Source organism: Enterococcus sp. LJL51, from assembly GCF_049894025.1.
In the GTDB taxonomy this organism is placed as follows: domain Bacteria; phylum Bacillota; class Bacilli; order Lactobacillales; family Enterococcaceae; genus Enterococcus_L.
Genome location: NZ_JBNEQE010000024.1, coordinates 1 through 48,056 on the forward strand (window position 1 = coordinate 1; position 48,056 = coordinate 48,056).

The 48,056-nt window shown below is 39.2% G+C and carries 46 protein-coding genes; 38 read left to right on the plus strand and 8 right to left on the minus strand.

Annotation, left to right across the window (positions count from 1 at the left end; all coding sequences use genetic code 11):
• Positions 1–138: 138 nt before the first annotated feature.
• A complete protein-coding gene (locus ACPWSO_RS16425; RefSeq protein WP_426084673.1) occupies positions 139–522 on the minus strand; it encodes a hypothetical protein in 384 nt (127 codons plus the stop codon).
• A gap of 290 nt (positions 523–812) precedes the next feature.
• Here ACPWSO_RS16425 and purC point away from each other — a divergent pair, with 290 nt between their 5' ends.
• The 9 genes from purC to purD are packed head-to-tail and all read left to right on the plus strand — an operon-like array spanning position 813 to position 10,606.
• Positions 813–1,526, plus strand: a complete 714-nt coding sequence (purC, locus tag ACPWSO_RS16430; RefSeq protein WP_426084674.1) for a phosphoribosylaminoimidazolesuccinocarboxamide synthase — start codon at positions 813–815, stop codon at positions 1,524–1,526.
• 22 nt (positions 1,527–1,548) lie between these two features.
• Positions 1,549–1,797, plus strand: a complete 249-nt coding sequence (gene purS, locus ACPWSO_RS16435) for a phosphoribosylformylglycinamidine synthase subunit PurS (protein ID WP_426084675.1) — start codon at positions 1,549–1,551, stop codon at positions 1,795–1,797.
• On the plus strand, positions 1,775–2,482 hold the full coding sequence (purQ, locus tag ACPWSO_RS16440) for a phosphoribosylformylglycinamidine synthase subunit PurQ (RefSeq protein ID WP_426084676.1): 708 nt from the start codon (positions 1,775–1,777) through the stop codon (positions 2,480–2,482). The genes purS and purQ overlap by 23 nt, the downstream gene beginning before the upstream one ends.
• Complete coding sequence (gene purL / locus ACPWSO_RS16445; RefSeq protein ID WP_426084677.1) at positions 2,479–4,701, plus strand: phosphoribosylformylglycinamidine synthase subunit PurL; 2,223 nt, start codon at positions 2,479–2,481, stop codon at positions 4,699–4,701. Before purQ ends, purL begins: the two co-directional genes overlap by 4 nt.
• Positions 4,686–6,131 carry an amidophosphoribosyltransferase gene (purF, locus tag ACPWSO_RS16450; RefSeq protein ID WP_426084678.1) on the plus strand — a complete coding sequence of 482 codons (1,446 nt, stop codon included), beginning with the start codon at positions 4,686–4,688 and terminating at the stop codon, positions 6,129–6,131. The genes purL and purF overlap by 16 nt, the downstream gene beginning before the upstream one ends.
• A 19-nt stretch (positions 6,132–6,150) precedes the next feature.
• Positions 6,151–7,197 (plus strand): phosphoribosylformylglycinamidine cyclo-ligase, encoded by a 1,047-nt coding sequence (purM, locus tag ACPWSO_RS16455; RefSeq protein WP_426084679.1) that lies wholly within the window; start codon positions 6,151–6,153, stop codon positions 7,195–7,197.
• Positions 7,194–7,772: a phosphoribosylglycinamide formyltransferase gene (gene purN, locus ACPWSO_RS16460; protein ID WP_426084680.1), complete on the plus strand. Its 579-nt coding sequence runs from the start codon at positions 7,194–7,196 to the stop codon at positions 7,770–7,772. The genes purM and purN overlap by 4 nt, the downstream gene beginning before the upstream one ends.
• Positions 7,772–9,313, plus strand: coding sequence for a bifunctional phosphoribosylaminoimidazolecarboxamide formyltransferase/IMP cyclohydrolase (gene purH / locus ACPWSO_RS16465; protein WP_426084681.1), 1,542 nt, complete (start codon positions 7,772–7,774; stop codon positions 9,311–9,313). The genes purN and purH overlap by 1 nt, the downstream gene beginning before the upstream one ends.
• 15 nt (positions 9,314–9,328) lie before the next feature.
• Positions 9,329–10,606 (plus strand): phosphoribosylamine--glycine ligase, encoded by a 1,278-nt coding sequence (gene purD / locus ACPWSO_RS16470; RefSeq protein WP_426084682.1) that lies wholly within the window; start codon positions 9,329–9,331, stop codon positions 10,604–10,606.
• A 354-nt stretch (positions 10,607–10,960) separates the two neighbouring features.
• On the opposite strand, the gene ACPWSO_RS16475 is transcribed toward purD, so the two are convergent.
• Positions 10,961–11,830 carry a TIGR03915 family putative DNA repair protein gene (locus ACPWSO_RS16475; RefSeq protein ID WP_426084683.1) on the minus strand — a complete coding sequence of 290 codons (870 nt, stop codon included), beginning with the start codon at positions 11,828–11,830 and terminating at the stop codon, positions 10,961–10,963.
• Positions 11,820–13,133 carry a putative DNA modification/repair radical SAM protein gene (locus ACPWSO_RS16480; protein ID WP_426084684.1) on the minus strand — a complete coding sequence of 438 codons (1,314 nt, stop codon included), beginning with the start codon at positions 13,131–13,133 and terminating at the stop codon, positions 11,820–11,822. Before ACPWSO_RS16480 ends, ACPWSO_RS16475 begins: the two co-directional genes overlap by 11 nt.
• Positions 13,134–13,285: 152 nt before the next feature.
• Between ACPWSO_RS16480 and ACPWSO_RS16485 the strand changes: the two genes are divergently transcribed.
• On the plus strand, positions 13,286–13,882 hold the full coding sequence (locus tag ACPWSO_RS16485) for an alpha/beta hydrolase (RefSeq protein ID WP_426084685.1): 597 nt from the start codon (positions 13,286–13,288) through the stop codon (positions 13,880–13,882).
• A gap of 79 nt (positions 13,883–13,961) precedes the next feature.
• A complete protein-coding gene (locus ACPWSO_RS16490) occupies positions 13,962–14,216 on the plus strand; it encodes a CsbD family protein (RefSeq protein WP_426084686.1) in 255 nt (84 codons plus the stop codon).
• A gap of 509 nt (positions 14,217–14,725) precedes the next feature.
• Here ACPWSO_RS16490 and spxB read toward each other — a convergent pair.
• Positions 14,726–16,450 carry a pyruvate oxidase gene (gene spxB / locus ACPWSO_RS16495; protein ID WP_426084687.1) on the minus strand — a complete coding sequence of 575 codons (1,725 nt, stop codon included), beginning with the start codon at positions 16,448–16,450 and terminating at the stop codon, positions 14,726–14,728.
• A 181-nt stretch (positions 16,451–16,631) separates the two neighbouring features.
• On the opposite strand from spxB, the gene ACPWSO_RS16500 reads away from it, so the two are divergent.
• The 4 genes from ACPWSO_RS16500 to ACPWSO_RS16515 all read left to right on the plus strand — a co-directional run bounded on the left by ACPWSO_RS16500 (position 16,632) and on the right by ACPWSO_RS16515 (position 21,425).
• Entirely contained in the window at positions 16,632–17,450 is an 819-nt protein-coding gene (locus ACPWSO_RS16500; protein WP_426084688.1) for a ZIP family metal transporter, read from the plus strand.
• A gap of 318 nt (positions 17,451–17,768) precedes the next feature.
• Entirely contained in the window at positions 17,769–18,821 is a 1,053-nt protein-coding gene (locus ACPWSO_RS16505) for an aspartate-semialdehyde dehydrogenase (protein WP_426084689.1), read from the plus strand.
• A gap of 26 nt (positions 18,822–18,847) precedes the next feature.
• Positions 18,848–19,720: a 4-hydroxy-tetrahydrodipicolinate synthase gene (gene dapA, locus ACPWSO_RS16510; protein WP_426084690.1), complete on the plus strand. Its 873-nt coding sequence runs from the start codon at positions 18,848–18,850 to the stop codon at positions 19,718–19,720.
• A 28-nt stretch (positions 19,721–19,748) separates the two neighbouring features.
• Complete coding sequence (locus ACPWSO_RS16515; RefSeq protein ID WP_426084691.1) at positions 19,749–21,425, plus strand: ribonuclease J; 1,677 nt, start codon at positions 19,749–19,751, stop codon at positions 21,423–21,425.
• A gap of 182 nt (positions 21,426–21,607) precedes the next feature.
• Here ACPWSO_RS16515 and ACPWSO_RS16520 read toward each other — a convergent pair whose 3' ends face one another.
• Both ACPWSO_RS16520 and ACPWSO_RS16525 read right to left on the minus strand, forming a co-directional pair.
• Complete coding sequence (locus tag ACPWSO_RS16520) at positions 21,608–22,072, minus strand: methylated-DNA--[protein]-cysteine S-methyltransferase (RefSeq protein WP_426084692.1); 465 nt, start codon at positions 22,070–22,072, stop codon at positions 21,608–21,610.
• 188 nt (positions 22,073–22,260) lie between these two features.
• Positions 22,261–23,298, minus strand: a complete 1,038-nt coding sequence (locus ACPWSO_RS16525) for a hypothetical protein (RefSeq protein WP_426084693.1) — start codon at positions 23,296–23,298, stop codon at positions 22,261–22,263.
• A 270-nt stretch (positions 23,299–23,568) separates the two neighbouring features.
• On the opposite strand from ACPWSO_RS16525, the gene ACPWSO_RS16530 reads away from it, so the two are divergent.
• Positions 23,569–24,969, plus strand: a complete 1,401-nt coding sequence (locus ACPWSO_RS16530) for a bifunctional metallophosphatase/5'-nucleotidase (RefSeq protein ID WP_426084694.1) — start codon at positions 23,569–23,571, stop codon at positions 24,967–24,969.
• A gap of 175 nt (positions 24,970–25,144) precedes the next feature.
• Here ACPWSO_RS16530 and ACPWSO_RS16535 read toward each other — a convergent pair whose 3' ends face one another.
• The gene (locus ACPWSO_RS16535; protein WP_426084695.1) at positions 25,145–25,783 is read right to left on the minus strand and encodes a type 1 glutamine amidotransferase family protein; all 639 of its coding nucleotides are present in this window, start codon (positions 25,781–25,783) and stop codon (positions 25,145–25,147) included.
• Between the two features lie 449 nt (positions 25,784–26,232).
• On the opposite strand from ACPWSO_RS16535, the gene ACPWSO_RS16540 reads away from it, so the two are divergent.
• The 22 genes from ACPWSO_RS16540 to ACPWSO_RS16645 all read left to right on the plus strand — a co-directional run bounded on the left by ACPWSO_RS16540 (position 26,233) and on the right by ACPWSO_RS16645 (position 47,322).
• Positions 26,233–26,874 (plus strand): YutD family protein, encoded by a 642-nt coding sequence (locus ACPWSO_RS16540; protein ID WP_426084696.1) that lies wholly within the window; start codon positions 26,233–26,235, stop codon positions 26,872–26,874.
• The gene (locus tag ACPWSO_RS16545; RefSeq protein ID WP_426084717.1) at positions 26,874–27,644 is read left to right on the plus strand and encodes a TIGR01457 family HAD-type hydrolase; all 771 of its coding nucleotides are present in this window, start codon (positions 26,874–26,876) and stop codon (positions 27,642–27,644) included. The genes ACPWSO_RS16540 and ACPWSO_RS16545 overlap by 1 nt, the downstream gene beginning before the upstream one ends.
• Position 27,645: 1 nt before the next feature.
• Positions 27,646–28,302 (plus strand): TIGR01906 family membrane protein, encoded by a 657-nt coding sequence (locus ACPWSO_RS16550; protein ID WP_426084697.1) that lies wholly within the window; start codon positions 27,646–27,648, stop codon positions 28,300–28,302.
• Positions 28,303–28,556: 254 nt separating this feature from the next.
• On the plus strand, positions 28,557–29,324 hold the full coding sequence (locus ACPWSO_RS16555; protein ID WP_426084698.1) for a carbonic anhydrase: 768 nt from the start codon (positions 28,557–28,559) through the stop codon (positions 29,322–29,324).
• Between the two features lie 275 nt (positions 29,325–29,599).
• Positions 29,600–30,163, plus strand: a complete 564-nt coding sequence (locus ACPWSO_RS16560; protein ID WP_426084699.1) for a DUF1836 domain-containing protein — start codon at positions 29,600–29,602, stop codon at positions 30,161–30,163.
• The gene (locus tag ACPWSO_RS16565; RefSeq protein ID WP_426084700.1) at positions 30,160–31,020 is read left to right on the plus strand and encodes a DegV family protein; all 861 of its coding nucleotides are present in this window, start codon (positions 30,160–30,162) and stop codon (positions 31,018–31,020) included. Before ACPWSO_RS16560 ends, ACPWSO_RS16565 begins: the two co-directional genes overlap by 4 nt.
• A 156-nt stretch (positions 31,021–31,176) precedes the next feature.
• Positions 31,177–31,845, plus strand: a complete 669-nt coding sequence (locus tag ACPWSO_RS16570; protein ID WP_426084701.1) for an MIP family channel protein — start codon at positions 31,177–31,179, stop codon at positions 31,843–31,845.
• A 675-nt stretch (positions 31,846–32,520) separates the two neighbouring features.
• The gene (yycF, locus tag ACPWSO_RS16575) at positions 32,521–33,225 is read left to right on the plus strand and encodes a response regulator YycF (RefSeq protein ID WP_426084702.1); all 705 of its coding nucleotides are present in this window, start codon (positions 32,521–32,523) and stop codon (positions 33,223–33,225) included.
• A 6-nt stretch (positions 33,226–33,231) separates the two neighbouring features.
• The gene (walK, locus tag ACPWSO_RS16580; protein ID WP_426084703.1) at positions 33,232–35,061 is read left to right on the plus strand and encodes a cell wall metabolism sensor histidine kinase WalK; all 1,830 of its coding nucleotides are present in this window, start codon (positions 33,232–33,234) and stop codon (positions 35,059–35,061) included.
• Positions 35,058–36,365 carry a YycH family regulatory protein gene (locus ACPWSO_RS16585; RefSeq protein WP_426084704.1) on the plus strand — a complete coding sequence of 436 codons (1,308 nt, stop codon included), beginning with the start codon at positions 35,058–35,060 and terminating at the stop codon, positions 36,363–36,365. The genes walK and ACPWSO_RS16585 overlap by 4 nt, the downstream gene beginning before the upstream one ends.
• Positions 36,365–37,231: a two-component system regulatory protein YycI gene (locus ACPWSO_RS16590; protein ID WP_426084705.1), complete on the plus strand. Its 867-nt coding sequence runs from the start codon at positions 36,365–36,367 to the stop codon at positions 37,229–37,231. Before ACPWSO_RS16585 ends, ACPWSO_RS16590 begins: the two co-directional genes overlap by 1 nt.
• 50 nt (positions 37,232–37,281) lie before the next feature.
• Positions 37,282–38,088: an MBL fold metallo-hydrolase gene (locus ACPWSO_RS16595; protein ID WP_426084706.1), complete on the plus strand. Its 807-nt coding sequence runs from the start codon at positions 37,282–37,284 to the stop codon at positions 38,086–38,088.
• Between the two features lie 441 nt (positions 38,089–38,529).
• Positions 38,530–39,549 carry a lipid II:glycine glycyltransferase FemX gene (locus ACPWSO_RS16600; RefSeq protein WP_426084707.1) on the plus strand — a complete coding sequence of 340 codons (1,020 nt, stop codon included), beginning with the start codon at positions 38,530–38,532 and terminating at the stop codon, positions 39,547–39,549.
• A 122-nt stretch (positions 39,550–39,671) separates the two neighbouring features.
• Entirely contained in the window at positions 39,672–40,370 is a 699-nt protein-coding gene (locus tag ACPWSO_RS16605; protein ID WP_426084708.1) for a DUF554 domain-containing protein, read from the plus strand.
• Between the two features lie 548 nt (positions 40,371–40,918).
• Positions 40,919–41,947, plus strand: a complete 1,029-nt coding sequence (gene argC, locus ACPWSO_RS16610) for an N-acetyl-gamma-glutamyl-phosphate reductase (RefSeq protein WP_426084709.1) — start codon at positions 40,919–40,921, stop codon at positions 41,945–41,947.
• 12 nt (positions 41,948–41,959) lie between these two features.
• Positions 41,960–43,153, plus strand: a complete 1,194-nt coding sequence (gene argJ / locus ACPWSO_RS16615; RefSeq protein WP_426084710.1) for a bifunctional glutamate N-acetyltransferase/amino-acid acetyltransferase ArgJ — start codon at positions 41,960–41,962, stop codon at positions 43,151–43,153.
• A 15-nt stretch (positions 43,154–43,168) separates the two neighbouring features.
• The gene (gene argB, locus ACPWSO_RS16620) at positions 43,169–43,921 is read left to right on the plus strand and encodes an acetylglutamate kinase (RefSeq protein WP_426084711.1); all 753 of its coding nucleotides are present in this window, start codon (positions 43,169–43,171) and stop codon (positions 43,919–43,921) included.
• Entirely contained in the window at positions 43,918–45,072 is a 1,155-nt protein-coding gene (locus ACPWSO_RS16625; protein ID WP_426084712.1) for an acetylornithine transaminase, read from the plus strand. The genes argB and ACPWSO_RS16625 overlap by 4 nt, the downstream gene beginning before the upstream one ends.
• Positions 45,065–46,009 carry an ornithine carbamoyltransferase gene (argF, locus tag ACPWSO_RS16630; RefSeq protein ID WP_426084713.1) on the plus strand — a complete coding sequence of 315 codons (945 nt, stop codon included), beginning with the start codon at positions 45,065–45,067 and terminating at the stop codon, positions 46,007–46,009. The genes ACPWSO_RS16625 and argF overlap by 8 nt, the downstream gene beginning before the upstream one ends.
• 176 nt (positions 46,010–46,185) lie before the next feature.
• Positions 46,186–46,455: an IreB family regulatory phosphoprotein gene (locus ACPWSO_RS16635; RefSeq protein WP_426084714.1), complete on the plus strand. Its 270-nt coding sequence runs from the start codon at positions 46,186–46,188 to the stop codon at positions 46,453–46,455.
• Positions 46,452–46,880: a Holliday junction resolvase RuvX gene (ruvX, locus tag ACPWSO_RS16640; RefSeq protein WP_426084715.1), complete on the plus strand. Its 429-nt coding sequence runs from the start codon at positions 46,452–46,454 to the stop codon at positions 46,878–46,880. Before ACPWSO_RS16635 ends, ruvX begins: the two co-directional genes overlap by 4 nt.
• A 142-nt stretch (positions 46,881–47,022) precedes the next feature.
• Positions 47,023–47,322 carry a DUF1292 domain-containing protein gene (locus ACPWSO_RS16645; protein ID WP_426084718.1) on the plus strand — a complete coding sequence of 100 codons (300 nt, stop codon included), beginning with the start codon at positions 47,023–47,025 and terminating at the stop codon, positions 47,320–47,322.
• Between the two features lie 243 nt (positions 47,323–47,565).
• Here the strand turns inward: ACPWSO_RS16645 and ACPWSO_RS16650 are convergent.
• Positions 47,566–48,056 (minus strand): glycoside hydrolase family protein (locus tag ACPWSO_RS16650; RefSeq protein WP_426084716.1); only part of this gene is annotated, 491 nt, incomplete at its 5' end.

Below are 48,056 nucleotides of genomic sequence, written 5' to 3' on the forward strand. Positions count from 1 at the left end.
TAAAAGCACGCTCCTTTTGATTTGGTTTAGTCACTTTAATCTTACACGGTTGCGTGCTTTTTGTGTACCCTAAAATCAAAAAAGTAGGACAATAATCAGATTTTCTTCTGACTATTGTCCCACTCCCTGTTTTTAATTTTAGATTAAAGCTTCCTGATACTCAAACGGACGAACAGGTACTGCCTGCAGCTGTTCAAGTAATCGTTCAACAATAACATAGCCACATTCATGATTACCAACGGATACTTCAATACGGTAAGCATTTTTAAAGAAATGCTGTTCATGTATTTGATGAATCTTTAATTCGACATGTTGATCGTTTTCGTAGCTGAAAGAACGTTTCCTTCTTTCTGAATATTTCTTTACACCGCGCTTAATATTCTTAAAGGTGTAGTAGGCGGTGTCTTGATTCATATCGTGTACCGCTTTTAGAGCCAGCAGATCATTGTATAAGCGTGTTTTTTCATTCTTGGCAAGAAATGCTAAAAAGTCTTCAGCAATTGCTGTATAGTCGTCTTGCATAGTTAGTCCTCCCTACAATCAAAAAAACTTTATCGATCATATTTACTGTAATGATTAACTAAAGAATACCACTGAACTATAGAAATGTAAATGCTTACCCTGACAACCAAAAGAAACTTAAGGAATCTTAAAAAGATAAATCGTGAAAAACACGAACGATAACCTTTGTTTTTGGTTAAAACATTCATATTTTGTTGACGATGGAAATTACCCTTGTTAAAATGTAAACAAGTAGGAAACGAACGATTTTTAAAGATAAAACTATTATCATTTGGAAAGGAAGTATTCTTTTGTTAGAAAAGAAAGATTTACTTTACGAGGGCAAAGCGAAAAAACTGTTTGCTACAAACCAGCCTAATCAGTTATGGGTAGAGTACCTCGATCAGGCAACAGCTTTAAATGGCGTAAGGAAAGACGAAGTACTTGGGAAAGCTGAATTAAATAATCAAATTACAGCAAAGATTTTTGAAGAGTTAGCAGAAAAAGGAATCGCTAGTCATTTTATTAAACAGCTGTCAGCCAGAGAGCAGCTCGTTGAAAAAGTTGAGATTATTCCACTGGAGGTTGTTTTTCGAAACTATGCAGCCGGCAGCTTTTCAAAGCGCTTGGCTATCCCGGAAGGTACAAAGCTAAGTTTTCCAGTTTTGGAATTTTACTATAAGAATGATGCACTGGATGATCCAATGATTAATCAAGATCACATAAAGGAGTTAAAAATTGCTGACGAACATGAAGTTATAGAAATTATGAATGCTGCCCGTCAGGTTAATTTGGCTTTAATCGAGCTATTCGATAGGTTGAATATTCGATTAGTTGATTTCAAATTAGAATTTGGTCGCAGAACTGACGGAACGGTTTTACTAGCCGATGAGATTTCGCCAGATACGTGTCGGTTATGGGATAAGGAAACAAATGAGCATTTAGATAAGGATGTTTATCGTCGTGACTTAGGAGATATCGTTCCAGTTTATCAAGAAGTATTTTCAAGACTAAACACTAACTAATCATATAGAAGGAGTTCATCACATGTATTTTGTAAAAGTTTATGTAACGTATAAGGAATCTGTTTTAGATCCTCAAGGAGAAGCTGTAAAGGGAGCAATTCACCGTCTTGGCTATGAAGCAATTGAGGAAGTTCGAATTGGTAAGTACTTTGAAATCAAAGTAGCAAAATCAGATCAGCCGGTAGAAGAAGCCATCGAAAAGATTTGTGATAGTCTTTTAGCAAACGTTAATATGGAAACCTATCGCTATGAAATCACGGAGGAAGCGTAGCATGAAATTTGCAGTGATTGTATTTCCCGGTTCAAACTGCGATATGGATATGCTTTGGGCAGTGCAGAATATTTTGGGAGCAGAAGCTGAGTATGTGCGCCATGATGCAGAAAGCTTAGAGGGCTTTGACGGCGTTCTTTTACCAGGCGGATTTTCTTATGGGGACTATTTACGTTGTGGAGCAATCGCCCGTTTTTCAAAAATTATTGAAGAGGTTATTCGCTTTGCAGAAGAGGGCAAGCCGGTATTTGGCACCTGTAATGGGTTCCAAATATTGACAGAAGCTGGACTTTTGCCTGGAGCATTGCTTCGTAATCAGTCCCTTCATTTTGTCTGCAAAACAGTTGGTTTAAAAGTTGAAAATGCAAAAACCGCATTCACCAGCGAGTATGAACAGGATGAAATTATTCAGATTCCTGTTGCACATGGAGAAGGAAATTATTATTGTGATGAGGAAACGTTGCAGAAGTTGAAAGACAATAATCAAATCGTTTTTACTTATGCGGATGAAAATCCTAATGGCAGTGTGGAAAATATAGCTGGAATTATCAATGAAAAAGGAAATGTCCTAGGCATGATGCCTCATCCGGAAAGAGCAGTAGAAAGCTTGTTGGGCTCAGATGACGGACTGAAATTCTTTCAATCAATCATTAACAACTACGGAAAGGTAAGGAATAAAGCATGATGAAGATAAGCGAACCAACAGCTCAGGAAATCAAAGATCAGAAAATCTATGCAGGATGGGGACTGACTGATGAAGAATATCGGATGATTGAAGAAGATATTTTAGGAAGAATGCCAAATTATACTGAAACGGGATTGTTTTCAGTTATGTGGAGCGAGCATTGCTCGTATAAAAATTCAAAGCCTGTACTGAGAAAATTTCCGACTTCTGGACCACAGGTGCTTCAAGGACCTGGAGAAGGAGCCGGAATCGTAGATATTGGTGATGGTCAAGCAGTTGTGTTTAAAGCAGAAAGCCATAATCACCCATCAGCTGTGGAACCTTATGAAGGGGCGGCAACTGGTGTAGGTGGAATTATCCGTGATATTTTCAGTATGGGCGCGCGGCCGATTGCGATTTTAGATTCTCTTCGCTTTGGCGAATTGGATAATCAGCGGACAAAGTATCTTCTTGAAGAGGTAGTAGCTGGAATTAGCGGTTACGGCAACTGTATTGGCATTCCTACAGTAGGAGGAGAAGTTGCATTTGACCCTTGCTACGAAGGAAATCCTCTGGTCAATGCCATGTGTGTTGGATTAATTAATCATCAGGATATTCAAAAAGGGCAGGCCAAAGGTGTCGGTAATTCAATTATGTATGTTGGAGCGAAAACAGGACGTGATGGTATTCATGGAGCGACTTTCGCCTCAGAGGAGTTTGTTGAAGGAGAAGAACAGCAGCGTTCTGCTGTTCAGGTTGGCGATCCGTTTATGGAGAAGCTTTTGTTGGAAGCTTGTTTGGAATTGATTTTAGATCATTCAGATATTTTAGTCGGTATTCAAGACATGGGAGCAGCCGGGCTGGTTTCATCAAGCTCAGAAATGGCTTCAAAAGCTGGTTCTGGTTTGAAGCTCTATTTAGATGATGTTCCTCAGCGTGAAACTGAAATGAGTCCTTATGAAATGATGCTGTCGGAGTCACAGGAGCGGATGTTAATCTGTGTTGAACAGGGACATGAATCAGAAGTAGTGGAACTGTTTAAAAAATATGATTTGGATGCCGTAACAATTGGGGAAGTAACAGATGATGGTTTGTACCGCTTGTACCATAAAGGTACAGAAGTAGCGAATTTACCTGTAGATGCATTGGCTGAGGATGCGCCGGTTTATCAAAAGGAAAAACAAGAGCCTGCAAGAATTAAAGAGTTTTCAGCAATGCCTGATTTTCAGCCAACCATTGAGGATGCTGGGAAAACATTGCTGAATCTATTACAGCAGCCGACAATCGCGTCGAAAAAAATGATTTACCAAACCTATGACTCTCAGGTACGGACAAATACAGTTGTTCAACCAGGAAGCGATGCAGCTGTTTTGCGTGTGAGAGGAACAAATAAAGCTCTTGCGATGACAACGGACTGTAATGCCCGGTATCTGTATTTGAATCCGGAAGTAGGCGGTCAGATTGCTGTAGCAGAAGCGGCTAGAAACATTGTTTGTTCTGGTGGTCAGCCATTGGCAATCACCGACTGTCTGAACTACGGTTCACCTGACAAGCCAGAAGGGTTCTGGGAGCTGTGGACATCAGCAGATGGGATTGCTGCAGCTTGTGAAATGCTGGATACACCCGTTATTTCAGGAAATGTCTCTCTCTATAATGAAACAGACGGGAAAGCCATTTATCCAACACCAATGATTGGTATGGTGGGATTAATCGATGATTTGGCGCACGTTACTACACAGGAGTTCAAAAAAGCAGATGATTTAATTTACGTAGTTGGAGAAACGCAAGCCGACTTTAACGGTTCAGAGCTGCAGAAAATGACGCTTGGTCGAATTGAAGGGAAATTGATGGCTTTTGATTTGGCTCAGGAAAAGGCGAATCAACAGATTGTTCTGGAAGCAATTCGAAAAGGGCTGGTTGCAAGTGCCCATGACTGCTCAGAAGGCGGTTTAGGTGTTGCGCTAGCGGAAGCCTGCTTTAAAAACGGGTTAGGTATAGACGTATCGGTTGCAACAGCGCTACCGTTATTATTTGCTGAAACACAATCACGCTTTGTTCTATCTGTTACCCCTGAGAATCAGTCAGCGTTTGAGGCGCTGGCAGCTGATCAAGCAGCTTGTATCGGCAAGGTGACAGCAGACAACACAATCAGCATTAATGCTCAGGATGGGAAGGTAGAAGTTAAAACGACTGCTGCCAGAGAACTATGGGAGGAAGCTATTCCATGTCTTATGAAGTAAAAAGCTTAAATGAAGAGTGTGGAGTATTCGGGGTCTGGGGTCATCCAGATGCATCCCGGGTTACTTATTTCGGTCTGCATAGTTTACAGCATAGAGGTCAGGAAGGGGCAGGAATTGTTTCAAATAATCAAGGGAAGCTTGATGGACATAGAGATCTTGGGCTTCTTTCAGAAGTGTTTAAAGAGGAACGTAACCTTGAAGCATTAAAAGGACAAGCAGCTATTGGGCATGTGCGTTATGCTACAGCTGGAAATGGCAGTGTGGATAATATTCAGCCATTTTTATTCAAATTCTATGACGGTTCCTTTGCTCTTGCTCACAATGGAAACTTGACGAATGCAAGAAGCCTGCGGACAACGCTTGAAAAAGACGGCGCAATTTTTCATTCGAATTCAGATACAGAAATTTTGATGCATTTGATTCGACGTAGTAAACAGCCGACATTTATTGATCAGCTGAAAGAAAGTCTGAGACAGGTGAAAGGCGGATTTGCTTATCTGTTGTTGACGGAGAACGCAATGATTGCTGCTTTGGACCCGAATGCGTTCAGACCCCTGGCAATTGGTCAGATGAAAAATGGTGCATATGTGGTAGCGAGTGAAACCTGTGCGCTTGAAGTGAGTGGTGCTGCCTTTGTCCGGGATGTAGAACCAGGCGAGGTCATTATTATCGATGATACTGGCTACCGAGTAGAAAAATACACTGAGGACACGCAGCATGCGATTTGTTCAATGGAGTTTATCTATTTCGCTCGGCCGGATTCTAATATTGCTGGGGTCAATGTTCATACCGCCCGCAAAAATATGGGGAAACTTCTAGCGCAAGAAGCACCGATAGAAGCCGATATGGTTGTTGGTGTACCAAATTCTTCTCTTTCGGCAGCCAGCGGTTATGCAGAAGCCAGCGGTATTCCTTATGAAATGGGATTAGTAAAAAATCAATATATCGCCAGAACATTTATCCAGCCAACACAGGAATTAAGAGAGCAGGGCGTACGTATGAAGCTTTCGGCGGTCAGAGGGGTCGTTGAAGGAAAACGGGTAATTATGGTAGATGATTCTATTGTACGGGGAACAACCAGCAGAAGAATTGTTCAGCTGTTAAAAGAAGCAGGTGCGAAAGAAGTTCATGTAAGAATTGCATCACCACCTCTTAAGTATCCTTGTTTTTATGGGATTGATATTCAAACCCGAAAAGAACTGATTGCTGCCAATCATTCCGTGGATGAAATTAGGGAAGTCATTACAGCAGATTCACTAAGCTTTTTAAGTGAAGAAGGATTGATTCAGGCGATCGGTTTAAACTATGATGCTCCTTATTCAGGATTATGTATGGCTTATTTTAACGGAGATTACCCAACACCTTTATATGACTATGAAGCAACTTATACAGCTTCATTAGAGCAGTCAAAAGACAAGAAAGTGAACTGAGAATTTTAGGAGGACAGACATGGCGAACGCATATGCAAAAGCCGGGGTAGACGTAGAAGCCGGTTATGAAGTAGTAGAAAGGATTAAGAAGCACGTAAAGCGGACAGAGCGTGCCGGAGTGATGGGTGCGTTAGGTGGTTTTGGCGGATGCTTTGACCTAAGTAAGGTGGATGTGAAGGAGCCGGTACTGATTTCGGGAACAGACGGAGTAGGAACAAAGTTGATGTTGGCAATTCAGGCAGATAAGCATGATACGATTGGCGTTGATTGTGTGGCTATGTGTGTGAATGATATCGTTGCTCAGGGGGCTGAGCCGCTTTATTTTCTTGATTATATTGCAACTGGAAAGAATATACCAGAACGTTTAGAAGCTGTTGTAGCAGGCGTAGCAGAAGGCTGTGTTCAGGCAGGAGCCGCTCTAATTGGGGGAGAAACGGCAGAAATGCCGGGAATGTATGGAAATGATGATTATGATTTAGCCGGATTTACTGTTGGCGTTGCTGAAAAGAGTCAGTTGATTACTGGAGAGAAAGTCTCTGAAGGAGACCTGCTGATAGGCTTGCCATCCAGCGGTATTCATTCTAATGGCTACTCCCTTGTCCGCAAAGTGTTTTTTGAAATGAACGATTTTCAGCTGACGGATCAGCTTCCTGAGCTGGCAGGAAAAACCTTGACAGAAGAATTATTGGAGCCAACAAAAATATATGTGAGGAGCATTTTACCACTGGTGAAAAAGCAGTTGGTTAATGGTATTGCTCATATCACTGGCGGTGGGTTTGTTGAAAACATTCCTCGTATGCTGCCGGAAAAATTAACGGCTGTGGTTGAATTAGGCAGCTGGCCGGTGCTACCGATTTTTTCAGCATTAGAGCATTACGGAAAGATCCCTTCTCCTGAAATGTATGAGATATTCAATATGGGGATTGGGATGGTCTTAGCTGTTTCACCGCAGCATGTGGGTGAAGTACAGAAGCTTCTTGAAGAACTGGGGGAGCCTAGTTATCTGATTGGCCGGGTTGCTGCACAAAATGAAACGCCGATTGTATTCACCGAGGTGGAAAAATGAGAATTGCAGTGTTTGCTTCCGGAAACGGTAGTAATTTTCAGGTTATTGCAGAGGCAGTAAAGGCAGGCAAAATTGATGGCGAGATTGTTTTGCTGTTCAGTGACAATAAGCAGGCAAAGGTATTAGAGCGTGCTGAGCAGCTAGGTATTCCTCATGTTTCTTTTTCACCAAAAGATTTTTCTGAAAAGAGCATCTATGAAGGAGAAATCCTTCATCTTTTGGAAGAAAAGAAAGTAAATTTTATTGTGTTGGCAGGTTATATGAGACTGATTGGGCCAGCTTTACTGGAAGCTTTTCCTGAGAAAATCATTAATATCCATCCTTCGCTGCTGCCGCAGTTTCCGGGACTACATGGTATTAGAGATGCTTATGAAGCAAGAGTAAAGGAAACTGGCGTAACCGTCCACTATGTAGATAAAGGCGTTGATACAGGTCCTATCATTGCACAGGAACGGGTTATAATAACCGAAGATGATACAATGAGCAGTCTAGAGGATAAAATCCATCAAGTAGAACATAGACTGTATCCAGAAGTTCTGAAAAAAATAATCGAAAATAGGGAGCGACGGGCTTAATGACAAAAAAAAGAGCATTAATCAGTGTTTCAGACAAAACAGGTGTTGCTGATTTTGCGCGCAGACTGACAGAATTTGGGATTGAAATCATTTCAACTGGTGGAACAAAAGCCATGCTGGAGCAAGAAGGAATTCCAACAATTGGCATAGAAGAAGTCACGGAGTTTCCGGAGATGATGGATGGCAGAGTAAAGACACTACATCCAAAAATTCACGGCGGCTTGTTAGGCCGTCGGGATTTATCTGATCATTTATCTGCTATGACAGAGCACGGAATTCATCCGATTGATATTGTCTGTGTCAATCTATATCCTTTTAAAGAAACAATAATGAAGCCGGATGTTGCCTCTGCGGATGCGATAGAAAATATTGATATCGGTGGACCAAGTATGCTGAGAAGCGGTGCTAAAAATCATCAGTTTGTAACCGTTGTAGTAGATCCGACAGACTACCCACTTGTTCTTGAAGAGCTTGCTGAAAATGATGAAACAAGCTTTGCCACTCGGCAAAAGCTGGCAGCAAAGGTTTTCCGTCATACTGCGGCATACGATGCGTTAATTGCTGGATATTTAACTGAGCTTGTTGATGAAGAAAATCCGGAATCCCTAACGCTGACTTATGATTTAAAACAGACGCTGCGTTATGGCGAGAACAGCCATCAGCAGGCAGCCTTCTATGAAGATGCCCTGCCGGTTCCTTTTTCAATTGCTAGTGCAAAGCAGCTTCATGGGAAAGAATTATCCTATAACAATATCAAGGATGGAGATGCAGCGATTCGGATTGCGAGAGAATTTAATCAGCCCGCTGTCGTAGCAGTTAAGCATATGAACCCATGCGGTATTGGGATTGGAGAAGATATTTTAACAGCCTATGAACAAGCATATGAAGCAGATCCTGTATCGATTTTTGGTGGAATTATTGTATTGAATCGTGAGGTTAGTCTATCTGTGGCAGAGAAGATGCACCAGCTGTTCTTAGAAATTATCATTGCTCCTAGCTTTACAGAAGAAGCATTTGAGCTACTGTCCGGTAAAAAAAATATACGTTTAATGACATTAGATTTTTCCCATAAAGATGAAGCGGATGATGATGAAAAGGTATCTGTTTTAGGTGGTTTACTTGTTCAAAATCAAGACGTAGTCAAAGAAGAAGTCAAGGATTGGAAGGTTGTGACCAAACGTCAGCCGACTGAAGAGGAAATGCAGGCACTGGCTTTTGCATGGAAAGCAGTGAAGCATGTCAAAAGCAATGCTATTGTTATCGCTAATGATCATCAAACAGTTGGTATTGGCGCTGGTCAGATGAACCGGGTCGGTTCTGTTCAAATTGCGGTCAAACAGGCTGGTGAAAAGATTAAGGGCGCTGTTCTGGCTAGTGACGCTTATTTCCCAATGGGGGATAGCGTAGAGTACGCTGGGGAGTGCGGCATCAAAGCGATTATTCAGCCTGGCGGTAGTATAAGAGACCAGGAATCAATTGATATGGCGGATAAATACGGCATTGCGATGGTATTTACAGATATCAGACACTTTAGACACTGATGATGGAGGAAAATGATGGGATTAACAATTTTAGTAATCGGCAGTGGTGGAAGAGAACACGTCATTGCGCAAAAATTCATTAAGAGTCCGCTGGTTCAGGAGGTCTATTGTGCTAAAGGAAATCCGGGAATGATTCGCGACGGCATTCAGCTTGTGGATATTGCAGAAGACAATCATAAGGAGCTAATTGCTTTTGCAGAGCAAAATAAGGTTGACTGGACATTCGTTGGACCAGAAGTGCCTTTATTGAATGGAATTGTTGATGATTTCAAAAAAGCCGGCTTAAAAATTTTCGGTCCAGAAAAAGCTGCAGCAATGATTGAAGGCTCAAAAGACTTTGCCAAAGAATTAATGAATAAATATCATATACCCACAGCAATGCACCGCACCTTCCATGAATTAGAGCCTGCGAAGGAATACGTTCGGATGAAAGGCGCTCCAATCGTTATTAAGGCAGATGGATTAGCAGCGGGTAAAGGAGTAGTTGTTGCTGAAAGTGTTGAAGAGGCTATTTCAGCTTTGGAAGATATGCTGGAAGGTAACCGCTTTGGTGCAAGCGGAGCAAAAGTAGTTGTAGAAGACTTTTTGGCGGGAGAAGAATTTTCGTTATTGGCGTTTGTCAGAGATCAGGAAATTTATCCTATGACCATAGCGCAGGATCATAAGCGGGCCTATGAAAATGATGAAGGACCCAATACCGGAGGAATGGGTGCTTATAGTCCGGTGCCTCAAATACCTCAAGAGCTGGTGGATGAAGCGATTGCCAAGGTTTTACGACCCGCAGCCGAAGGTCTGATTAAGGAAGGCTGCCCATTTACAGGTATTCTGTATGCTGGTCTAATTGCTACAGAAGAGGGTGCCAAGGTGATTGAGTTCAATGCTCGATTTGGTGATCCGGAAACACAGGTTGTGCTGCAAAGATTAGAAACAGATTTGGCGGGAATTATTGATGATCTTCTTAATGAACGGATACCAGCTATTCAATGGAAGCAGGATGGTTTTAGTTTAGGAGTTGTAGTAGCTGCGAATGGCTATCCGGAAGAATACATCTCAGGTTCAGTCCTGCCGGCATTTTCTAGCGACTGTGAGCAGCGTGTTTACTATGCAGGTGTATCAGAAAAGGATGGCAAACTGCTTTCAAGCGGTGGTCGAATTTATCTTGTGGAAGCAGAAGGAAATACCTTGGAAGAAGCACAGCAAAATGTTTATCAGCTCTTGGACTCCGTTGATACAACTGGAACCTTCTATCGTAAAGATATAGGTGCAAAAGCAATGAAATCAGCAAAGCTTTGATTTAATCTATAAAGAAAGAGATAGTCAATCCATAATTGGAGGCGGCTATCTCTTTTTGTTAACATTAAAGGGAATGAAAATTCTGGCAGTTGAAAACTCAATAATGTCAAAGGCTGCTGAAGGAGGTATCTAGAAAATGTCTAGCTTTAAAAGCTAGCTATCTCCACTAATAAATCGGATCAGAAGCTGAGCTAAAAGTATTTTTCTTCAAGAAACAAGGCATATTACAAGAAAATAGCTACGCCTATTTATCGCACGACTTGTTTTCGAAGAATCGGCTTTGGGCTTTCGTCTATTCAGATTCAGATATGCTGAGTTTGGGAATTTATTATTGTCCCAGCTTCTTTCTAATAGTCAGCCAGATTCTCTTTGAAAGGGTAGCACATTGTTTTTTGAGGGTGAGCTTTCTTTTGTTTTTTTCATACTGGTGAGTTTCTGCGAAGTTTGCGCAGTAGTCGACAGTTTGTCTGAATGTCGAAAATCAACCATTTTATCGCGAAAGCGCAGGGGAAGGTGATTCATTTGGCATTTTTTATTCGCTCGTTCCTGAATAGTTACTGCCTGTAGAAACGACTGCCATTGATGCTGAATCAGCTCTTCTTCCTCACGGGTATTGCTTAAATTAGGGTTGTCTGTATTTTCGATAAAAGAGATACGCCCTTGCTCAATCAATGCCAATAGCCGATGGGTTGTATCATAAATAACAATCGTCTCTAATGGATAACGTTCAGCAAAATGAGGGCAAATATAAGGGAGAGAAAAATGCTTTGGCGTTATTTCACTGAATAATATCTTTCCTGCGTATTCAAATCGGACAAAGCCGGTGTATAGATGTGCTTCTCCGAGCATTGCTTTGATACCTCGCTGTACAGCCAAAATGGACGGATGACCAATATGATTCGTTAATGAATCCTTTGTACGTAAAGCAACTTCTAAGGTCTCAAGCAGCTGCAGCTCCTTATTTTCTACAGTAGCGTTAAATCCATCTTGAAAAAATTGAAAATTTTCGGCAGTTAAAAGCTGTCTTAGCCTACGATGGATTTTCTCAGCCTGCGGTTCATTTGTTTCAATCCATTCACTAAAAAAAAGACTAAGTGCAGAAGTTTCTGGTGTGCAGATGCTCCCAGGAAATTTTTTTAGCCGAAACGCTTTGTCGACAATTGTTAAGAAACCATAAAAACTATTGTCATATTCCCAAACCTCTGCTGTACGGTCAATATGCATGGCGAAGCTCCTTTTCTTTTGTATGCTCAAACCGTTCCACATCAAATAAGGACAGCTGCTCTTGATTGCTTTGACTATTGGCCTTTTTCAAGGCTTTATATTGTCTTGAAGACACAAGAGAGGCAATAATCCATTCAGGCTCTTTAATGAGTCCTTCAATAGTGGCACCGTCACAGCTAACAAAATATTGCGCTCTTTTTACGACAACACCTAGTCTTTTCAAATCCGACAGATGCAGCCGGTAATATTTTCGAGCCTTAACAATATTTTGAGCGCTCTTTGGACCGATGCCGGGAATTCTAAGCAGCTTTTCATAGCTGGCTGACTGAACATCAATAGGAAAACGTTCATAGTTTTGCACTGCCCAGTTTGCTTTAGGGTCTAAATATAAATTGAAATTTGGTTTTTCCGCAGTCAGAATTTCATCTGCCTGAAAACGATAAAACCGCATCAGCCAATCCGCCTGATATAGCCGATGTTCTCTAAGCAGCGGCGGATCAGTCGTTACAGCCGGCAGCAGAGAACTTTGATTGACAGGAATATATGCAGAATAATAGACACGCTTCAATTCGTATTTGTTATAAAGTGTTTCAGCTATATTTATGATAGCATGATCACTCTCTGGCGAAGCACCAATAATCATCTGCGTAGATTGTCCACCAGGTACAAAACTAGGTCCTCTTCTGACAGCCGGCAAGTTGGATAATTCTTTTTTCTTTGTAGTAATCTGCTTCATTGGTTTATATAAGGCCAGCGGATCTTTATCTGGTGCAAGCAGCTTTAGACTTTCACGTGAAGGGAGTTCTACATTTACGCTCATCCGATCTGCCAAATAACCTAATTCTTCAATCAAACGCTCATCAGCACCTGGAATTGCCTTAACATGAATATACCCCTTGAATCCTTTTTCGTAACGAAGAATTTTTAATGTTTTTATTAGTAATTCACAGGTATAATCAACATTTTTTATGATGGCCGAGCTTAAAAATAATCCTTCAATATAATTCCGCATGTAAAAGTCCATCGTTAAATCAGCCACTTCTTGAGGTGTGAAGGTGGCTCGCGGAATTTGGTTGGATTTCCTGTTTATACAATAATGACAATCAAAAATACAGGCGTTGGTAAACAACAGCTTTAATAAGGAGACACAACGGCCGTCACTTGTAAAAGAATGACAGATTCCTGCAGCAGCAGTACTTCCCACTGTTCCTGTTCGTGTATTTTCAGTGACGCCGCTGCTGGCACAGGAAACGTCATATTTAGCAGACTCTGCTAATATTTCTATTTTTCTGGTGAGATCCATAATAATGCCTCCTTATCGAACGTATGTTCTTATTTTAACAAGAAATCATTTGTGTGTCAAAGTAGAATTGAAAATCAATCATTTGTATCATTTTATAATTAATGATAAGCTTATTTTACTTATAAAAAGTAAGTATTTAAGGAGGTACAAAAATGAATTATTTGTTTGAAAAAGGTACTGGGAAGAATTTTCTACTGCTTCATGGAACTGGAGGAGATGAATATTCCCTTGTAGATATCGCGCGATATCTTGACCCGCAAAGCACTATTCTCTCTTTACGAGGTAGAGTTCAAGAAGAAGGAATGAACCGGTTTTTCAAAAGAAATGGACTTAATCAGTTTGATATCAACAGCTTAGAGGAAGAAAGCGATTATCTATTAAAGAAAATTGAAGAGATTAGTAAAGAGAACGGTATTGTATTAAGTGATTGGATTATCATTGGTTATTCGAACGGTGCCAACATCGCGGGTCATTTGCTGCTTGAAAGAAACAGTCAATTAAGACAAGCAATCCTGCTCCATCCAATGTCGTTAGGAGTTGACACTCAAAACGGACAGCTGAGCAACACAGCAGTTTTCCTTTCACACGGCAGTCATGATCCAATTGTTTCTTCGGAAGCCTTTCAGCGCCTGTCCAAGCAATTGGAGCGTAGAGGTGCAGCCGTCACTGTTGAGAATACCGAGGCAGGACATCAGGTAACGATGGAAGAAATCAATCAAGTGAAAAAATGGCTGGAAAAAAATAATTGAGCGAATCATTTGTAGGAAGTTTGTAGCGGTGTTATGCTAATTATTGTAAGAACGAAACTATCTTTTAGGAGGGTTTACTATGGCAGATTTAAATGGACGCGTAAATGATGCTAAAGATAAGGTGGAAGGCAAAACAAAAGAAACAGTAGGTAAAGTGACTGATGATAAAGGAAAAGAAGCAGAAGGTAAGCTTCAATCTGGTTTTGCAGACGCGAAGACCAAAGCACGTGATGCTGGTGATGATATTAAAGAAGGCGCAGAAAAATTTGGTGATAAAATCAAAGAAGGCTTCGAAGATATCAAAGAGAAATTTCACAAACATGATGATAAATAACCTATAACTGTTATTTTTAAAACATCATTTACTTGGTTTTAAAGGGGTGAGGCATAGTATTGTCCCGCCCCTTTTTTGTATGCTGGAGAAGAGCTTAAAAAGCTGTCTCTAAGCTAAATAAAAAATAAGATAGCCCGTATATACTTACAATAAAGATAACTTCCTTGCTTTTTTCAAAGATGAATTCTCAAGCAGGGTACGAAAACCGTCAATTCACAGACGATATTTCATCATAAAGAGACATGACGCTATTACCATTTGTTTTAGTTTTATGATAAGAGGTTCTGATACTTGGCCGGTGATAATACTCTGCCAAACAATACCCAAATGCCAGCCATTCAAGTACTTCTTTTTTTAGAATAAGTAATTTTTAAGACAATTAAGGAAAAGAAGTAACTATGTCTTGTTTGAAAGAAATGCATATTTTCTGGAAGAATAAAAAAATTATTAATAAAATAAAAAATGTACAACCTTAGTCAAGTTGATAAGGTCATACACTTTTCAGATTATTATTTAAGCAATTCTTTTAAAACAGGCATATCATGGACTCCATATTTTTCTTTGAATGTACGGATGTCTTCCGCAGAAAAGGTCTCTGGATCAAGAACAAGCTCTTCAACTGGCAGAGGTCGTTCGTTACGGATTTTCACATCGATTACGACAGGACGGTCACTTGCTTTTGCGGCTTCAAATGCAGGCTCTAACTGATCGTAATGAGTGATTGTGAAACCTTTTGCGCCAAGTGCTTCACTGGCAGAACCAAAATCAGCACCCTCTAAAAAGACCCCGAATTTCTTTTGTTCAGTATCTTCTTGCTCTGCTTCAATAAATCCAAAAGAATCATTTGAAAAGACTATGTTAATAATCGGCAGTTTATATTTCACCTGAGTGATAATATCCTGCATCACCATGGCAAAGCCTCCATCTCCGCTTAAGGTAAAAACTTGTCTGTCAGGGTAGCTGAGCTGAGCGGCGATTCCTCCGGGAATCCCATTCCCCATCGTTGCAAACCAGCCGGAAGTAGTGAATAGCTGACTGCCGTTCATGTCTAATAGACGAATAGCATGAATCGTAGTATTGCCGACATCCGTAACAAAGACAGCGTTGTCCTCTGCAATACGGCGTATTTCTTTGAAAACAGGTTCTGGTCTTAATGGACTTTCAGAAAAATTATCAAAGCTTCTCAACCATTCTACCCAATTTTGTTTATTTTTCTGATTAGCATCCAACCATTTGTCAGCAGGACGTTTTTCTCCGGCTGCCATTATCATTTTTAAAGCAGTTTTGCCATCACCTAATATCGCAACGTCTGTTTTATGACGTCTGCCAAATTTGGCGGCATCAATATCTACCTGAACAAACATAGCATCTGGATTAAAAAACATAGCGGCAAAAGGAAAATCACTGCCTACAAAAACAATCAAATCAGCGATTGCCAACGCTTCATTTGCTGGCTTAGTTGCTACTCTGGCAGCAAAACCAAGAAAGTTTTCATAAGAATCAGGAACAATTCCCTTTGCCAAAACTGCAGCAGCAACCGGCATTGAAAAATACTCTGAGAAAGCTTTTATTTCTTCCCAGCCGCCTCGTGTTCCCTGACCAATGTACAATATAGGCTGTTTGGCTTGTTTGATTAAAGCTGCTGCTTCATTAATGTCCTTCTCAGCAGGAATCGGCAGCCCGGTACGATGATTCTTTGCAGTTGAAAGATACGTATCAGGTATTTCCTGAAAGCCAAAATCAACTGGAATCGTAACTACAGAGACTCCGTTGAACTGGTATGCTGCTTTGATTGCTTCATCAATAACATGGGGAAGACTTTCCGGAGTCATTACAGTGCGATTGTATACACTAACATCTGCAAACATAGGATTTTCATTTAATTCCTGAAAAGAATTATAATTCATTGCAGTTGAAGCAACCTGTCCTAGCAAAGCCAAAACTGGCACGTGATCCATTTGTGCATCATATAGTCCATTAATTAAGTGAGTGGCACCTGGACCAGCTGAACCGAAAACAGCACCAATCTTTCCAGTCAGCTTTGCATCGGCTGCTGCAGCTAATGCCCCCACTTCTTCATGCCGGACCTGAATGTACTTGATACGTTCTTTCTCTTTGTAGAGAGCATCCATTGTTGAATTGAACGAACCACCGGGAATTCCGTAAATATGATCGATTCCCCAGCTTTCTAAAACCTTCACCATTGCTACGCCGGCATTAATTGTATCTCCCATTGCTACTCACTCCAATTCTTGAAATACTTACACTTAAAGTATACGCTCCTTTAGGGTTCCAACCAAACAATAGCACTTATTTCACTATTTTTAGGTATGCTTAAAAATAAAATAAGCTGGACTGTAAAAAACGGCTGTGATAAAATGAAAGCAAAGATAACGATTGTTTGGAGGGAAGCACATGATTAACTGGTTAGTTGGATTGGAACCGTGGCAGCAAGCCTTAGTTGGAACGGGTTTTACTTATTTTATGACTGCTTTAGGTGCCGGTTTAGTTTTTTTCTTCAAGGATATCAAAAAAGATGTTTTAAATTTGATGCTGGGTTTTGCTTCTGGCGTAATGATTGCAGCCAGCTTTTGGTCATTGTTGGCACCTGCTATTGAACGTGCTGAGGAAAATGGAGATATTGCCTGGCTGGTCGTGAGTGTTGGTTTTGGATTGGGCGGATTGTTTTTATACATAGCAGACAAAACGCTCCCTCACATGCATTTCGGTCCAAATCATGAAAAAGAAGGACTGCCCAGCCATTTAAAGCGGACAATTCTGCTTGTTTTCTCTATTACGCTACACAATATCCCGGAAGGATTGGCTGTGGGAGTGGCATTTGGAGCAGCTGCATCTGCAGACAATCCTGAAACAGCGGTACTTGCAGCTATCTCAGTAGCATTGGGTATTGGTATACAGAACTTTCCGGAAGGAGCGGCTGTTTCAATTCCATTAAGGCAGGAAGGCTTAAGTCGTTCCAAAGCATTCGTTTATGGGCAGGCTTCGGGGATTGTTGAGCCAATAGCCGGAATTATTGGCGCGATTCTGGTTACAAAGATGAGTCTGCTTTTACCTTATGCATTAGCTTTCGCAGCTGGAGCGATGATTTATGTGGTGGTGGAGGAATTGATTCCAGAAGCTCAGCAAACGATTACCAGTAAACGGCATTTCGCTGTTTTTGGGGTAATGCTGGGATTCATCATCATGATGGTACTTGATGTGGCTTTAGGCTAGTCAAAGAAACTGATTGATTGGATTGGTAGAAGCGGTTGTTTCATAAGATAGGTAATTTTGTTATTTATATCTGCTTGATTCAGACAGAGAAACTAAAAATAGAAATGACAAGTAAAGACCTTTAGGAACGGCTTTTCTTTTGCTGTCTTAAAGGTCTATTAATTTTTCAAAGGTCATTTTTATAAAGAACATCTGAAAGCAGGCGAAAACTTAAAAGTTTCTGAGAAATAGATTTACTTCCTATGTAGTAATTCCTCATCCTGTGGTAAAATAAAAAAAGCAACTTTCTTCAAGAAGATGAGAGGAGATTCACTAAGTATGGAAAAATCATATGTTGTTGCAGTGGTAGGTGCAACAGGGGCAGTTGGTACAAAGATGATTGAGATGTTGGAACAAACAAAGTTACCAATTAAAGAGGTTAAGCTTTTAGCTTCAAAACGTTCTGCGGGTAAAGAACTGAAGTATAAGAACCAAACCTTAATTGTTGAAGAACTTGTTCCGGAATCTTTTGAAAATGTTGACATAGCATTATTTAGCGCAGGTGGCGGGATATCTAAGATATATGCACCAGAGGCAGTCAAGCGGGGTGCGGTAGTCATTGATAATACCAGCCATTTCAGGATGGACCCAGAAGTGCCGCTAGTTGTTCCAGAGGTAAACAAGGAAGCGCTGAACAGACACAAAGGTATTATTGCTAATCCCAACTGTTCAACGATTCAAATGATGGTTGCTTTGGAGCCAATCAGAAAACAGGCAGGCTTAGAACGAGTGATTGTTTCTACTTACCAGGCGGTTAGTGGTGCCGGAGTTAATGCAATGGAGGAACTGAAAAAACAGGCTGTTGATTACGTGAACGGTGTTCCCGCTGATCAATTAACTGCTGAAATTCTTCCTTGCGGCGGCGATAAAAAGCATTACCCAATCGCATTCAACGCGTTGCCTCAGATTGATGTTTTTGCTGATGAGGATTACACGTATGAAGAGTGGAAAATGATTAATGAAACGAAGAAAATTATGGAAGATGACTCTTTAAAGGTCAGTGCGACCTGTGTCAGAATTCCAGTTTTATCTGGTCATTCGGAATCAGTCTATATTGAGGTAGAAAAACCGACATCTGTTCAAGCTATTCGGGAATGGCTGGAGCAGGCGCCTGGTGTTGTTGTACAGGATGATCCGGCTCAACAGCTGTATCCGCAAGCTTTGACTAGTATTGATAAGAAAGAAACCTTTGTTGGAAGAATCCGCAGAGATGTAGATATTGCCAATGGCTTTCATTTATGGGTGGTTTCCGATAATTTACTGAAAGGCGCTGCCTGGAATTCAGTTCAGATAGCAGAAACTTTACATGAGATGGATTTAGTTCGGGTATAGATTAAAGAAGGTTTGGAGGGAAAAGTATGAAATTAACAAATGCATCAATTATCACAGCAATGGTCACACCATTCGATTCGGCAGGACAGATTGCCTTTGATCGGCTTCCTGCATTGGTGGAACATTTGCTGGAATCACATACAGAGGGAATAATTCTAGCTGGGACGACAGGTGAGTCGCCAACGTTGACTCACGATGAAGAAATTGAATTGTTCAATGAAGTTATCCGTTTGGTGAATAAGCGTGTACCAATCATATGTGGTGTGGGAACAAACGATACAAGAGACTCTGTTGAGTTCGTTAAAGAAATCGCTCAAATAGAAGGAATCGATGCGGGACTGGCAGTTGTTCCATATTATAACAAACCCAATCAAGAGGGCCTGTACCAGCATTTTAAAGCTATTGCTGAAGCAAGCGACTTACCGATTATTTTGTATAATGTTCCGGGAAGAACAGTCGCAAGCATGGATGTTGAAACAACTATTCGCTTAGCAGAGATTGAAAATATTATCGCAGTAAAAGAATGTGCCGGTTTAGAGGCGCTAACGGAACTGATTGAACAGGCACCAAAAGATTTTCTTGTTTATACAGGTGAAGATTCATTGGCTTTTTCAACAAAAGCGCTTGGCGGGCAAGGAGTTATTTCTGTTGCAAGTCATCTATTTGGCACAGAGATTTATGAAATGTTTCAAGCTTTGGATCAGGGAGAAATTAAACAGGCCGCTGCCATTCAGCGGAAATTGTTGCCGAAAATGAATGCTCTATTTTCTGTGCCTTCCCCTGCACCAGTTAAAATGGTATTGAATCATTTAGGTGTTTCTGTTGGTGATTTACGTTTACCTCTTGTATCATGTACTTCTGAAGAGAAAGAAAAAATATTGCAAATACTTGATAGATAAATCAAGCAGAAATAGAGAGGTGAAAAAAGTGAGTACAATAAAAATCATTCCGCTTGGCGGTGTCCGTGAAAACGGAAAAAATATGTATATAGCTGAAGTGGAGGATGAAATTTTTGTACTGGATTGTGGATTGAAATATCCAGAAAATGAGCTTTTGGGAATTGATGTGGTGATTCCGGATTTTACTTATCTGGAAGAGAACGTTGATCGAGTTGCAGGGGTTTTCCTAACACACGGTCACGCAGATGCAATTGGTGCATTGCCTTATCTTTTATCTAAAGTTCAGGTGCCAGTATTCGGTACAGAGCTGACTGTAGAATTAGCAAAATTAAATGTAAGCAGCCATCCGGGGACGAAGAAATTCAATGATTTCCACGTTGTCGATGCGCATACGGAAATTGATTTTGGTCATGCAACAATCAGTTTTTTCAAAACAACGCATACAATTCCGGATTCCATTGGAATTAATGTGAAGACAGATGAAGGAAATATTGTTTATACTGGAGACTTCAAATTTGATCAAAGTGCTACTCCTATGTATCAAACAGAGTTCAACCGTTTAGCAGAAATTGGCAGTGAAGGGGTCTTGGCTTTATTAAGTGATTCCTCCAATGCTGAAAACCCGGTACCTGTTGCCTCTGAACTACAGGTGGCAGAAGAAGTTTTTGATACAATTCGCTATTGGGAAGGCAGAATCATTGTTGCCTCAGTTGCCAGTAATTTAAAAAGAATACAGCAGGTTTTGAATGCCGCTTACCGTTCAAATCGTAAAGTAGTATTGACTGGCGCAGATTTGGAAAAAATTATCCGTACGGCTATGCGCCTGGATAAATTAGAACTGCCTAGTGATGATTTAATCATAACGATGAAGGACATGAAGAAGTATTCAGATGATGAACTGTTGATTCTGGAAACTGGCCGTATGGGTGAGCCAATTAAATCCCTCCAGAAAATGGCAAATGGAACCCATCGTTCTATAAGTATCAAAGCAGGTGATTTGGTTTATATTACAACTACTCCGACAACTGCAATGGAAACTGTTGTTGCTAAGACAGAGGATATTGTTTATCGGGCTGGCGGAACAGTCAAACAAATATCGGATAATCTGCGAGTTTCCGGTCATGGAAATCCAACTGATTTACAGCTAATGATTAACTTGATGAAGCCTAAATATTTTGTTCCTGTTCAGGGCGAGTATCGTCAGCTAGCTGCTCACGCAGATTTAGCGCATGAAATTGGTATTCCTTATAAAAATATTTTCATCACAGGCAGAGGGGAAATTCTGGAATATAAGAAACAAAAAATGTCTGCAGCTGGGACTACTCCTGCTGAAAACATTATGATTGACGGTTTAGGTGTTGGTGATATAGGGAACATCGTGCTTAGAGATCGCCGTATTCTATCTGAAGACGGAATTTTTGTGGCTGTAGTAACGATTAATCGTCGGGAAAAACGAATTGTTTCACCCGCTAAAATCACTTCCAGAGGCTTTGTCTATGTGAAAACGAGTAAGGACTTGATGGTAGAGAGCGGCAAAATCGTTACGGAGATTGTTGAAAAGCATCTGGAAAGTAAAGATTTTGAATGGAGTAAGCTGAAGCAGGATATTCGCGAACGCTTAAGCCGCTACTTGTTTGAACAAACAAAACGCCGGCCTGTAATTTTACCAGTTATCATGGAAGCAACACAGAAGAAGAAGGGCTGACATCTAAAATCAGTATCTACAACTGAACATCTAAATAATAAATGAATTAAAAGTCAAATGACCTTGAAAAGCCTAAGTAAAACTTTAGCTTTTCAAGGTCATTTTTTCTACTGATTAATTTCTTTAATAGATAAAATAAGCAAGTAGGATAGATAATCACCTTTTTACCAGTTGATAATTATTCAGTAGTTAATCTGTATCCCCTCTAATTCCAAAAGGTGGGACTTAATCGATAAACCTTCCTCATTTGTTTTTCCCATGTAACCAGTCAGTTTACCATTTTTACCGATTACACGATGACAGGGAATAATAATGGGTAAAGGGTTGTTCCGATTAGCTTGACCAATCGCTCTGACCGCTTTTTCAGATCTGACAGCTTTAGCGATGTCTAAATAGGAGCGTGTTTCTCCAAATGGAATTTCAGCTAGCGCCTGCCATACCTTTTGTTGAAAATCAGTACCCTTTTCAAAATAGAGCGGTGTTGAAAAGGTTTTTAAATCTCCTGAAAAGTAGGACCATAGTTCCTCCGCCGCTTGTTCTGTCCATTGATTTGTCACATGACTTTCAATTGGAAAGAAGGAGACTTCTGTTAGACCTAAATCGTTTCCATTCAGCCAGATGCTGCCAATTGATGTTTCAATTTTCATAAAGTGTCCTCCACAAACACATATTTTTTCTATTATACGATAAATTAAAGCGTAATATACTATGAACAGGTAAATTATTACAGTTTTTCTTCTATAAAAACGAAGCAGCTGTATCTCTACTTCGTTTCATATAAAACTTAAGAATAATGAATCAGGATATGGCTAAATTCAAACTTGATTTAGTCAGCTTAGTAGCACTTTGCACATTCTGTTAATCCTCGATTTATTGCTTCTTGTAAGGTAGTAGGCGTGTAGTCACCACTGCCGCATACATGAGTGTGATATTTTTTTCCTGTTGGTGTAACCAGTACCGTTTGCTCTGCAGCTACCTGCTGCTGTTCTTGTACCACAGCAGCTTGTTGAGCTTCTTCAGCAGCTGCTAAGGACTCCTGCTCTTCTTGAGCATGAATAGCAGTTTCAACTGCTGCTAATCTGTTAGATAGCTCCTCGTTTCCATCAGGAATAGACGAAACCGCAGCAATTGCTTTATCGTAGTGCTCTCGATTTTGATTATTTTCAGCGTTTTTAACAGCGACTTCTGCATCGGCAGTTAGCTGAGCAATTTCTGATTTTCTTTGTTCTTCCGCTAATTTCAATTCTTCTGCAAGCCGTTGTTCTTCTTTCTCAGCTTGTTTGACTGCGATAAAAGCAGCAGAAGGCTTAAGGACTATTTTTTTTGAAGTTGTCTGAGTATCTAGCTCTGATACGATGCTCAATTCCGTTTCAGAGTCATCGGATAATTCATAGGTTAATTCAAAAAAACCATCAGCATCTGCCTGTTTTTTAGTACTGATTTTAGAAGAAGGATAGACCGTTGCGTGAGGTTCTGTTTTACCTTTAATCAACACGGTTCCGTTGCTATCACTTTCTGTAGCTTCATCTAGAATCAGTGTCAGTTGCCTTATTTCAGATTTATCAGTAGTCTGTTTTGTTTTTTTCTTAGTGACTTGTTCACTTTTGGTCTCGTTCTTTATTTCTGATTGCTTTGTTGCTGTTTCAGTAGATGGAGTTAAAATCAATCCTACGGTGAAAAAAATCGCTGCTATACCGGCTATAATTGCTGATTTTTTTGCTTTTTTCGCATGATTCTTAGACCGAAAATAGGCAAAGCGCACGCCGAAGATGATTATACCAATAAGGCCTATTAAACCCAAAGTTATACCAGGTGCAGCAAATAACAGAACAAGCAAAATAATAACTCCTAGAATGAAAACACTTTTCATCATCGAAATCCCCCATTTTTCTAATTATTGTGTTTACAGAAAATAACTATTGCTTTAAAAATAATTATACCGTAAATAAAGTACTCTTTATATAAAATATCATTTAAAATGTATTTTTTTTATTTTCGGTAGATTGGAATATGGCTAAAAATGGATATAAGTGTCATAATTATCTGGAAAAGCAAATTATTCTATGTAAAATCTGTAGAGAACACGGAATATTTTGAAGTATGATACTATTAAGGAAGTTATTTAAGAGTGGAGTGAGAAGAGATGGAAGAAATTATTTTGCTGCATACGAATGATTTGCATTCTCATTTTGAAAACTGGCCGAAAATCAGAAGATTCTTGCTGAATAAAAGGAAGGAAAATTCTACACCAAAGCAGTCTACGTTTGTTGTTGATTTAGGAGATTTTGTTGATCGCTGGCATCCGTTGACAGAGGCTACAAATGGAACAGCAAATGTTGAATTGATGAATGCTGTTCACTATGATGGTGCCACTATTGGTAATAACGAAGGTGTGGGAAATTCAAAAAAACAGTTGAATCATCTTTATGATGAAGCAAATTTTGATATATTGCTGGGAAATCTTTTTGATTTAGATACTGGAAAACGACCGAGGTGGGCGCTTCCTTATAAAATTTTAGCAACAGCTCAAAAGACCAGAGTAGGTTTGATAGGTTTGACAGCTCCTTTTCCACTTACTTATAAACCTAATGGCTGGGATATTCGTGGAGTGGATGACGTGCTGCCTCAGCTTATTAGCGAGGTTCGCCAGCAATGTGATGTTCTGATTCTGCTGAGTCATTTAGGTATAGACAACGATATGAAAATTGCTACAAACTACCCTGAGATTGATGTCTTACTTGGGTCACATACCCATCATCTTTTTCGGCATGGAGAAAAAATTAATCATACACAATTGTCAGCTGCAGGAAAGTTTGGACAATATGTCGGCGAGGTTCATTTGCTTCTTGAAGATGGAGTGATTGTTCAAACCAGTGCAGAGGCGCTGCCTACAGAAGACTTTTTAGCGTTACCGGAAGATGAAGCGGAAATCTCTTCCTACTTGGAAAAAGGGCACGATCTTTTAAAACAGAAGCAGGTTGCTGACCTCCCTTATACTTTTTCAAATGTACTGGATAGTGAGCACCCATTGATTTTTCAAGCTCTTAATGCTTTAAAGAAAAGAGGAGGGACAGAAGCCGCTGTTTTGAATACGGGTCTATTTTTAGACGATTTATCAAAAGGGCTGGTTACTGAAGAAAATCTTCATCAAGTGCTTCCTCATCCGATGCACTTGATACGAGTGACGCTAAATGGAAAAGAATTAACCCGTTTAGTCAGAGAGATGGAGAAAAACCGGCACTTTTTAAGAAAATTTCCTATTGTTGGTATGGGCTTTAGAGGAAAAATTTTTGGGGATATTTCGTATACTGGAATATCTTATGATAAGGCTGATGCTAGCGTGTACTGGAATGGCCAAGCTGTTGTGGACAATCAAAATTATACATTGACTACGATTGATCATTATTTATTTATTCCTTTTTTTCCTACTATAGAAATTGCAGGAGAAATTGAGTTTTTATTTCCTGAGTTCCTTAGAAATGTTTTTGGGGATTATTTACGACGCTGCTATCCAATTGATAAAAAAGCAACGTACAATAAGTAGCTCTCGTAAAAACTAGGTAAATAAGAAATTATACTTATGGAAAATGATGAGATTCTGCATGCTTAATGGCAAAATGTTGCGTAAATCTGTATATTATCTGAACAAAAAAAGCTTTGGACATCATCATTTGATCTCAAAACTCTTTTATGTTCAGATTCAACAAAAAATTGCTAGACTAATTTTCGTTATTAGCGGGTAAGGATTGCATGAGCTCAAAAAAATATCCAGGCTTGCCAGTACTAAAATAGTTATACCAAGCCTCTAATGTATCTGCTTGGAAAACTTCCAGCTGCTCAATGATTTGCTTCGTCCATAATAAAGATCCTGTGGAGCTTGCAGTAATAAGGTTGTTGTCCACTACAGATGGCTCATCTATATAAGAGCCTGATCCTTTGTAATTAGGAGAAACCATTTCTAAAAATCCTACCCCGTTACTTGTATGGGTAAATGTATCTAATAGCCCAAAGTTGGCCAGCGCAGTAGTCCCGCCACATATTGCTCCAACTGTAGCACCTAAAGAAAGGAACTCCTCTGCTTTCTCGATAACAGCATGATGTTTGGAGTCATTCCATGTGTCTGCACCTGGTAATAACAATACACTTGATTTGTCTGTGACAATATCTTCTATTACACAATCAGGTTCTATTGTCACTCCGCCCATTGTTCTAATAGGCTCTTTAGAACAGCTTACTGTTTTAAGTGTTACTTGCTTTGCTCCTTTTTTAAAAAAACGACCAGAATTTAGTTCTGAGATAAGATGCCCCATTTCCCAGTCAGCTAAAGTGTCAAGAACGTAAATATAGATTGTAGTCATAAGTTTTCCTCCATTTAATTGTTTGGTAATTACTTTTTATTATATCAAGTGATTATTGACACCAGTATGGCAACAATCTAAAATAAAAAGAAATCTTGAAAGATAGCTGTTAAAAGAGCAGAGGTAGATTTGCTGCATTCTTTTGGCACTTCTCAAATAAGAAGCATATAAATGCCTAAAAGTTGGCAGACATATTTGAAATTTCTACTTTTTATGGAAAAATAGACGAGAATCTTTTTGTTATTCAGATTGTTGTTAAAGAAATGATTTCAAGTATAGAAACCATAGTTTCTAAAAGCTGAAGGTAGCTCTTTGTGTAGAAGAAATTTGATTTAGGTAGTAGATAGATGTTACTCTTTTTTTAGATTTAAAAAAAACTAAAGTTAGCCTTTCAAAGCTAAGATATTGTTTTATAAAATATGCTATAATGAACGACAGGTGGTGAAGACATGGAAGAAAAAACTGAAGAAAAGAATGAATTGACAGCGGAGTTAACAGCTGTAATTGAAAATATAAATGAAGAAGAACCAGCAAAAACGAAAAAAAAGGGTGAAATCGTGACGCTTCTTGACGATAGCCAGTTAATGATTGGTGACCGTCAGTACGTACTTGTAAAGGATCATCGTGACGCTTTTGATGCTGAAAAAATTGGTGAACGTTTCAGCGATATTTTATCCAGATATGATTATATTGTAGGTGACTGGGGCTACGATCAGTTAAGATTGAAAGGTTTTTTTTCAACAACTAACCGTAAAGCCTCGCCGGATCAGCGCATTGATGCACTTGAAGACTATCTTTATGAATTCTGCAATTTTGGCTGTGCTTATTTTGTGATTGAACGTGTGGGTGAAAGAAAAGAAAAACAAAATCCGCGCAGAAAACGAAACAAGCGAAGCAACTATCGTAATCAAGCGCATACCGATGAAAAAAAAGCACCTGTTCAGAACCAAAATACTGTAAAGAAAAATAAACCGGTTATTCGGAACAGAAAAGAGAATTCGAATAATGACAAGCCGGCAGCAGATAATGGAAGAGCGAAAAAAGAAACGAATAATCGGTCATTTACGATTCGTCAGCGTGAGGGGCAATAATTTTGAAGAAATATAAAGGATATTTGATAGATTTAGATGGAACAATCTATCTTGGCAAAGACATTATACCGGCGGGAAAACGTTTTGTAGAAAGGCTGCAGAAAACTGAGCAGCCCTTTCTGTTTGTGACAAACAATACAACCAAAACACCAGAAGCTGTGGCAGAAAGACTGGCTATGGAATTTGATATTCATATCGCACCACAGACCATCTATACAGCTAGCCTAGCTACGATTGACTATATGAAGGAGCAAGGTGCTGGAAATAAAGTTTATGTCATCGGAGAGTCAGGTTTAATTGATTTGATTTTGGAAGCTGGCTTTGTTTGGGATGAAGAAACGCCTGATTACGTAGTGGTTGGATTAGATACAAAGATTACTTACGAAAAGCTTGTTAAGGCAACCTTAGCGATTCGCAAGGGAGCTGTCTTTATTGGAACGAATCCAGATAAAAATATTCCAACAGAACGAGGACTTTTGCCGGGGGCAGGCTCAATGATTTCTTTAGTGGAAACTGCTGTTCAGTGTAAACCAATTATGATTGGAAAACCAAATGCAATCATCATGAATGAAGCCATTAAAGTGATGGGCTTAAATAAATCTGACGTGCTAATGGTTGGGGATAACTATGAAACGGATATCCAGGCAGGTATCCAAAATGATATCGATACACTATTGGTACTTTCAGGCTTTACCCAAAAAGAAGATGTGCCCAATTTGCCAGTTCCAGCAACCTATACGCTTGCTTCATTAGATGAGTGGGATGTCTGATATGGGAGTAAAGAAGAAAATTGCCTTGGAGTATCTGGGGTTCATTTGTCTTTTTTTGGCAGTACTTTCTTTATGTATTACAATAACTATCAATTTTCGACCGTTGTATGCTTTAGATATTGATTTTTTAGATATTTTAGACTATACAACAATTGGAAAAAAGGAGTTGTTGGAAAATTTTGATCAACTGATGAAATATTTGAATAATCCGTTTGTTCAAACACTAAAGCTATCTGATTTTCCGGTTTCTCAAAGTGGAGCTTTTCATTTTTATGAAGTGAAGCGCCTATTTTTACTTAACTACAGTGTATTGCTGATTACGATTGTTCCTGCTATAGTCTTTTTACGCTACTTAAAGAAAAAAGGCTGGCTTTGGCGGCTAATGCGCCCTAGCCAGATTGGCATGATTATACCAGTAGTCTTTTTATTCTTGATGCTTATTGGTTTTGACCAATTCTTTGTACAGTTCCATAGTCTTTTTTTTAATAACGATGCTTGGCTGTTTAATCCAGCAACAGATCCAATTATCAATGTGCTTCCGGAAGAATTCTTTATGCACTGTTTTTTGTTATTTTTTCTTTTATTAGAAGGCCTGCTTTTTCTACTTTATCGAAGTGGAAAAATTCAATTAAAAACAGCAGCTAAAGATACAGAATAGATAAAGTAAACACAAACTTTACGCTGTGATTTGCTTTTTCTTTCTGGATGCTTCAGCCAGTATGTATTCGCTCGAAGTTGCTTCTTTAAGACAAATAAGAGAAATTATAGGAACCGATGGTCATTTTATGGCTATTGGTTTTTTTGAATTAATTAATATTCTATTTGACTTTTAAACCTGTTATAAAAATAGCTGTAAAATTCAAAATGAAAGGAGTATACTAATCAATAAAATAAAAGAATAGGGGTTTTAGAATGAAAAATATTTTTACAGCTATTTTATTCGCTGGTGCTCTTTTTTCTATAAGTGCCTGCTCAACTAATCAAAAAGAACTAAGCGACAATAAGGAAACTTCAACTACGTCTTCAATGAATCAGGTGAATAAAGAAGAGCATATTGACTATGATCATCAGGATGAGTGGGAGTTTGTTTCTGAAAAGATGCAGTCGCCGATTGATATTCCAACCAGCGAGGTTGAAAATATGAGCCCGGATTTGGGAACAATTGTCTTAGATTATGGTATTGAAATTACTAATGCTGAAAACAATGGTCATAGTATCCAAATAGAAGATGGCGGGAAAGCAGAAATTAACGGACGAAATTTTGAACTAACACAATTTCATTTTCACGCAGAAAGTGAGCATACAATCGATGGGAAGCATTACCCGATGGAGGTACACTTTGTAAATAAGGCTCAGGATGGTCGACTTGCGGTGATTGGCGTCTTTTTCAAGGAAGGAGCAGAAAACAAAGGATTTCAAGAGGTGTTGGATAACGTTAACAATGGAAAAACAGAGCCAATCACTGATTTAAATGAGATGCTTCCTGAAAATAAAAGCTATTATCATTATCTGGGATCACTGACTACGCCGCCATTGAGTGAGAATGTAGAATGGTATGTTATGAAAAATTCGGTGGAAGTATCGAAGGAACAAATTAAGTCTTTCAAAAAGCTGTACGCTCATAACAATAGAGAAATTCAGCCGTTGAATGACCGAGCGATTATTGCATATACAGAATAAGAAAAGCAACACAGAGCTTGAGCACATTTCACATAGCTTAGTGTCCAAACTCTTTTTTGTTAAAAGCTGAATAAACAGTTTAATCGTCTTTTTTTCCTTCCCATTTATGAAGGCAGTGTCTTTTCTGTCATATCCTTCAAATTTATGTAAGCTGAGAATGCTTTTACTTTAAAGAGGTTCTCAGTTTTTTTAAAATTTCATGTAGTTTCAAAAACTAGATTGAATAATTTTTGTAAGTATGTTAATCTTTTATAAGAAAAAGGTGGTGTGTTTTTTTGGATGATATCAAAGCTTCATTAAAAGACTGGGGAGAAGAATTAAGAAATATACATTTACCTAGATGGCATGAGCTTCCGGATATTGAACTTTATATGGATCAGGTGATTACGCTGGTAGAAAAATATCTATCTCCGCTGATTACATCAGAAAAGCATACATTATTGACATCTTCTATGGTTAATAATTATGTTAAGCTGGGGTTGATTCCAGCACCTAAAAAGAAGCGGTATAATCAGAAGCATTTAGCTTTTTTAATTGCAATCACTCTGCTAAAGCAAGTGTTGACAATTCCGGAAATCAAAGAGGGCATCCTATTTCAAGGAGCTGCTGTTGGCATTCGGGAAGCATATAATCTGTTTTGTAGCGAACAGGAAAACGCATTAAGAGTAGTTGTCTCTCAAGCACTAGGAGAAGAGCCGACACCGGCATTTAATGAACCTATACCGGTAGAATTTCTGGTAGTAAAAGCTGCGACTTTGTCTTTTGCTACTAAAATGTTCAGTGAAAGGGTTATTGAATTAGAACAACTATACTTGAAGAAGATGGAGAAAGAGCAATGAATAAAGAAAAAATAGCAATACTTGTAGATTCTGGAACTGATGTGCCGGAGGAATTGGTTGAAAAATATGGCATTTATGTGATTCCCTTACAAATTATTTATAAAGATCGAGTGTATACTGATAAAGTAGATATTACACCAGAAGAGGTTTATGAACGTCTACCTCAGGAAATCCCAAGTACTTCTTTACCTGATGGGGAAACGATTACTAAGATTTTTGAAAAAATTAAAGAGGACGGTTATGAAAAGGTACTAGCCATTACGATTTCTAGTGGACTTAGTGGTACGTATAATATTGTCCGTTTGATTAGTGAAGAATTTACTTCTTTGGAAACCTTTGTATTAGATACGAAAAATATAGGAATTGGCAGCGGACTTCAGGTGATAGAAGCAGCCAAGATGCTTGAGCGTAGTTCGTCATGGGAAGAACTTAAGCTGCAGACAACTAAAAATGTGGAAAAAGCTACAGTGTATTTCAATGTAGCTACACTTGAGTATCTTCAAAAGGGTGGCCGAATCGGCTTAGTCGCCTCCATTTTAGGAAATGCATTAAAGCTGAATCCAATCATTTCATGTAATGAACAAGGTGTTTATTACACCGTTGCAAAAGCAAGAGGAAGAAAGAAAAGTCTGGAGAAGGCTTTTAACTTGATTAAAGAGTTCATCGGAACACATAAAAAAGTGGTTTTGGCGGTGGCTCATGGTCAAGCGGAAGAGGAAGCAAGAAGCTTTTATCAGAAGCTCAAGGATAATTTTCCACAGGCTGAAGAAATCTATTTTGGTACAATTAGTCCAGCATTAGTTGTGCATACGGGACCGGGATTATTGGGAATCGGGATCCAGCTGTTGGATGATTGATAAAAAAACAGTTCAAATAATTGCTAGAAATTTAAAATATAGGTAAACTATGAGCGAGATAATAAATCTCGCTTTTTATATGAAAATTTCATGAAAAGGTATTGAAAAAAACAGTAGTTATGTTAAACTCAATACTGTTTGAAAGGGGAGAAACACATGAAAAAAGGAATTGCAGAAATTATTGGAACATTTATTTTAGTCTTTTTCGGTACAGCTACAGCAGTTTTAGGAAATGGTATGGATGGAATCGGTACGACAGGAATTGCCTTAGCTTTTGGGTTAACAATCGTTGCCGCTGCTTATAGTATTGGTACGATTTCCGGTGCACATTTAAACCCAGCTGTTTCACTAGGGATGTGGGTAAACAAACGGATCACCACTCAGGAATTTATTTATTATGTTGTTGGGCAGGTAATCGGTGCTTTATTGGCTTCATTTACTTTATTAATGATTTTGAACGGCAGCGATGCAAGCACAGCCAATTTAGGTCAAAACGGCTTCGGTGAATTCACTGCTATTGGTGCTTTGGCTATTGAAATTATTCTGACATTCATTTTTGTTTTAGTTATCATGGTGGTGACTAGTGCTAAAAAAGGTAACGCAAATCTTGCTGGAATCGTTATTGGTTTAACACTTACAATGGTTCACTTAGTTGGGATTCCTCTAACCGGTACTTCAGTTAACCCGGCAAGAAGCTTGGGACCAGCTGTATTCGCTGGCGGCGATGCGTTGTCACAATTATGGGTATTTATTGTAGCACCATTAATCGGTGGTTTGTTGGCAGCTTTAGTGGCCAAATATGTATTAGATACAGAAGGCGAATAGTTACTGATTGACGTATTAGTATCTACATGTATGTAATTTTTAGGAATGGGATTCCATATATCTCATTCCTTTTTTGTATTTCTGGCTATTCAGTGAGTCTGTTTCAAATGACAAAGTCTGGGACATAACTAAATTCCCAGTCTTTTAGTATGCTTAAATCCGAATAAACGGTGAGACAGTAACACATACGAGCACCCTAACTGAGACGAGTAACTGCAGGAGCACGTACAAAGCATTTAACTGCGACGAGTAATCGCAGGAGCACACACAAAGCACTTAACTGCGACGAGTAACCGCAGGAGCAACTTCTTCGGCAACAAGCCGGGATTTAGCTAGCATTTGTAGAGTACCAGGTAGAAATCAATCAACATCGAATGGTTTATCTTCGTGTTTCCTGTCATTTTTGTAAATTCTTTTTTGGTGCTTTGAATCACTGTGATTACTTCCTACGTAAGTAGAACCGATGCTGAAAAGTACCTACCTGGTGCTTGAAGGTAACTGTTTCTGTCCCACCCTTGAAATAATGCGCTATAAAAACAGTTTCTTATAAGATTTTGCTAAATGGATGGTCTGAAATGAGAGAAATCAGCGGGCAAAGGTGAAAGACTTGAGAAAATGAGGTATAATGGAAAAAATACTGCAAAAGTATGAATGAAGAAAAAGAGGTGTCTCTTTATGAAAAAAATATTAGTTGTAGATGATGAAAAGCCAATTTCAGAGATTGTTAAATACAATCTTGTTAAAGAAGGCTATGAGGTGTTTACTGCCTATGATGGAGAAGAAGCATTAGAAAAAGTTAAAGAAGAAGAGCCGGATCTGGTTTTACTGGATTTGATGCTGCCAAAAATAGACGGGCTGGAAGTAGCACGTGAGATTCGTAAAACCTATGATATGCCAATTATTATGGTTACTGCGAAGGATTCTGAAATTGATAAGGTTCTAGGGCTGGAATTAGGTGCAGATGATTACGTAACAAAACCATTTTCAAATCGTGAACTGGTTGCCCGTGTGAAAGCAAATCTACGTCGGGGAGCAGCAAGTGTTAAAGAAGCGGAAGAGACAGTTCCTTCTGAGCTGACAATTGGAGATTTGACGATTCATCCTGATGCATATATGGTTTCCAAGCGCGGCGAAAAAATTGAATTAACTCATCGTGAGTTTGAACTGCTGTTTTATTTAGCAAAACATATTGGTCAAGTGATGACAAGAGAGCATTTGTTACAGACTGTCTGGGGTTATGACTATTTTGGCGATGTGCGAACGGTGGATGTGACAGTTCGGAGACTGCGGGAAAAAATTGAAGATAACCCAAGTCATCCAACCTATCTAGTGACTCGTAGAGGTGTTGGCTACTATTTAAGAAACCCTGAACAGGAGTAATGAATTATGAGAAAAAAGGTTAACTTTTTTCAGTCAGTAAATTTTAAGATAGCTATTTCATTTATCCTCCTCCTTTTGATTGCGATAGAAATCATTGGGGGGTATTTTATTCGTGAGCTGGAAACAACTACGATTAATGATTATAAAAGAAATGTTGACTTACAGGTAACTCAATTGGTTAATTCACTGAGTACGCCTCTTGGAAATGAAGACAATAACCGTGAAGAAGTCGATGCCGATCTTAAACGTGTTGTAAGCAGCTTCTCCAACTCAGAATTTCTGGAGGTTAGAGTCATTGATGATAAAGGAAACATCAGGGCTATTAGTGATTTGAACCTGCAAGGGCTGATTGGAAAGAAAAATGAATATCGGGATTTAAATGATTTCAGCAGTAAGAAATATCCTGTGGTAGAAAACGGAAAACGTGTCTATATTAATGTCCAGCCTATATACTCTCCGGCTGGTGATACGGTCATCGGGGCTGTTTATGTTAAAAGTAATATACAGAATAAGTACGAAGAAGTCACGAACATTGCCAGAATCTTCTTTACAGCCTCTTTGATGGCGGGTGTAATTTCAGTCATTGTTACTTTGCTGATTGCCCGTTCAATTACTCAGCCAATTGGCGAGATGAAGGAACAGGCACTGCGCATTGCACGCGGGGATTACAGCGGGAAAGTAAAGGTATACGGTAAAGACGAGCTTGGACAGCTGGCAGAAACCTTTAACCAGCTGAGTGAACGGGTGGAGGAAGCTCAGGAAACAATGGAATCTGAGCGGAATCGGCTGGATAGTGTCCTCACCCATATGACAGATGGTGTTATTGCTGCGGATCGCCGGGGAAAAGTTATTACTATTAACGACATGGCTACAACCTTGCTTAATATGCCTGCAGCGGATGCTATTGGTATGCCCCTTTTAGAGCTTTTAGATATCCAAGAGGAATATACGCTGCGTACTCTTTTAGAAGAGCCTGACGAGCTGCTGCTCGATCGTTCTTCTTCAGAAGCACCTGAAGATCAGATGATTTTAAAAGTTGATTTCGCAATGATTCGTCGGGAATCAGGCTTTATTACTGGTTTGGTTTGTGTGATTCATGATGTAACGGAGCAGGAAAAGAATGAGCGGGAACGACGGGAATTCGTTTCCAATGTATCCCATGAGCTGCGTACACCGCTAACCAGTATGCGAAGCTATATTGAAGCTTTAAATGAAGGTGCTTGGGAAAATCCTGAGGTTGCACCGAATTTTTTGAAGGTAACACTTGAAGAAACGGATCGGATGATTCGAATGATTAATGATTTACTGAATTTGTCTAGAATGGATTCAGGAAATTCGAAGCTGCAGCTGGAGTATGTTAACTTTAATGAACTAATTAGCTTTGTTCTGGACCGTTTTGATATGATGGTGGAAAGCGGTGAAAAGAAGTTTGTAATTCGTCGTGAGTTTACTAAGCGTGCCTTATGGGTAGAGCTTGATACGGATAAGATCATTCAAGTGTTGGATAATATCATGAATAATGCCATAAAATATTCTCCCGATGGCGGCGAAATTGTCTGCCGCCTCATTGAAACACATAGTACGGTCATCTTTAGTGTAACGGACAGAGGACTAGGTATACCTAAGAAAGATTTAGGGAAAGTCTTTGAACGTTTTTATCGGGTAGATAAGGCTAGAGCCAGAGCACAGGGAGGAACAGGACTAGGCTTGGCCATATCCCGAGAAGCAATCAAAGCACACAATGGCTCTATCTGGGTAGAAAGTGTAGAAGGGCAAGGCTCGACATTTTATATTTCTCTACCGTATGAACCTTATGAGGAGGAATGGTGGGAATGAACCTTTTTGAAAAATTAATTCGTGCCGGACTGATCATAATGGTTCTGTTGAGCTTGTACTTTTCAACAATCATTTGGATTAGTTCTTCTGTAAAGGAGCCTAGACCGGAAACGGAAACGCAAGTAGCTGCTGCAGTTAAAGAGCGTGCTGCTAGTGATGCATTTTTACCAATTCGTTTGGTTCGTACAAAAGAAGATGCATTTTTTATTAGTACCAGTGAAAGCTTAATTGCTTCTGTTCAAAGGGTGATCAGTGACAGCAGCTTTGGCAAGCTAGATACTTTAGTTAAGAGCAACCAAGAGGAGTACAACAACCATTATCTGGAAAAAAATGACTTTGAGCTTCTGTATGAGGGTGAATTCTCCCTTAGAGAGTATTTATCAACCTTTGATATTGATATCGATCTTTCTGCTTTTTCTGAGGATGATCCTTTAGTCTTTAGCCGAATCCAGATTAATTATACTGAAGGTACTATTTTATTTTTTGATTTGTCCAATTGGAATGTATATACAACCCATATTTCCATTAATAAAACAGCTGTCGAACAGCTACTGGATAAAGAGAGTGTTGCTTATTTCAGCGTGGCTGAACGGACGGTAATTGCAGAGAAGCAATATTATATGGTCACAGATTTAAGGTTGAAAAAGTATAGTTACATTTTGGCCTCACAACCTGTGTCTCTTTTTAGAAATGCCTTCTTTAATAATTCTGAAGATGTTCATACGAATGATGACAGCAAGGATTTACTCTATACAAGCGGAACGGAAAATTTAAGAGTTGAGGAAAAGACTAATGTTTTATATTTCAATGGCGGCTTAGAGCGCACAGCTGAAGAGCACACCATTTACTCCGACAGCTTTGAATATGTGAAAAAGCTTGGCGGTAATATCGGCAATGTTCGCTATTTTGACCGGTCAGGTAATCGAATGACCTATCGTACCTTTGTTGAAGGATTTCCAGTTTTTAGTGAGAATAATAAGGGGCAGGTTAAGGTGGCGGTTGATAAGCAAAATACAGATCAGCCTAATGTCACAATCAATACAAGTCTCGATATGATTCAGGTGCCAATTCCATCAGAAGAAGAAGTTACTCTAATGAACACTTCTGATTTACTTTCTGAACTAGTTTATGCTGGCGCAGATGAAAACGATATTCAGTCATTGATTATTGGGTATACTTGGCAGACAATCGAAGGGATCACCCAAGTCGTTGATTTAACTCCGGAATGGTATATTCTTTATAAAGACCAATGGTATCCAGAAGGCGAGTTATTAGAAAAACTTGCAACCATGGAGGTGGAGTAATGGACTTTAAACGAATCGAGTGGATTTTCTTTCTAGTATTTTTAGGAGTCAATATATTTTTGTTCAGCATTTACCGGGAAGGACTGAAGGATGAAAATAACATGTCCTACTCAGATCAGACGGAAAGCTTGGACAGCAGACTGAAAAAAGAGAATATTAAACATAAAGGGGAGCTATCTGTCAAACGCTCCCACGGGTATTATTTAAGTGGAGAGCAGACAAATTATACAGATACTATTCATCAGCAGAGAATTGATAGAGGGGATAATACTTTTTTCTGGTACAACGTTGAAATTACCGATAACGGATTAATCAACTATCCGTCCAATCACTATGTTGACCCGACAGAGGTAGGCGATACCTTTACAGGTTTTTTAAATGACAATGACAGTGTACTATTTGGCTCGGAATATCAATATCTCCCGCAGTTTTCTAATTTAAATGGAGATTTTCCTGAACTGATTGCTGCTCAGTCCTATGGAGGAATCCCATTTAATGATGGAACAGCACAGCTTACGGCGTCATTGGAAAAAAATGAGACGGATGATTTGCTAAAGATTAATAAGTATACACAGTCGCATATTGAGAATATTGAAGAACTGAGAGAGAAATCAGAGCTGTATTCCGAAAGAGATGCAGTCGAAACATTGTATATTAATAATAAAATACCGAGTAATTCAAGCATTACATTTACAAAGCTGGCTTATTCAAGAATCTATAAAATTCGTGACAAAAATGTCTATGTTCCAGTCTGGTTTGTTGGTATTTCTTCTAATGAAACGACATTACAGGTAGAACAGATTAATGCAATGAGCAATACGATTATTTCTAGTAATACGGTGATCAGGGTGGAAAAAGACGAGTGATAATTGTATAATAGATTGCTGTAGAGAATAAACGAAGGGAAGCGTAGGAAATGAGTCAGGAAAATGCATTTAATGTCAGTATTCTTGCCAGCGGCAGCACAGGCAATTCCCTTTTTATAGAATCAAAGGAAAAGAAAGTTTTGGTTGATGCTGGTTTAAGCGGGAAGAAAATAACTTCTCTGCTGGCGGAAATTAATCGTAAGCCGGAGGATTTAGATGCAGTGCTGGTTACTCATGAGCATCGAGATCATATTCATGGAGTGGGTGTTCTAGCTAGAAAGTATAAACTGGATGTTTACGCAAATGAAAAAACTTGGCAGGCAATGGATCCGATGATTGGAAAAGTTGATGTTGGGCAAAAGCATATTTTTGAAATGGGCAAGGTATTAACTTTAGGGGATATGGATATTGAAAGCTTTGGCGTTTCCCATGATGCGGCGGCACCCCAGTTTTACCGATTTTATAAGGAAAACCGGTCGTTTGTTATTTTGACAGATACAGGGTATTGTAGTGATCACCTCCGTGGAACAGTACGGGATGCAGATGCTTACCTTATTGAAAGCAATCATGACTTGGGCATGCTTCGTGCAGGAGCATATCCGTGGAGTCTGAAACAGCGGATACTAGGAGATCAGGGACATCTTTCGAATGACGACGGTGCTTTGGTAATGGCTGATGTTATCGGACCGAAAACGAAAAGAATTTACCTCGGTCACTTAAGCAAAGAGAACAACATGAAAGAACTAGCTCAGATGGCTATGAGCTCCATTTTAACCGAATACGGATTAGGTGTGGGGCATACGTTCAATGTTTACGATACTGATCCTGAGGCATCAACGGAGCTGTTTTCTATTTAGTTTGCTATTAAGAGTAGAGAGACGAACATCTTAAAATAGCCTTGAAATGAATCACTTATTTGAATTTAAGATTAGTAAAGAGTGTGAGACGAATGGACGCTGAAGCCTGTCTTACACTTTTTTCTATTTTGGTACTACGTCAAATTTTCTGGTAAGAAAAAACTGAATAAAAATGAAGAGCTTGGAATGAAAAAACAGAGAATCTCTGGTTTTTTTCAAGTTCTTTTTTTGATAAAAAGAAACGAAGCGAGTGATTTCGGCAGCTGGACGGAAGTGACTTGGTAAAAAGCGCCAAGTCCATTTGCTTGTGGGCTGACCAAGCTCGTTCAGTTTTTATCCTATCAAGACAATTTGACGTCTTGCTGTTTCTTTTATGAAGCGTATTATTTTAAGTTTAATTTTAGTTAGCCTTGTTATTCTCTTTTAAAAGAAGAATAAAGGATGGTAAAAACGATGCCTGTGATTAACCATAAAGATAAGCAAGCCTGTGAGAGATACAATCAATTTATAGAAACTGCCCGGTTTAGTTCAATTACTCAGGAAACGGACTGGGGCCATGTAAAAAATAACTGGGAACCTCTCTATGTTTATTTGGAGGAGGCAGGTGAAATAGTAGCAGCTATGTCGATTTTAACGATTCAAAATATGGGCGAAGAATCGTTTGCCTACGCGGCAAAAGGACCTGTGATGAACGAAGTGTCTATAGCGTACATAGAACGATTAGTTGAAGAAGCAGAAGCTGAACTGGCAAAAAGAAAGGTGTTTCTGCTGCGGATGGACCCTGAATTTCCTTATTCTGAGGAACTAAATCTAGCACTTAAACAAACCAATTTATTGGTGAGAAATCGGGAAGTGGCTGGAAAGGAAACAATTCAGCCCCGCTACAATATGCTTTTGGAACTAAGGGGACGAACTGAGGAAGAAATTTTAAGCAGTTTTTATGGAAAAACAAGGTACCGTATCCGTTATGCTCAGAAAAAAGGACTAACAAGCAGGGTTTCTTCTGACTGGGAAGATTTGGCTCTTTTTTATACATTATATGAAACGACAAGCAGAAGACATGGAATTTCCTATCGTCCGAGAAACTATTTTATCCGTCTGGCTGAATCGTTTTTAGACTCTGGAAAAATGAAAATCATTTTGATTTTAATCGATGGTGTTCCTGATGCAGGAGGTCTCTGTTTTTTATCAGGAAATAAGGTTTGGTACATGTACGCCGGCAGTACACATGAAAATCAAGTTCTGATGGCTCCTTATTTAATGAACTGGGAAGGTATTAAGTGGGCATTGGCAGAAGGAAAGGAAGCCTATGATTTTGGCGGTGTTTTCGACTTAACCAACGAGGATGGGCTTTATCAGTTCAAGCATGGATTTATTCGCCCTGGACAGCCAACAGAGTACATTGGAGAATTGGATAAGGTTTATAATCAAGAAGTGTATCAAAGATTTATTGCTAAGTAGTTTTTCTGTAATTTAGATGAAATATTCTGAAAATTTAGTGCTATAATAAGGTCATATTAAACGGAAGAAAAAGAGAAGTTGTAGCGGGAAGATAGCGGCTCTCTTTTGGAGAAGGGGAAAAAATGATTTTATTAGGCTCTATTGTAAATGCTTTAGCTATTATTATCGGCAGTTTTTCTGGTGCCGTCCTTCGGAATCTTCGAGAAGAAACGAAAGACACAGTTACCAAGGGGATTGGTTTAGGTGTTATTGCGTTGGGGCTGCAGATGTCTTTTAAGGCAAACTCATTTATCCTCATTTTAATCAGCTTGTGTCTAGGAGCGATGATGGGAGAGTTTTTCAGAATAGAAGACAGAATGAATACGTTTGGTCTCTACTTGGAAAAACGGTTTGCGAAACCAGGAAGTAATTTCGCAGAGGGCTTTGTTACCGCCACGCTGATTTTTTTGATAGGTTCTATGGCAATTATAGGTGCAATTGAAAGCGGCGTTTCCGGCAACCATCAAACGTTATTTACAAAATCCGTTATGGATGGCTTTATGGCAATCATGTTGACCGCAACACTAGGTGTAGGTGTCCTGTTTTCTGCTTTTCCAGTGTTAATCTATCAGGGAATAATCACCTTAGCTGCAAGTCTGCTAATGAAGTATGTACCAAAAGAGTTATTGGATCAGTTGATGATTGGCATCAGTTCAATTGGCGGCTTGATGATTATGGCGATTGGTTTGAATATTCTTGGATTAACAAAAATCAGAGTTTCAAACTATTTACCGGGAATCGTTATCTTAGTACTTTTGATTGTAGGACAATTTTATTTGTAATCATTCAATATTTTTTGATAGATATGCATGTTAAACCATTTAGAGATTAAAACAAAGAAAAATAAAATAGAGAATACTATTATGATTAATTAGTACATTCAGCTTCAATAAAGCGGTTTTAGAATAGCCGTTGGATAGTTTGAAAAAAGGTATAACAAGCGGGCTCGGATAATTTCCGAAAGAACTACGTTTGTTATACCTTTTTTGCTTTTCGAGGAGGTTGTGACCCAAATGCTCTGCTTTGTGAAATAAGAGAAAATAGCTCCTTGCGATTCTCATTATATGTTCAATTTATCTCCAAAGAAGCTACTTTTAGAACATCAGTTATCAGTATTGAATGGAAGATATCATATTATTATTATATTTTCTTTTTGTATATGAAATGCATAATTTAGAATAATATTCAATTTTTCAGGGTATAAAATGCATAATTTTTCTGTTTTTTTTGAATAAAACTTATAAAAAACCATTGACTTACTGTGTTTCTGAAATTATAATGTGAAAAACATCTTTTTTTATGAGAAATGAAAGTGATGAGGTGAAAACGTATGAAAGTTTCAATCATTGGTGCAACAGGATATAGCGGCTTGGAATTGATTCGCTATCTTCATGCCCATCCTTATGCCGAGCTAGTATCTGTTCACAGCCGAACAGAGCGAAAGCCTATTGATGAGATACATCCCTATTTACAAGGTTTACTGTCGCTGCCTTTAGAGGCTATTGATCATGAACGTATAATGGCAATAAGTGATGTCGTTTTCCTTGCATTACCATCAGGCTTCTCCAAAGAACTGGCACTGCCATTTATCAAAAATGATTTTCCTGTTATCGATCTCTCTGGTGATTTCCGCTTGAGAGAAAGAGGTGCATATGAAAAATGGTACCACAGTGATGAAACACATTATCCTTGGATTCAAAAATTTGATTATGGTCTTTCTGAGTTTCGGACAGATTCGTCAAAAAAGTTTATTGCTAATCCGGGCTGCTATGCAACGGCGGCAGAGCTTTCGTTTGCTCCTCTGTTAAAAGAGCATCAGATCATTTTAGATTCTATTGTTATTGATGGAAAATCGGGTCTTTCAGGTGCCGGCAAAGCACTAGCGCCAACAAGTCATTTTGTTCAAGCAAATGAAAACATGAGTGTTTACAAGGTAAATACACATCAGCATATACCAGAAATTATTCAACAATTTCAACAATGGACGCCTAAGCTGAAAGCCATTCAATTTACAACATCGCTGATTCCGGTGACAAGAGGGATTTTTATGACAGCTTATGGAAAGCTAAAGGAAAAACAGACAACCAATCAACTGCTTGACTGTTATCAAACATGTTATAAGAATCATCCGTTTATTCGAATTCAGAAGAACAATGTTTTTCCAACACTAAAACAGGTAGTCGGCACCAATTTTTGCGATATTGGTCTGGCAGTAAATGAGGAAACAGATACAGTGACTATTGTCACAGCTATCGATAATTTAGGTAAAGGAGCAGCAGGTCAGGCTATTCAAAATATGAATTTACTGGCTGGTTTTCCAGAGACAGCCGGGCTGCTGCAGCTGCCAATCTATCCGTAGGGAGATATGAAAATGAAAAAGATTACTGGTACAATTGCTTCGCCCAAAGGGTTTTATGCAGACGGCGTACATAGTGGGCTTAAAAGAAAACGTAAGGATATTGGCTGGATTTACTCAGATACGCCTGCAACTGCTGCGGCAGTATTCACAACAAATGCGGTTAAAGCAGCACCTATTCAAGTTAGTAAACAGGCATTGGAAAATGGCGGACTTCAGGCTGTAATTGTCAATTCTGGAAATGCCAATGCATGTACAGGAAAAAAAGGGCTACAGCATGCTGAAGAGATGCAGCAGCTGGCTGCTGAAAAGCTTGGACTTTCTAAAAATCAAGTTGCAGTTGCTTCTACTGGTGTGATTGGTAAAGAGTTGGCAATGGATAAGGTAGCAACCGGAATTTCAGAGTTAAGTGTACTGGAAGGAACACCGGAGGCTTTTCATGAAGCAATTCTAACAACGGATACTAAAACAAAAGAGATTGTACTGGAAGCGCAGATAGAGGGCTACACTGTAAGGGTGGCTGGTGTTGCCAAAGGCTCAGGAATGATTCATCCGAATATGGCTACGATGCTGGCTTTTATTACAACAGATGGGGCAATCTCTAAGCTGCTGCTGCAAGATATGTTAAAAGAAATGACAGATTGTACGTTTAATCAAATTACTGTAGATGGAGATACATCTACAAATGATATGCTTCTAGTTCTGGCAAATGGTGCCTCAGGCATACCAGAGATCCAAAAGAATACTGAAGCCTGCCTGATTTTTAAAAACATGCTGCGACGGGTCATGGAGGAGCTGGCAAAGATGGTTGCTCAGGACGGGGAGGGGGCTACGAAACTGATTGAAGCTCAAGTTCAAAATGCTTCCAGTCGTTTAGCAGCCAGAATGATTGCAAAAAAAATTGTCGGTTCTTCTCTGGTAAAAACAGCAATGTTTGGAGCTGATCCTAACTGGGGGAGAATTATCTGTGCGATTGGTTATGCAGATTCTTCTATTGATCCTGAAAAGGTGGATATCAGTATCGGCAATCAGACTGTGCTGCTTGCAAGTCAGCCCCAACCGTTTGACGAAAAAGCAATGCAGGAAATTCTTTTACAGAAGAAGATTATAATTACGGTGAATCTTCACGATGGACAAAATGAGGGAACTGCCTGGGGTTGTGATTTGACCTATAAATATGTAGAAATAAATGCACTGTATCATACGTGAAGAAGGAGTATAACCATGGATAATTTAATTGTTATAAAAATAGGCGGAACAGCGAGTGATACACTGACCGAGAGTTTTTTTGAACAAATTCATTTTTGGCAGTCAGAGGGAAAGAAATTGATTATTATTCACGGCGGCGGTCATTACATATCTAGTATGATGACTCAGTTGAATGTGCCTGTCTGCCAAAAAAATGGGCTGCGGGTGACGACGGATGAGGTGCTGAAAATCAGTCAAATGGTACTAATTGGTCAAGTACAGCCCATGATTACTAGTCGTTTTCAACAGGAAGGACTGAGAGCTGTCGGGCTGAATACTTCTAGTGCAAAAATCATTTTAGGGGAATATCTGGATAAAGAGCTGTTAGGACATGTAGGAAGAGTCACAAAAATTCAGACAACCTTGCTGGAAGATTTGCTGGATAAAGACTATATACCAGTTGTTGCTCCATTAGGGATGACAACCTCAGATAATTGGTTAAATATTAATGCAGATGAGTCAGCTTGCCATATCGCTTCGGCGCTTAATGCAGAAGCACTATATTTATTGACCGATGTTGCAGGGATTCTAAAGAGTGGAGACTTCCTTGAAGAAATCGCATTAACGGAGATTGATCAGTTAATCGAAGAAGAAACGATTACAGGGGGAATGATTCCTAAAGTAAAAAGTGCTGAAAAAGCGATTAGAGATGGAGTAAATACGGTCTATATTACCAATAGCATATTAAAAGCCGGAACGAGTATTTTAGGGAAGGAGCGTGTGCTATGACCCATTTGTTTCCTAATTATAAAAGACAGTCTATTGAATTTGTAGGGGGAGAAAAACAACATCTTTTTGATAGAGAAGGAAATGCTTATCTTGACTTAACCAGCGGCATTGGTGTGATGAACTTAGGCTATCATCATCCAGTATTGAATACAGCCTTGCAGACACAGGCGGAGCAAATTTGGCATACGCCCAATCTCTATGAGAATAGCCTGCAGGAAGAGGTAGGAAAGCTGCTGGCAGACGGGGAAGACTATCTTTCCTATTTCTGTAATAGCGGAGCTGAGGCAAATGAAGCCGCTATAAAGCTAGCCAGAAAAGCTACTGGGAAAAAGAAAATAATTACTTTTTTACAATCTTTCCATGGACGAACCTTTGGCGCTTTAAGTGCTACTGGCCAAAAGTCAATTCATGAAGGCTATTATCCTCTGTTGCCCGAATTTGTTTATCTGCCGTATAATTCCATTGCTGATTTGAAAGAGGCACTAGATGAAGAAACAGCAGCCGTCATGCTTGAGCTGATTCAAGGAGAGGGCGGTATTATCCCAGCTGAAAAAGAATGGATAGCAGAGGTTTCCCAGCTTTGTAGGGAAAAAGGTATTTTGTTAATAATTGATGAGGTTCAAACTGGAATTGGTAGAACCGGCAGTCTTTATGCCTTTCAGCAATGGGGCATTCAACCGGATATCTTTACCTTGGCAAAGGGGCTTGGCAATGGCTTTCCTGTTGGTGCAATGGTTGGAAAATCTACACTTGCTTCAGCATTTGGTTCAGGCAGTCACGGATCAACCTTTGGTGGAAATAAATTAGGCATGAGTGTAGCCAAAGAAGTACTGCAATGGACTCGCTCGCCTGAATTTTTATCAGAAGTTACTGAAAAGGGAAAAAAAGCAATTGAATACTTGAGCAGCCGATTGATTGATACAGAAAATGTTCGGGCAGTTAGAGGAAAAGGGTTAATGATTGGTATTGAATTAGCTAGCCCGGAATGTTTGGAGAAGGCAATAGCAAACCTGCTTGACGAAAAAATTGTTGTTTTGAAAGCAGGAAATAATGTCTTGCGGCTGCTGCCGCCGCTGACTATTACGCAGGAAGAGCTTGCTTTTGGCATTGAAAAAATCTGTCAGGTATTGGAGGAATTGGAGAATGAGTGAAGCCTTATATGGAAAAAGTATTTTAAATTTAACAGAATTAACAAAGGAAGACATTCATCAAATTATTCAGCTTGGAATAAAAATGAAGCAAGCACCATTGGACTATAAGGATACGCTGTCTGGAAAAATACTAGCAATGATTTTTGAAAAAAACAGCACACGTACACGTGTATCCTTTGAAGCCGGCATCATTCAATTAGGAGGTCAAGCGATTGTTCTAGACAGCAAATCTACTCAAATGGGCAGGGGAGAACCGGTTAAGGATACTGCTAAAGTCATGTCTGGATATGTTGATGGCATTATGATTCGGACATATTCTGATCAAATGGTTCAGGAGCTGGCTGATGAAGCGGACATTCCAGTAATTAACGGGTTAACAGATAACCACCATCCCTGTCAGGTATTGGCTGACTTCATGACTATTTATGAAGTGAAAGGGAAGCTGACGGGGCTGAAACTGGCTTATATTGGCGACGGCAATAATATGGCTCACTCCTTTTTAATAGGAGGAAGTATCGCGGGAATGGATATTTCAATTGCTTCTCCTGACGGATATCAGCCCGAGCCGACCTTTATCTCACTTGCAGAAGAATACGCTAAAGTCTCAGGAAGTACAATTGTGGTGACTGAAAACCCTGCTGAGGCAGTCTTGGAAGCTGATATTATTGTTACAGACGTTTGGGCAAGTATGGGGGACGAAGAACAGCAGGAGGAACGGGTAAAGGCATTTCACAAGTATCAAGTGAACGAACAGCTAGTCCAACAGGCAAAAGCTGACTATATGTTCCTTCATTGTCTGCCAGCGCACAGAGAAGAAGAGGTGTCAGCGGATATTATAGATGGCAGTCATTCTTATATTTACCAGGAAGCAGAAAATAGACTACATGCACAAAAGGCATTGCTGGCTAATGTGATGAAAGAGACAAGTGTTATATAACATATAGCTGTTTTTATAAAAAATCAGATTGAGTTGCGTTCTCTAAAGGGAACCGCTCAATCTTTTTTCTAATATTTACTTAAATTGATTCGGATTAAATGAATTTTTATTTGTAGTTTTACATAGTTTCTAGTAGAATGAATGTGTATGAATAGAAAGAAAAGAGGTGTAGATACATGGGTTTTACAGATGAAACAGTACGTTTTGACTTTGATGAAAGTCGGAAAAAAGAAGTGAGTGAGACTCTAGCTACCGTATATCGGGCTTTAGAAGAGAAAGGTTATAATCCTATCAATCAGATTGTAGGGTATTTGCTTTCTGGAGACCCGGCCTACATTCCTCGTTATCAGGATGCGCGGAACTTAATTCGACGTCATGAACGGGATGAAATTATGGAAGAGCTTGTAAAGCACTACTTGTCAAGCTATGGTATTAACCTTCAATGAGAGTAATGGGACTTGATGTGGGCTCAAAGACAGTCGGAGTGGCAGTCAGTGATTTGCTGGGCTGGACAGCTCAAGGCGTGGAAATCATCCGAATCAATGAAGCTGAAGGACAATTCGGTTTTGAGCGTTTAGGCGAGCTAATTAAAGAATATGAAGTGTCTAAAGTAGTCGTAGGACTGCCTAAGAACATGAATAATTCAATTGGTCCTAGAGCAGAAGCTTCTATGGCTTATGGTAAGCAAATAGAGGAGCTGTTTCAGCTTCCTGTTGTCTATCAGGATGAACGCTTGACAACGGTTCAGGCAGAACGCATGCTTGTTGAACAAGCAAACGCTTCTAGAGCAAAACGAAAGAAAGTAATAGATAAAGTTGCTGCTGTGATGATTTTGCAGAATTACTTAGATGGTGCGGGCAAGAACAACTAATGCAGTGTACGAAATTACTAATAGAGAAGGCAGTTGTAAAATACTGGTATGCCAGCTAAAAAGCAGCTGTCAAATTTTTTTAGAGAAGCTGTCAATGATAAAAAAGTATAGCAGCTTTCTCAATAAAGAAAGGGAGATAATGATGACAGAACATAACCACGAAGGACATGAGCATATCACATTAGTAGATGAGCAAGGAAATGAAACGCTATATGAAATCCTGCTGACTGTTGATGGTCAGGAAGAATTTGGTAAAAACTACGTTCTTTTATATCCAGCAGGAGTACCTGAAGATGAAGATGTTGAGCTTCAAGCATATGCTTACATCGAAAACGATGGAGGAACAGAAGGCGAGCTGCAGCAAATTGAAACAGACGCTGAATGGGATATGATTGAAGAAGTCTTCAATACCTTCATGAGTGAAGAAGAAGAAGGTAGCTAATATAAGAGCTAAGCCCTTGATAGATAAGGACTTAGCTTTTTCTTTATCTTCAAGGTACAGAGGGAAAATTAAGCAAATCAAAACAGGCGCTGAAAGGGATATGATTGAAGAAGTTTTTATTCAATTCATAGATGAAACAGAATAGTTTTTTTATCGAAGAAGTTATTTTTAGCCCGCGTTTTTTACAAATTTAGGTATACTAAAAATCTGGGATTTTTCTGTCCCAGACTTTTAGTATATTTTTTATGTTGTATAGCCGCCGCAAATACCGACATAAGCATCAAATGTAGCCTTATTGTTTTTCCAATCCATAATTTTGATGTCTTGTGCTTTACCTGTTTTATGTGCAGTTACTTGGTTATAAACAGAACGTAGTACACTCCACTCTGTTTGAGTTAGTAACTTCATTTTGGTTCCACAAACATAAAACACACCTGTACCATATAAAATTACAAATTCTGTCATATCATCTTCTCCTTGATTTTTATTTTCTGTTTCAGTACCTGTTTCATTCCCACTTACCGGCGTGTTAAAGAGATTAATTTCCTCTTGACGCCGCCGCCGTAAACCTTCTTCAAATTCTGATCCTGCGTTGATATAATTAGGAAAGGATTCCGTAATGTAACTATCGGAAGCATTTCTATCCCAATTATCTACTGTAAAAATTCCAGTACCACAATTATAGGCAAGACTTACCATCGCATCGAATTGATTTTGATTAAACGAACGAGTAA

Bases quoted from the DNA above. Each gene is read 5' to 3' on its own strand.
- ACPWSO_RS16425 (WP_426084673.1), bottom strand. From the start codon at position 522: ATGCAAGACGACTATACAGCAATTGCTGAAGACTTTTTAGCATTTCTT.
- purS (WP_426084675.1), top strand. From the start codon at position 1,549: ATGTATTTTGTAAAAGTTTATGTAACGTATAAGGAATCTGTTTTAGAT.
- purQ (WP_426084676.1), top strand. From the start codon at position 1,775: ATGAAATCACGGAGGAAGCGTAGCATGAAATTTGCAGTGATTGTATTT.
- purL (WP_426084677.1), top strand. From the start codon at position 2,479: ATGATGAAGATAAGCGAACCAACAGCTCAGGAAATCAAAGATCAGAAA.
- purF (WP_426084678.1), top strand. From the start codon at position 4,686: ATGTCTTATGAAGTAAAAAGCTTAAATGAAGAGTGTGGAGTATTCGGG.
- purM (WP_426084679.1), top strand. From the start codon at position 6,151: ATGGCGAACGCATATGCAAAAGCCGGGGTAGACGTAGAAGCCGGTTAT.
- purN (WP_426084680.1), top strand. From the start codon at position 7,194: ATGAGAATTGCAGTGTTTGCTTCCGGAAACGGTAGTAATTTTCAGGTT.
- purH (WP_426084681.1), top strand. From the start codon at position 7,772: ATGACAAAAAAAAGAGCATTAATCAGTGTTTCAGACAAAACAGGTGTT.
- purD (WP_426084682.1), top strand. From the start codon at position 9,329: ATGGGATTAACAATTTTAGTAATCGGCAGTGGTGGAAGAGAACACGTC.
- ACPWSO_RS16475 (WP_426084683.1), bottom strand. From the start codon at position 11,830: ATGCATATTGACCGTACAGCAGAGGTTTGGGAATATGACAATAGTTTT.
- ACPWSO_RS16480 (WP_426084684.1), bottom strand. From the start codon at position 13,133: ATGGATCTCACCAGAAAAATAGAAATATTAGCAGAGTCTGCTAAATAT.
- ACPWSO_RS16485 (WP_426084685.1), top strand. From the start codon at position 13,286: ATGAATTATTTGTTTGAAAAAGGTACTGGGAAGAATTTTCTACTGCTT.
- ACPWSO_RS16490 (WP_426084686.1), top strand. From the start codon at position 13,962: ATGGCAGATTTAAATGGACGCGTAAATGATGCTAAAGATAAGGTGGAA.
- spxB (WP_426084687.1), bottom strand. From the start codon at position 16,450: ATGGGAGATACAATTAATGCCGGCGTAGCAATGGTGAAGGTTTTAGAA.
- ACPWSO_RS16500 (WP_426084688.1), top strand. From the start codon at position 16,632: ATGATTAACTGGTTAGTTGGATTGGAACCGTGGCAGCAAGCCTTAGTT.
- ACPWSO_RS16505 (WP_426084689.1), top strand. From the start codon at position 17,769: ATGGAAAAATCATATGTTGTTGCAGTGGTAGGTGCAACAGGGGCAGTT.
- dapA (WP_426084690.1), top strand. From the start codon at position 18,848: ATGAAATTAACAAATGCATCAATTATCACAGCAATGGTCACACCATTC.
- ACPWSO_RS16520 (WP_426084692.1), bottom strand. From the start codon at position 22,072: ATGAAAATTGAAACATCAATTGGCAGCATCTGGCTGAATGGAAACGAT.
- ACPWSO_RS16525 (WP_426084693.1), bottom strand. From the start codon at position 23,298: ATGATGAAAAGTGTTTTCATTCTAGGAGTTATTATTTTGCTTGTTCTG.
- ACPWSO_RS16530 (WP_426084694.1), top strand. From the start codon at position 23,569: ATGGAAGAAATTATTTTGCTGCATACGAATGATTTGCATTCTCATTTT.
- ACPWSO_RS16535 (WP_426084695.1), bottom strand. From the start codon at position 25,783: ATGACTACAATCTATATTTACGTTCTTGACACTTTAGCTGACTGGGAA.
- ACPWSO_RS16540 (WP_426084696.1), top strand. From the start codon at position 26,233: ATGGAAGAAAAAACTGAAGAAAAGAATGAATTGACAGCGGAGTTAACA.
- ACPWSO_RS16550 (WP_426084697.1), top strand. From the start codon at position 27,646: ATGGGAGTAAAGAAGAAAATTGCCTTGGAGTATCTGGGGTTCATTTGT.
- ACPWSO_RS16555 (WP_426084698.1), top strand. From the start codon at position 28,557: ATGAAAAATATTTTTACAGCTATTTTATTCGCTGGTGCTCTTTTTTCT.
- ACPWSO_RS16565 (WP_426084700.1), top strand. From the start codon at position 30,160: ATGAATAAAGAAAAAATAGCAATACTTGTAGATTCTGGAACTGATGTG.
- ACPWSO_RS16570 (WP_426084701.1), top strand. From the start codon at position 31,177: ATGAAAAAAGGAATTGCAGAAATTATTGGAACATTTATTTTAGTCTTT.
- yycF (WP_426084702.1), top strand. From the start codon at position 32,521: ATGAAAAAAATATTAGTTGTAGATGATGAAAAGCCAATTTCAGAGATT.
- walK (WP_426084703.1), top strand. From the start codon at position 33,232: ATGAGAAAAAAGGTTAACTTTTTTCAGTCAGTAAATTTTAAGATAGCT.
- ACPWSO_RS16585 (WP_426084704.1), top strand. From the start codon at position 35,058: ATGAACCTTTTTGAAAAATTAATTCGTGCCGGACTGATCATAATGGTT.
- ACPWSO_RS16590 (WP_426084705.1), top strand. From the start codon at position 36,365: ATGGACTTTAAACGAATCGAGTGGATTTTCTTTCTAGTATTTTTAGGA.
- ACPWSO_RS16595 (WP_426084706.1), top strand. From the start codon at position 37,282: ATGAGTCAGGAAAATGCATTTAATGTCAGTATTCTTGCCAGCGGCAGC.
- ACPWSO_RS16600 (WP_426084707.1), top strand. From the start codon at position 38,530: ATGGTAAAAACGATGCCTGTGATTAACCATAAAGATAAGCAAGCCTGT.
- ACPWSO_RS16605 (WP_426084708.1), top strand. From the start codon at position 39,672: ATGATTTTATTAGGCTCTATTGTAAATGCTTTAGCTATTATTATCGGC.
- argC (WP_426084709.1), top strand. From the start codon at position 40,919: ATGAAAGTTTCAATCATTGGTGCAACAGGATATAGCGGCTTGGAATTG.
- argJ (WP_426084710.1), top strand. From the start codon at position 41,960: ATGAAAAAGATTACTGGTACAATTGCTTCGCCCAAAGGGTTTTATGCA.
- argB (WP_426084711.1), top strand. From the start codon at position 43,169: ATGGATAATTTAATTGTTATAAAAATAGGCGGAACAGCGAGTGATACA.
- ACPWSO_RS16625 (WP_426084712.1), top strand. From the start codon at position 43,918: ATGACCCATTTGTTTCCTAATTATAAAAGACAGTCTATTGAATTTGTA.
- argF (WP_426084713.1), top strand. From the start codon at position 45,065: ATGAGTGAAGCCTTATATGGAAAAAGTATTTTAAATTTAACAGAATTA.
- ACPWSO_RS16635 (WP_426084714.1), top strand. From the start codon at position 46,186: ATGGGTTTTACAGATGAAACAGTACGTTTTGACTTTGATGAAAGTCGG.
- ruvX (WP_426084715.1), top strand. From the start codon at position 46,452: ATGAGAGTAATGGGACTTGATGTGGGCTCAAAGACAGTCGGAGTGGCA.
- ACPWSO_RS16645 (WP_426084718.1), top strand. From the start codon at position 47,023: ATGACAGAACATAACCACGAAGGACATGAGCATATCACATTAGTAGAT.